Raw genomic sequence first — 45,333 nt, 5'->3', positions numbered from 1 at the left:
AGTTGCTGGCCAGCGGCACGCCGGAGGTCGCACTAGTGTGTGGCGCGCCGAGAATCGCAAGCGCAGTTTGCCAGTGTTTGTCCGTCATGGCGTCCAACTCGCGTATGCTGAATTCGCGCAGCAAATTTTGAGCAGGAGTTCCTGCAGCAGCTTTCGCCGCTCCCGCTCCCTTGTCGACGCCAGTTGGACCTTGCGAAGGGTAATTCGTTTTCCCGGTTGGCGCGGTCTGTGACCGGTATCGAGGCCCCGACTCGGCATGGCTTGCCGGCCGCGCAGCGCTTCCGGTCGAAGCAGACGGACGGCCGCCTGTGAATGAAGCCCCAGCAGGCTCCCGACGCGACGGAAAACGCGGATCTGCGGAAAATTTTGCGGATCGGCTATGAGGTCTCCCTTGTGCGGAGCTTTTCGTTTCGTTCGAGTCAAGTCCGAAACAGCTCTTGAAAAAATTACTTGGAAATTTGATGTTCATTCCGGTACCTCACGTAAAATCCAACCTGGATAGATGACAGTCTCACGTACAAACAAGGCGACCATGTTTTATCGAGCGAATCAACACCATCCCAAGCGAACACAAGATGAGCAGTTATTCATACAGCACAGGGTATTCAGGCAAGTCGCACTGAAGCAATACCTGCCTGGACTACAGCCGCGTCCCGAAAACCTGACGGACCATGGCATCGGAATATCTATAGTTCCATCTGAGTTCTTCGCCGGCGGGAATATCGCGCGTGGAAAAAAATGCGCGGATCGAAAATTTCCTGCCGATATCCGACTCGACGTCAAAAGCCACCGGTTCGACATTGTAGGCGTCCGGCGATTGCCGGGCGCAATGGCCGGACGCGTCGTATTCGAGGGAAGTGTTCATCATCGCCAAGATGTTTTCGCCATCCAGGAACGAGACTGCATTGCCGCTGACCGATGAAATCGCGAACGAATCGGAACGTAACATGAAATACATTGCAGGCGTCATCAGGCGGCCGCCGTAAACCCCGACGCATTCGCCTTTCTGCACTTGACGAATCGTGAAAACGCCTCTTTCGCCGACCAGGCTCGACTCCCTTGGATCCTGCAGGTCGCTGGATTCGATCAACCGGCATTGAATCATCGATTGGTAACGCGCCATTCTCGCCTGCGCAGTCGCCAGCGGGTCGATCGAAGGCCAGACCGCATCGGGCGAATATACTTGTCCCGACGCAGCGGCCTTCGCCTGCCATATTTTTCGAATCATTACAGGCCGGGATTCGGCGTCACGGAAAGGATATCTGCCGTCCAGCTCGGGGCAATACGGCAAGCGCTCGATTGCGCAGTGCGCTTGCAATAACCTGAATTCCTTGAGCAGCCGATAGGTTCCGTATCGGACCAGCAACCACATTTCGCAAGCTCTCTCAAGTTCAGCGTTACCGCTGAAATTGTCTATGATCTCGCAGCGAATGCTATTGCCGTCATCCGTCAACTCTCCTTCAACCTCCGCTCCGATCTCGCAATCAACGTCGACATTCTTGACTTGCAGCGCTGCGCGCATTGCCGGCGTGAGTATTCCCTGAATTTCGCTGCGCAGGGCTGGCACCATTTCAAAGAGAAATTCTTGCTGTTCCAGCAAATTGGAAAATTCATCGGCATCATTCAGGCGCTGATGGATGTACTTGCGCAGTCTTCCGCATTCAGTCGCGATGCGGGACGCGCGTACGCTGTTTTCATTAATCGAAATTACAGCACTCATAACAATTCTCCCTGTCTTTTTTTACACTATGGTTTTACGTTTAATTTTTGCCCGGCCGCACCGTGACGATCCGAAGCGGCAAGTGGAATATCGCTCCAGGCGGCGACAATACGCTTAATGCTTAGCGCATAGGCGTCGCGTTCCAGCATCTGTTCAGAATGATAGGCGCCGACCGCTTTCCAGTTGTTACCGTATTTACTGACCATACGCCGCAGATGCCACGCCGCGACATACACGTTCTGGCAAGGTTGCAGCAGGGTCTGTCGGTGAACCCCGTACTTGGCGAGTTCGGCCAGATGAACCGAGTTTATCTGCATGACGCCATAGTCGGTAGAGCCGTTCGAATTGACGTGGATCGCATCGGCCTTGTTATGGGATTCTTGCCAGGCAATTGCCCGCAGTATGGTCGGATTCACGCCATGGTAAGCCGCGGCGTCGTCGAAGCAATCGGCACGCGCGACGTTCGTCGGCAGCAGCATCGACGCCAGCCCGGACAATACGATCCAGCGGATACGGCAAGCAGCATAATTTTTCTCTATTTTCACGATTGATCTACGCTGTCATGTACTTCGATGAAAACTGACATGGAAACGGAAAACAGGTGATGCGACTGCTATCGCACCCGCTCACCTGCCGGACCACTTCAGATGGCAATCCTGCCATCGGTATTCTTGCTTCTCAGCCGATGCTTCAGCCAATCGCCATGCTCAGCTAAAAGCCCGCGATCGTCACCGCATTTCCGCTGCTCGGTTTCGAACCGTGTCATCTCGTCGAAGATTGAAGTGAATTCAACTTGACGATACGGTCTCGGATGGGCGCTGTCAAAACGCATCTGAATCCTCCGCCTTGAGATCTGCATTTATTTCTTTCGATTGCTGTATCGATTTCTGCATGATAGAGATAGCGAAGTTAACTATCAGGGCGTTCAGAGTGTCCTGATCAGCGCTATTGGAATCATCCTTTTTTTTATCTTTTTTGGATTTGTCCGTTTTATCAGGCCCCTGCGTCTTGTCTGGTGCGTGCGTGGGAGGCGTGTGCGCGGGAGGTGGCGAAGGGTTAGTTACCGAGTGGTGAGCCATATAAATCTCCAAGGGTTAAAAGAAACTCAAAGATCGCAGATTGGCGCCGCAACCGGAATGCAAGCGCGAATACAGGAATTGCAAAACGAAACCGCGAATGCTGCTCAGCGTTGTCTGGATATCCGGGCCTTCTCTGAGAGGGAAAATGCCGAACATGCGCGCGACCGCATCAGGCTTTTTGCTTTCCTGGCGCTGCCATCCCGTCCGCCGGCGCGGCCGGATTTCCGCCCAGCGCCGTGAATTTATCCACCAAGGCTTGTTCCCACACCATGTAGGAAGAGGTTTGCGCAAACCCCTTGAGTTTGCTCAGTAACTGGTCAACCGTGTTTTTCTCCGTCTTGCCGGCCGACAGGCGGCTACTGCCGTCCGCCACGGTCGCCAGCTTGTACTGACGGTCGCCGGCATAGGCGGCGCGGTGAAACACATGCAACAGGTTGCCGGCGCTGTGCCCCTCCCCGCTGACATCCATTTTTAGCGCCGTGTGCTTGCCGTCCTCGCTGCGAATCGCATAAAACCCGTCGTCGCCGACGCCTATCATGACGGCCGGCTCGGCAAACAGCGACACCTTGTCGTAAGTCTTGTTTATGTCGACCCGGCTATCCATGTCGATTTCATGTCCGGGTCCGACCCGGACCATGCTGACCGGCTTGCGTAGCATGCTGGCGGCGGTCCAGGCAAGCATTTCGCCTGGCATGCCGTTGACGACCGTCAAGATCAGGTCGGAACGTTCAGGAAAGGCCGCAGAAATCGCCGCGGCCTGTTTGCGGACGACAGCCTTTTGCTCCACCTCGCGGATGCCGGTCGGCGTTTCATAGTAGCCGTTCAGCAGCCGGAAATGCTCATGGTGGATATTCTTGGTGGCGTCATCCAGATGCGCCACGATGGGATCGCCGCGCAAGATCGCGGCATGGATCGCGTCCTTGGTGGTGCGCGGTGAGAAATCCGAGGTATACGGGTGTCGCCAGCGCGCATGCACGGTGCTCGGTGAAGCACTTTCGAGCGGTCTGCCAAGAAAATAATTCTTGGTCGGCGCCTCGTAGACGGCTTGCCTGCTTTTGGCGTCGTAAGTGTGGAAATGTCCGGATTCAGGATGCACCATTGACGCGCCATCGTCTGCCGCGGTTAATTTTCCCTCAAGGAAATCGCAGTATCTTTTTTCCAGTTTTCCGGTATCGATGCTGTCCATGTATACCACCTGGCCGATGTCCTTTGCCAGATCCTGCGGTTCGCCAGGCTGGAGTTGCGGTTTAGGCGGCGACTTGTCGACATGCCGGATGTTGTACAGAGCGCCCGGCAAGACAATCACTTCGGCTTGTCCCAGATCGGATTCCGCGGAAATATTCAGGGCCGTCTGCTGGCGCATCACCAGGCGTTGATTTTGTGCTTTTGGCGCCGCGCCAAAACCCAGCGCTTGTCCGAACGCCGCCGCCAGGCGGCTAGACATCGAGGCCGACAATATCTCAGTCAGCGTGGCGACATCGCCGGTAGCAACATGGCAATCTGGGGTATCTGCGGTTTTGCGCTCGACGTAGGGCGCTTCCGTCACCACGGCGCGTTGCACGATGGCTGGAAATTTCTTGGAATGCAACGCGCCCAGATTGATATGGATCGCCTCGATCGGATCGAAATGCTTGTCCCCGCCCATGCGATGGCTTTCCGACGGACCTTCGGTGTTGCCCGGCTTGTTCATGATGTTGTAGACAAAATCGATGCCCGGCACTACCGGCTGATGCTTGGCCTGGCCGGTGCTTTCCCAACGTAGTGGATAATGAAAATATTGCGATTCGATGGTGTAATCGCGTACCGCCTGGGTAATGTTTTTTTGCAGCTCCGGCGACAGCTCCGGCTTGGACGCCCGCATGGAATCCAGTCCCGGCCCTTTCAACATCGCTTCGTGCGTAGGCAATGCGTAGGCTTGCGCGTTCCAGCTCCAGGTGGTGAGCGTCTTTGGAATCTTTGCCGAATCGCTCAGGCCGAACGGCGCTGCGGCGGCGCCCGCCGGATGAGCTTTGCCGTCGAAGCTGAGGTTGACCGGATAAGCGCTGTAACCCGGCGTATCCTTGGTCGCCTGTTGCATGTACAGTGCGTGGTCCTGGTCCAGTCGGGCCATGTAGGCCGCCGATTTCGGCGGCAATTGACTGCGGTTGTTTTGCACCGGTTGCGCCGTCGGCAGATTGCCGGGATCGGGCTGGCTGCTGCTGGAAGCTCCCTGGGCGGTCAGGTTGGCAACCATTTCATTCATCGTCTGTTCCAGTTGCTCCAGATATTCCTGTTGCTGCTGCGGCGCCATCGCATGGAACTCGATGGCGTCATGTACGGCTATGATTTCGCCCTCTATCCGTCCTTTTGGCTTGAGCGTGATGCGGTTGCTCCACTGCTTGACGTGTTCAAGGCTATCGGTAACGGAAAAAATGGCGTTGCGGATCATCTTGATGTCGCCAAAATGCGCCCCCATCCGATCGCCGACGGCGGCGACGTCGTTGGCAAAGCCAAGCAGCACTGAAATCGCATTGTTGAATCCGCGTTCGCGCTCGATCTGGCCGTCATAGGCGCCGGCATTGGGTCCCACGATGCCACAGCCATTGAGCACCGTCGCCACGATGGGCAACACCAGCTTGTCCAGGCTGCGGGTTGCCAGGCGCGTCACGATCGCTTCGCGATAATCGGCAACCACCGTATGCGAATTGAATTTTGCCGAATTATAAGTATTGCCCAAAGAGCGGAAAGCAATATCGTTCATAAAGCGCGCAATGGCTCTTGCACTGTGCGCTGCCGGATGGTTTTCTTCTTCGCCGACGCGATTTTTCCACAACTGGTCAATGCCGGCGTTGACCAGCGAGGCGCCTAGCAGGCCGATGACATCTGCCTTGCTGCCACGGTTGAAGCCGAAACCTTTTTGCACCAGAAGATTGCTGACCAAGCGGGTGAACTCCGGAATGGCGGGCACCAGCAAATCATTCAGCAGAATCGAGGCCTTGGTTTCGCGGTCCTTGCTCTGCGCCGGAATAAATTTGCCGACGAAAGAAAAAACATGGGTCAGCGCTTCCTGCACCACTACCATCGAGGTGATCGCGCAAAACAATACTTCAGGATTGACGCTTTGTCCGCCAGCCGCGCTGAACCCATGCGAACCGCCGGCGATAGCGCCATTCGGCGAATGTTTGTAGAACTTGAGCGCATCGTTAAGCCCGACCACCACGGCGGCAGTGACAAAGGATTTGGTCGCCAGGTTCAAGGTGTAGGTGACCGCCCCCCTGCCGCCGGCCAGGGTCGGCGCCATGGTTGCCGCTCCCAGCACCAGTTTGGCCAATGATTGGCCATGTCCCGCCAGCACCTCGGTGGCAGCACTCGCGGCATCGGCAACGGTGTCGCCGGTAAAGCGCCGGATGCCGCCGGTGCCAGTCGCCAATGCGGCAGCAGGAGGCCCCTTCAGCAAAGGGCCGGCCTTGAGCTTGTCGCCCGTCGACAAGATCAATTCCGGATCGGCAAAACCGTCCTTGCTGCCGGTCTTGCCGGTATCGCGGCCCTGATATGAATAGACGTCGACATCAACGCGCGCATGCACCGTTTCATCCATGCCGAACGCCCTGCCTGCCGCCTTGCCCGCCAGCGCCGGCTGCGGGTTGACAAGCGACATCTTGATGCCGTTGTCGCCGAGGACCAGCCGATGCACGGCCGCATCTTCTGTGGTGATATGCAGCGTGACATCGGCGCGCGGCGCGCGGCCGCTTTCGAGGTCAAGGTTGAGGTTGAGGTCGGCCCAACTGCGCAGCTTGGCGCCCTTGACGCCCATCTCCTGGCCCGCCGGCCCCATCACTTCGATGCTTTTGATGCCCTGGATGTCGGCCAGCACCGCGCCATCTATATTGACCGAAGTCGGATGGCCGGCTTCGCTCTTGCCCGCCGTTGCTGACTTTTCTTTCTTGAAGATCAGCAAATGGTTTTCGATCTTGTTGTGGTCCATGTAGATGGGAAAAAATCCGTCCGCATCGCGCGTGCCGACGCCGTGCGGCATTGCGTGCTCGGCATTGGCCCAGGTGCTTTTACGCGGAAATATCGAAGGATTCGGCGGCAACAGCATGAACTTGTCGTCTGATTCCTTGCTATCTCTGCGTGCCGACAGCGGCGAATGCTCGGACAGAGCCATGATGGCGCTGCGCAAAGGTGTTTCCATTTGAGTGGCCGGAACTTTTCCCTTTCCTTTGACGGCCGCCCCGGGCGCTGCATTGATTTCCTCCAGCGCGTGATCGAGTTCATCCAGTTTGATGGGGCGGCCGCCATAGCCAACGACAAATAAACGTTGCTCGGTCCCGGTATTGCCGACATGTACAGTGTCAGCTACCACTTTCAGCCTTTCCATCACGGTAAACCTGCCGTCCCTGGCCGGAATCAGCAGCACGCCGGCAGTATCGTTGAGGCTGCGCAAATCGCGCCCGGCAGAGGCGGATGGCGAAAACACCGCCTGATGCTTGCTCATGAATTGATCAAACCGGGCCTGTGTGACGCCGTGATCGCCTTTTTCCTGCTCCAGAGCGGTCGGCGGTGCGTCCGGGACAGCGGGAACAGCAGCAGAACTGGCGAGGACGCCGCAAGCGAAATTGGCGATCGCATGACAAGCGGCACTCAGCGTCTGACCACTCTGCGCGACGGCGTTCCAGCCGCTGCTTGAAAGCGTCCGCAGATGGCTGCGTGGCGCAAAGGAAGAGATGGCTGTGACGCCGCGCTGGAGATAGCTGGCCGGCAAACCGCCTGCGCTTGCCGCTGCTTCAGATGAACGCTCACGGGCCCTGCCGGTCGCGCTTCCGGATTGCACATCGGTCTGACTGGGAGTGGCTTCGACATGCAAAGGTGATGGGGATTTGATTCGATCGATAGTCATGATGGAATTGAAGACGTGGCTTTTGGCCGCGACCCCGAGCGTAGTTAATCGGATTGATAGACTCTAACTGTGGGCGCTGCGTATCGGCGATGGCCGCAACGAAGACAGTTATCTGCCAGCGAAGCAAATGCTGCGGTAGAGCGTATTCATCTCAACACCAAATTCGCCGGCGCCCACAAAAACTCGGAGGAATAAAAACAGGACTACGTGGTCGGTTCCCGATTGTCCTCGGGCATCTCAATTGCGTGATACTCCGCTCTCGCGCCCTCTGGCGGATTGGATTGGTGAATCATGTTGCCAAGCCGGTTCGCTGCCTCGCAGGCCTTATCAATTGCGGTAGGCGTCACACAATATGCTCCGTAACGTCACACAAGCATCTTCAGCACTTGCAAAAGAACGGTATGCCCTGCTCTCAGTTCCGAGCTTCGACAATATCGCACCGCCATGCGCAACAGCGAGATTTTCAACAGAAATTTTGAGGCGGATCCGAATTCGGCTACGCCAAGGGAAATTGCGCTGCAGTGCGCTGTCCATCGACTGTGGCGACACTCTGCACGCGTAATCCGAAGTTGAGACCAAGACTGGCCGCCTCCTTGCCCTTTTCCCGAACGATCAGCATTAGTGGGCGCCACGTGGACGATTGCTGCAAAACGGCATCAGCCAATTTGATTTTTTCGCTCACTCGACCAGCATCGCCCAGGACTTCGGCCAGCCCGCCGACCAGCCGAGCGCCATCGATGCGTCCGGATGCCTGGGACCGCATTGAGTAATTGACGTTGAACTGACAATACTTGCCATCTTTTTCCAAGGCCACGATCTCCCTTTCAAACTGACTGAGCAGTCTCTGCGCCTCGGCGCGATTCTCCGGCGTATCCTTGGTTCCGTTTACTTCCGGCAGCGTCTCCAAGGCGCGAGCGCACCACTGGTCGCGGTTTGCGGAAATCTCCGCCAGCATTTCCTTGGCGCCAAAATAATGCCGATCAAGGTCGCAATCCTGCTTGTCATTGATGCGGAACGGCGACAATCCATGTTTCTGCAGGTGCTGGGCAAACTCTCGTTCAAATGAAAAGTCGATGGGCAAACTGCCTCCGCCCAATGCACCTTTCTTGCCGAGCGATGCAGGACTTGCCTTGGCGTTGTCCGGTACCGCTAAGGGAAGTGTGTGTGTATGTAGCGGCAAAGGCAGGGTTTTTACATTACGCGGTAGCGGTAACTGCACATCCAGTGAAGCATTGAAAGTCTGCTTGCCGGTGCTTGATTTGTCGGACACCACATATACTGCGGCTTTATCTTCCGTCCGGTATTCAAAGGCCCTTTGCGCTTTCCCCTTGACGGTCAATATCGCACCAAGGCCATATTCAGCCCCGCGCTTGTCCGGTTTGGTTTGCAGCCGGAGGCCGGCACTTCCTCTGGCTTCTGCCTGGGTTGCGATAGATCCGGCATCAAATCCGGTAACCACCGCGTCAGGCAGTCGGCAAAGGATGGCCTCCATCGGCCCAGAGAAACCGGCATCACTTTTCGCCGGTTTCAGTTCACTCCATAAGACCGTGGATTCCCACGCCTTCAACATGTTCTGGCGCTGCGCTTCATCTTGTCCCCGTGCGCGCAGAAAACGCACAACAGTGCCCTTCATCGTCATGCGCTCGTGCGCTGCGGCTATCGTCGCCGTTCCGCCGCCATAGAGGTGCTTGCCATGCGTCTTGCCGACAGTAACGCCCACACTGCCGTCCGTGGTTTTGGTCTTGCTCTCACCCACCATCATTTCGAATCCAAGAATAGGCTGAAAGAATTGAACAAAGGCTTCGTGTTTCTCAGAATAGCCGGCAGTTAGCACAGGGCTGACAATCTTGGGCGACATATAAGGCAGAAAAGGCAGACCTAGGCCCAGCGCCCCGCCGTTCGATGTCTTTAATTTATTGCGCAGTCCCCATTCTTCGAACATCGGCCTGTAAAATTTGACCAAGTCCTGGTTATCGTCGAGGCGCAATTTCTGCCCTTGCCCGTAACGTGAAATGTGCGAGAGGCGGAAATTATCCTGAACCTCTGCTGCGTCAAGACCAAGCCCGGCCACGATAGAATCAATCTGCTGCGGACTCAAGTGCTCAGCATTTCTTTGCAGAAATTGCTCCGACACGTCGCGCAAGACAGACTCCGCGCTCACGCCGATATCGGCTTTACGGCCCAAAGGAAGGGAGCTGCTGCTGTGTGCCATGGCATTGGCTTCGGCGGCATATTCCTCGAATGCTTCAGGCAATGTTTGCTTCTTCGCGGTTGTGGCGGCTGCTGCCGGCGGCAGCGCTTGATTGAAGCGTTTTCTGATCGCATCGAAATCCTTCGGCGTCAACGCACGCAGTGCGCTGAAGTTTTCTCTTATGTGATCGCATAAAACCGTCACGGCCAGACAATGCTCTTGTTCATCGCTGTGTAGAGAGCCCAGCGGCAAGCCTTTGGCAGCTTCGCCCAATGACGAAGCTGCCGCCGAGATCGCGGCAGCGACCTTGCTCGCATGCGTCGTGATGCCGAAACGCTCGGCCATTGCTGCCGTATTTGCCAGAGCGCGTGATGTAAACGGTGTTTTTGCGCGAGACGGGGCAAGTCCCCGCAACAAGCCTTCCCCGTAGCGTCCCAGCCTGCGCTGCATCCACTCTTCGCCGACTTTACGCAACTCCTTGTCGCGCGCATCGTAGGGCGAGCCAGGCGCATTGCTGACATAGCCGTTTCGCACCGCATTGTAGGCGCCCAGCTGGCGCTCGCCGAACCGTTCAGACAAATGCTGCTCCGGGTCGGCCCCGGTATCCAGCTGCAACCTTTCCGCAGCTACCAATTTAGCGTCATTCAGCCACGCCACGACCGGCGCCGATTTTGACTGGGAAATTGCCTTATCGGCTTGCCAATACACCCGCAATGCAACCAACTGTTTGCCGGCAAGGACTTCACCACCGTTATTGCCTAGCGATTGCAATACTTCGATCCCACGCGGCATGTCGGCCATCAGGTGGAATAAGGCCTTGAGGTCGGCCGGAGTTTGCGCCGACGATGAGCTAGACGCTCCTGCGCCATCTTCTCGCATGACCATGGACAAGGTGGGGCGTGCTCTCAACTCCTGCAACATTGCGGTGGCGCGTTGGGCGTCGCCTGCGCTCGCTATCGCCAAGGCATAGGAAAGGCTTTCGGCAATATCCGCCTTCGGCAGAGCGTCAGCCGCCGGATTCGGCGGTATCGTATGCATTGCGATATGCAATTCCCGGCTTAAAGCCGGAAGCGTTGCCGCGGCGCCGAAGCCCGGCGGGTGCAGCAGCAACTTGTCGACTGACTTTGAGGTCACATCATCCGATATTGAATGAATTTTCTGGTTCTCGGGGATCGTGACGCCCAGTTTTTCCTCAACCACAGCCTTGGCCGACGACAGCGCTTCCTGTGCTTTCTCAGAGCCCTGGATGCCGCTCCGTGCGGTGTGAAGGTCGCGCATCACCGCATCCATTTGTTCAAGAACATGTTCAGCCTCGCCAACCGCGTGCTCGACACGCGCCTCCGCCGAGGCCACCAGCGTCCCGATTTCCGCAATCAAGCCGTTAAGGACCTCTTCCAGCTGCTCGAAATGCATGCACTCCGCCTGGATAGAGCTCAATTCATCGGCATCCGCATTGGTATCGGCTTCAGGCTGCCCGGAAATGGCCGTCGAACGTTGTTGCAGAACGCTTTTGTGGCCGAGCACCAGGCTTAGGTCGTTCTTGAGAGAGGCGTGCGTATGTTGTTGCACAGTACATTCGGTGTGCACCAATTGCAGGTTTTCACATATCTGCTGATGCGCCTCTACCAGCGCGCCAAGAGCAGGTTCCAGACTGGCCTTGTCGGTCTCGCATTGCTTAAGCAGCGCCTGAGAAATATCGCTGAGCCGGCCCAATTCCGCCTGGGTAAAGTCCAGGTGCTTGACAGCGATGTCTGACGCCAAGACGGTTCCAGCTATGTCATTTACCTCACTGGTCGTCACCAGCGCATGCAGACGTGAGGCTGCATGCAGCATCTTTTTTTCAGCTCGTGAGCTCGCGTCTGCTGCAGTGGTTTCTCTTTGCAGCAACGGCGCCAGCCGCCCACTGTGCGAAGATTGCTGCAACCGGAATTGCTGAAGCTGCCCTTCGAGGCGCTCGGCTTCTTGCTTCAGGCTCCTCACCTCCAGCCGTTGCGGGGAAAAGCTTGGCGCGTGCTCCGCAGCCGTTACCCGGTTCTGGATGTTGCCTATGTCCTGTCCTGCTTTTTCACTCAAGGGAGTCAGCATGGCAATCTTCTCTTCAAGTGCTTCACGCTGCGCTTTCAAATCCTGATATGCATTTGTCTGCGTTTGCCATTCCTGACGCGCCTCCTGATATTCTTGTTCACGATCCTGCAAGTTTTGCGCCAAACGGGTTTTGATGGATTCGGCTTCCGCGGTCGTCGACGCGCCTGATGAATTGACTTGCTTCAAGGGCCTCGCCTGGAACGTCTGCAATTTCGGCACTGCATGCGGTTGAAGCACAGGAAAGCATGCGACCAATTTTTCCCAGACGGTGGTCGCGCCGCCCGGTCTATCCGCCAGGCCGTGCGATGGCTGCGTCAGACGTTTCTGCAAGGACTTCGCTTGCTCCACAATGTCATCGAACTTGCCTGCAATATCCTGAGGTTCAGCTGAAGGAGCTTGCTCGGGTTTCTTCTTGAGCTGAGTTCTAGGCGGGCGCTCTAACGCCAGGGAAGTGCCAGGCAGAGGACCGCCAACGCTGGTTGGCCGTCCCATGATTGTCTTGACCCCGGCACGATAACCGCTGCGGATGCTATTTAGCGGTGCGAGAAAAGAACTCGACGCGGTTCTTCTTGCGCTGTTTTTTTTGCCGCTCGCCGATTCGGTTGACGCTGCGTTATCCGGCGCGACAGGCGCTTCGGCCGTTGTGGAGGTTGATTTCCGTGTAATGAAAGTAAATGCCGGCATTCCCACCCCCGATTATGAATTTATGCGCCTGCGTGACGCGCAACGCAATTCTCCAATTCCTTGCGGCCAGCATACCTCCACGTAGTCAGACCGACTTCCGATGAGCGAAAAAAATGGTCGGCGTGCGAATCAATTAATGATCCTCACCAAAATGGGACGAGCACTTGTTTTGCGTTCGACAATCTGCAATCTGCAATCAACAATCGACGTTGGCATGCGCGCCCTCCCTACTGCCATACACAATCTCAATGTGTATTCGAAACGAGATGACGTCAGAGAACGCGGCGCAAAACTTCCATTGGCAAAATCGAGAAGGGTTCGTATCCCGCAATAAAGATTCGGCGGAACCAAGGTCGCAGGAAGAAAACGGAGTGATTATTTGCCGTGCGAGGTTGTTGAAAAGCCGTAAAGCTCTGTGAAATCCTGAAACGACAGCCAGGGTGGCTTGGCAACCGCGACATAACCTAACCAGAGGACAATCATGCACGCAAATCACACTACTGCTCTTTTCGAGACGCTGTCGGGCAACATTTTGAAGGTATCCAAGCCCGGCGCCGGCGCAATTGAAATTCCGATCAACGACTGCGCGATTCACACCAAATTGAGCGGCGTCCATCTGCACGGTGGACCGTATTTCCAGATCGGGCCGCTGTCCGGCGACGAATTGACGATGCTGCGTCATTTAGGCGTCAAGGAGCCCAATCTGGAGCTGATCGATCTTATCCGTCACTGAAAAATACCCCGTGCATCGGCTTGTTTTGCACGGGGTGTATTTATGAAATGCGTTGCGCATCGAGAGCATTGCCTCGGCCGCCGCGGATTAGTGCTGCGCGCAGCTTGATCGATCCGCTCCCGGAGACGTTCCGAGACCCGGCCGCTGCACCAAAAAACCACCTAGTTGGGGCAAGGTGTTGCGCAGAGTGGCGCGGGCGCGAAACATCCTGGCTTTTATTGTGCTGACGGGACACTCCATGATCTCGGCAATCTCTTCCTGCGTGTACCCCATCCAATACGTCAACTCCAATGTCACTCGCTGATCGAACGGCAAGAGAATCAGCCCTTTGGCGACCCAGTCGAGCACTTCATGGTCGTCGAAAGGACAGGCGATCAATAAGTCGCCGGCAGGGGCGGTTTTTTCCCACAGAGCCTGCCCTGTCCTGCGCAGCGACTTGAGCGCGGTGCGGTAGGCGATTCCCATGATCCAGGTCGACACCCGCGCCTCTCCACGAAATTCACGGGCTTTTTGCCAGACCACCAGGAATGTGTCGTTAATCGCTTCCTCAATCGCATCTTCGCAATACGTCACCCGTTCGAGGAAGCGGCTTAACCTGCGGTGATACTTCAGGTATAGGGAAGATAACGACTGGCGGTCGCCGGCAGCGATGCGGACAAGCGAACCAACGTCGTCGTTATCTGCTTGCTCCGATTCCGGCTTGCGCATCAAATTACTGGAGATGAGTGTCATGGCGGTCGAATGTAGTTAGACTGAATTACGGATATGAGAAGAAAAGACCCGGTTTTCTCAAGACAAGCGACAACGAACGCCGGATTCAGTGCGACGGATCGGTGATTCTCAGCAACAGCTCTTTCAGCTGGTCGTTCAAACGATCCGAGCATTCGCGCAGGAAATTATAAAAAAGCAGTCCGAACAGCGCTATCGATATGCCCAAGGCAGTCGCATAGAGTGCAGTACCGATGCCCTTGGATACACCGGATGGATCCGAAATGCCGGATGAAGCCAACACCGAAAACGTATCGATAATCCCCAGGATGGTGCCGACCAGCCCCAGCAGCGGCGCCGCGGTCACGATCGTATCCAATATCCACAAGCGGGCGATTACACGCGATCTGCTGGACAGATAAATCGCCTCCGAAAGGTCTTCCAGGCGCGCCGGGGCCAGCTTCGCATCGCGGAACTGCATGGCCTCGCGCAGCAACTGCGCCGGGGTCGATTTGCGCTTCTTGAATCCATCCGGAATCTGCGTCGGATCGTTGGCGGCGCCGGCCATGAGACGCAGGATGGCGCTGGCGTCGCGCCTGCCGGTCATGTAAAAAATTTGCCGTTCAATGATGACAAATACGGCAAGCGCAGCGGCGCCGTACATCGCATAAAACGTAAGACTATGGAATAGCTCAATGATGTTCATAGGGATACCTGGTCGAAATGATGTGCCGCCTTGGATGGCGGCACCGGGTTGAAACAAGAATGCACTTCTGGATTAAAAATCCGAGCTCATGGATATTTGCAAGGCGCGCGGCGCACCGACGTAAAACGACGGCGAAGTCGGATTACCGGACGCCGATAAGTTGCCGGCCACAGTGCCTTGCGCTGTCACGACCGGATTGACGTTGCTTGTAAACGAGGAGCCGCTGGTGCCGGTCATGCTCAGGTACTGCTTGCTGAACAAATTCGATACCGTCAGGCGGATCGTCGGCGTCTTCATGAAAGCAGTTGGCGCAAAGCGATAGCCGGCGCCGATATCGTATAAGGTATAGCCGCCGACCTGATCGTCATTGACCAGTGAGGTATAACGTGCGCCGACATAGCGTCCTTGGATCGACGAATAAAACGATCCGTAGTTGTACTGCAAGGAGAGCGAAGCCAGCCATTTCGGCGTGTCCGGCATCTGTTTTCCCGAGGTCGGCAATGCGGCCGCGCCACCGTTGGTGGTTTTGGCGAAGACCTTGTCTTCCAGCATTGTCGATTCCGTGCGCGTCATGGAACTGTAGACGTTCCAGTTGCTGTTCACCTTGTAGCCTGCTTCCAGTTCAAAGCCGACGGTCCTGGATTTTCCGACGTTGAATTGGGTGCTCAGATTGGTGCTGGGATCGTATTGGCTGGAAAGACGATCTTTAAAATCCACATAGAACGCGGAGCCGGAGAATGTCAGCTGCTCGCCGCTGAAGCGGTAACCTAAATCGAAATTGTTGGATTTCTCAGGTTTGACGTTCACCGCCAGAATATTGACTGGAATGATATGGCCAGCCGCATCCTTGGCCACCATTACACCGTTGACGATCGAAGTTGAATAATTATTGCCCGTCAATTGCGCCAATCCCGTGTTCGCGCTATTTTCAGGAGCGCGCGCGTTCTGGCCCGCGTTAAAAAAAGCCGATTGCTTATCGGTAAACTGATAGCGCAAGCCGAGGTTGGCCAGGTTGTCCGAGAAATCCTGATGCTCACTGTAGTTCACGCCATTGGCATTGACGCCCGAGCCGCTGGCATAATTGTTGAAGTCGCGTGAGACAGACTGGCGCTTCAAGCCTAGCAATATATTTAATTTATCGTTGAGCAGGCCGAAGCTGTCTTGCAGGAACAAGGTATGCGCATCGACATTGGTCTTCCAGTTTCTTGAGGCGTTATAGGGCGTGCCGTCCTGATATTGCAAATAGGCAGAGCTGTCCCTGAGCCAGTAGTCGGCGGAGTTGCCGTTATTGTCAATCGCTACCACCGGGCTGTATTGCTTGGAAGTGCCGCGGTCAAACCAGACGCCGCCGCTCACATTGTGGATGCCCGCTTGATAGTTGGCCTTGGCGGTAACGCCAAGACGATCGGTCTGGCTGACGTTGCTGCCATACATGGCAACCGTGTCGCGGCTGTCGCCGTCGCCGTTGGCGTCACGGATACCCCCATGCAGTGCGCTGCTGGACTTGGACTCCGTCACGGTAGTCAACTGGTTGCCGCCGGTGCCGTAACCGTAACTGTAGTAAGGATTCACATCGATGCTGGCCTTGGGCGAAATTTGCCAGTGGTTTTGCAGCGCTATCTGGTAATTCTCGAACGGGTTGTTGTTGAAACCGGCGTACTGGGCGCCGGATGCGCCGAAAATGCCCGCGTTGGGTGCATAGGTGCTGTCGTTTTGAGTAGTTCCGGCCATCGCAGGCTGGTGCAGCGGTGCGCGCGCGCCGAAATCGAGATCGTAGCCGCCGTTGGCGATATCGTTCTTGCTGACAGTACGATAGTTGGCGTTGTTCATTTTGTTGTAGAGAGCGCTCAACTTGGAAAAGCTGCCGCCGTCGAAATTAAACACCGCCTTGGCGTCAAGATGCTCGCGATCGGCCTTGCCGTCGCCCTTGAATTTATCGGCGCCGGCTTGCGACAGCGATAAAAAGAATTTGGCGCGATCGTTCATGAAACGTCCGGAATCGAAGCGCACAAACTCTTTGTGATAACTGTTGCTGCCCACTGCGAATGCAACCTTGCCGCCAAGCTTGTCTTTCGGGTCGCAGGTTGAAATGCCGATATTGCCGCCGCTGGCGCCGACATGCGGGGCGTCGATGTCAGTACTGCCTTGGGTCAGAAAAACTTCGCAGGTATTTTCCGGATCGGCAAATTCCTGGATATTGATCGTATAGTTGAGTGAATCGTTCAACGGCACGCCATCCAGCGTCAGGCCCATCTGGTTGCTGTTATAGCCGCGTACCCGCAATGTGCCGCCGAACAAGCCGGTGCCATCCTGGTCGAAGGTCGACACGCCCGGCAGCGTTTCGATCATCTGAAAAGCGGTCGAGGTCGGCGCCTTTTTTTCGATCGCCGCTGCTGTCACCGAACTGCGGGCTTTCGGCGATTCCTCTTGCTGGATCAAGCCGGTGCCGGTGCCGCCGGGAAGGCCCTGCACATTGATCTGCCCCAGATCGGTGGTGTCGGCTGCCTGCGCTACCTGCATATTGCCCAAGAATAGGCCAGACACGATCAGCGCCAGCCGGTTGACTTCGAATTTCATTTAACTTCCCCTTGATTGCATTCAATGGACTGCGTTGATATTTCGGTTTTGTTTTACATTTTCATGCTTTATATTGCTTCGTCAATTCGCCGGTCTGAACTGTAAATCCACGCTAAAACGATGCGTCTCCTGATCTGCCATGAACTGCTCCGGAAAGCCGGGGAAGGTCGCTCTGCCGACAGTCTTGCGTGCTGCTTCATCGAGTAAAATCGAATTCGATGATTGCTCGATGCCGCTATCCACCAGGGAACCGTCGCGCCGTAACACGAACCAGATCTTCACCGTCCCTTCGGGCCGCAATTGGCTCGCCTCACGACCGCTCGGATAGCGCTTTATCGAATTCAGGTAGCTTCGGATCCGGCCGATGTACTCGCCGTCGATGTTCGGCTTGGCGGCAACCGGCGCCGGCTGGGTCGGCTCAGCCGGCTTCGATGGCGCCACCGGCTCGGCAGGCGTCGCAGACGCTTGCTGCGCCGGCGCAGGTGCTGCAGCCGGGCTCGCTGGCAATGACGATGTTGATGGCGGCTGCGGCTCGATCTGCCTTGCTGGCTGCGACCGCTGTGGCGCCGCCGCTTCCGGTTTGACTTCTGGTGTTGCCAACGGTCTGGGCAATGCCGGCGCCTGAACCGGTGTCGGCATTTCGAGCGGTTCAACCATTTCCAGTTTGAACGGCTCGTCGTATGCCGGTTTAAGCGGACGGACGTTGCTGATCATTCCAAATAACAGAAAGGCCAACAGCGAGGCCGAGGGCAGAGCCGCGATCATATTCCGGTTAGCATAAAACATGGACATGGCTTATTTCCGTTTTGTCATGAATGAGATCGCGTCAAAACCGTTGCCCTTGAGGGTATCCATCAGATCTATGACATGTTGGAATTCGACCTTTTGATCGGCATTGACCAGTAGTACCAGCTTCTTGCCTGGTTCTTTCGCCGCCATCGATTTCAGGCGCGAAACCAGGCTTTCAGCAGTCACCGTCTGTCCTTCCAGTTGTATTTCAGCGGACGCGGTAAGGGTGATGCGTGCCAGATTCTGGGTCTGTAGGCCCTTGGCGGTGGATGACGACGGCAACGCAGTCTTCACGCCCAAGGCCGGGATCACGTTTAAACTCAACAGCACGAAAAAAACCAGCAGGAACATCATGACGTCGATCATCGGAATGATTTCGATGCGGGCCTTGCGGTTTTCCGGCTCTTCCCATTTACGCATAGCGGCAGCTCTCTTTATTTAATTATTGATCTGATGATTTAATTAATCGAATTCCGTAAAACCAGGTACAGCACGAATACGGCATCCAGCGCCAGCACGGCCAGCGTCACCCTTTGCGGCCGCTGCCGCACGGCGACGAGCAGCGTGTACGCAAAACAGCCAAACGCCATGCCCACCATCAGGTCGCTGGTCCACACTGTCACCAACGTCATCAACAGCGGCGGCAGGCTGGTATCGAAACGCGACAGGTCGATTTCGCGCAATCCCTCCATCATCAGGAATCCAACCAGCACCAGCACCGGAGCCGTGGCTTGCACTGGCACAATCGTGATCAATGGCGCGAAAAACAGGCTCAGTCCGAACAGAAGCGCCACCGTGACCCCCACCAATCCGGTGCGCCCACCTGCCTCGACGCCGGCCACCGATTCGACATAGGCGGTGACAGTGGAGGTGCCGACTGCCGCGCCGACCACGCTAGCCAGCGCATCCGATGCAAACGCTGCCCGCGCGTCCGGCAGATTGCCGGATGCCGTCAGCAAGTTGGCGCGCCTGGTTACGCCAAACAGGGTTGCGGTGCCGGCAAAAAATTCAGACAGCAGGAAATAGAGCGTGACCGGCAACAGCAAATGGAACTTCGATAGAAATCCATGGAAATCGAAGGCGCCGATCAGGTCGGTCTTGAAAATTGGCATCGCGACCAGATGCTCCGGCCATACCGTGAGCACCTTGCCGTCGACGCCGTGTATGAAGGAGCCGGCTATGGTGATGGCGATAATCGATATCAGCAACGCGCCCGGAATCCGCCACTTGACCAGCACCAGCGTTGCCACGATACCGGCCAGCGCCAGCAAAGCGGCATAGTCGCCGAGATTACCCAGCCCTGCGATAGAGCCGGGAACCGTCACCACCAGGCCAGCGCTTTTCAGCCCCAGATACGCGACAAATGCACCGATCGAACATTGCATGCCAAGCTTGATCGGTTCCGGAAATGCCGCGATGATACGTTCGCGCCAGCGTGTCAGCGATAACGCCAGGAAGATCAGGGCATTCAAAAACACCATGCTCAGCCCGGTTTGCCACGACACGCCCATCTGCGCTACCAATATCTGAGCGAACACGATATTGGTACCCATGCCGGGCGCGAGCGCGATTGGCAAATTCGCCCATAGCGCCATGATCAGGGTGCCGACCACTGCCGAGAGCACGGTGGCCAGCAACAAGCCCTGCTTATCCATGCCGGTCGAGGATAAAATCATCGGATTGACGACGATGATGTAGCTCATCGCGGCAAAGGTCGTCATACCGGCGACCATTTCACGACCGACAGTCGTGCCGCGACTATGCAGATGAAAAAATCGATCAAGGAATCGGTGAATTTTCAAAGGTTTCTCGCCCAGGTAAGATTGATGTGCGGCTGATTGTTCGGCTGACAGCTCGGCTTATGGATCGGCTTTTGGATTCACTTACCGGCCAAATACCTGCTGGCAAATCGTCGTGCATTTTTCAAGATCGAATTGATCGTCGGTACGCACGCCAGATTCCATGTCGATCCAGTACGCGACTTGCGACGCTACCGGGAAAGTGGCCAGCAGGGCGGCTATATTGGCGGCGGAAAAGCCGCCCGAGTATCCGCACAGCGGGTGGTCGACGGCCAGCGAGGGCCATATTTTTGGCTGGATGCCGGTACCGAAAGACAGGTCGTACAGCCAGTCCACGCGCGTATCCGAGGGGAAATCGCCCTGGCACTGCAGCGCCGCGCGCATGCCGTAACGCGCTGCATAGGTATGGCTGTTGCGTATTTCGATATCGCTGCTGCCGTGGAAACCATGGTTGACCTGAATCCGCGAAAAGCCCGCCAGATCGAGTTCCGGCGACTGTCCCGCCACGATCGCGCGCGCTGCCTCGCCGCATACATGCGCCGACAGCCGCAAGCCGGAGCAGCGAATGGCTTGCCGCACATCGCCCGCCGGAAATCTCGGCTCACCTTCGCGTCCATCCTGAAACAAGACCCCCCATTCAACCGGATAACGCGCGGCAAGCTCCTGCATGCCAGGTATCAGGTCGGCGCGATCCACTCCTGTAAAAGTAATGAAAGCTGGAGTTGTTTTTATAGACGTCATGAAAATTCCGTTAGTTGATTAGGTTGAATAATTGAGTTGAATAATTAAGTTGATAATTAAGCTGAATAATTGAATTGAAAGGCAGAAGAATTGGCCATGTCAATAATCAGGTAATTGATCTGCGGCCAGCAAGGCTGACACCGCCTCGCGGTCGGGCAAGCCGGAACGCGCTCCGACGGCCGTCACCGAAATAGACGCGGCGGCGCAGGCAAAACGGGTGGCCTGCATCAACGATCGGCCTTCCAGCAGCGCGGCGATAAATGCGCCGTTGAAGCAGTCGCCGGCGCCGGTGGTATCGACGACTTGCGTCCGAAAAGCGGATTGCTCAACCATCTGCTTACGGCTGACCGCTATAGCGCCAGCAGCCCCGCGCGTCACCACGACCATGGACGGGCCGCGCTCAAGCAGCTGGCGAACGTTGGCGGCCGTTGGCAGCTTTTTCAATATGTCTGAGAAACTCCGCTGGTTCATGAATACGAGATCGGACAAGGCCAGCAACGCGTCGAGACCAGCCGGCCCATTCACCATCGCGGTTTCGATGTCGATCGAAACCGCCGTGCCGGCGCTATGCGCCAATTTGCTTAGTTCAACAAATTCTTCCAGATCGTAGGGCATCGCATGCACCATGCGGCTGTCGACCAGCGCTTGCGATATGGTTTCCGGATCCAGTGCCGGCCCCGGCATCGGTTCATACACCACCGCTTTTTCACCAGATTTATCCAGCATGATCAGCGCATTGGCCGAAACTTTTCCGGGCATGCTGCGCAGATATGCCGTCGTTACGCCGGCGCGTTGAAATTCCGCCCGCAGAAACTCGCCGGCTGTATCGGCTCCGATGCGGCCGTAGCTCGCAGCCGCTACGCCCAAGCGGCTGGCGGCGCACGCAACATTGGCGACGGTGCCGCCGGCAAACGCATCGAGCCGCCGGCCAAGGCATTTCTGATCCGCTCTTGGTACGGCGTCGACCGCGATAACCGTATCCAGGTTGGGGTCGCCAAATGCCAGCAATCCGAATCGGCGCAGATTGCCATCGCCGGCGCTGGTTTTAACGCTGGTTGTAAATATATTGCTCATTGCGCGTGCGCTCTTTCGCTATTCGTGGTTCGGGGACGGGTAAGCAGATCGACAGTCAATTGCTCGAAGCGCGGCACATCGATTTCTTCAATCACCAGCACCGGCCGTTCGCCGAGTTGCGGACCTTTTCCCAAGGCCCAGCTCAAAGTGTTGCCATAACCGGCGGTAAAACTGGTATCGACGTCGACCAGCACGGTTGCGCTTTTTGTCACGATGCTGGGATCGATCCAGGCCATCGCCGCCAATTCATCCCACATTGGAAACGGCTGCCCGTACTGTCCGATATAGCGCGCGAAGGCGGTCTTGCCGTTCGCAATCCGCGCCAACAGCTCGGGCCGGAACAAGGTTGCCGTGGTCGGATCCACAGGAATCTGCACCACCTGTTTCCACGGTTCATGCAGCACCATCGAAGCGGCCTCCGGGTCCCAGCGCAGATTGAATTCGCGCCGAGTGTCATGCCGATATTCGTCAGCGAAGGCATTGGCCGCAGGCACCGGACGGAAACTTCCTCCCATGAAAACCAGTCCCTTGGCGAGCGCGGAGAATGAGGAATCAAGACGAGCCGCCACCGCCAGATCGGTCAGCGGGCCGGCCGCCCAGATCGTCACCGCCCCCGGGAATTCATGTACCTTGCGAATCATGAAATCGACACCGGGTTCCGTTGCCGGCTTTATCGTAGCCATTCCTTCTGGCTGGGCCGGGATCACATACGGATCGGCGTGACGTTTTTTGTCTACCGGGCTGGACCAGGCGCCCTTATAGAGTAATTCGCCGTACATACGCTCCCAGCGCTGCGTTTTTTCGGCGCTGTTAAGCAACGGGAACACCGTCCCGGCGTACACAGGAACCTCGGTACGGCCCGCGATTTCCAGTAAACGCAATGTGTGCTGGATGTTTTCGTCGCGCCAGCCATCGCCGCTGCCGACCACGATGCCAAGCACCTCGACATCCGGCGCCTGCAACAACATCAGTATCGATTGCATATTGGTGCCGCCAGGTCCATACGCGTCTTGGCTGATGATCAGCTTGCGCTTGCCGGTATCGGCGTTCGCGGGCAATGCCAATATCGCTAGCGAAAGCACTAGCGACGCTACTGCCCAGAGCAATATCCGATCCAAAGTTGTTTTCATTTTCAAACTCTCATGTATTGATCACGCCGCAAGATCAGGCCGGATTTTCGGCGCCGGCTGCATAGCGTTTATCAGCAATATCCATGCCAGATGGTACGAACCACTTTTCCTTATAAATTCCTTATAACCAACAATATCTATATATATAAGCTTTCTAAGCACACGCAAAGCTTACAAGATAAATATGACATTATCATGACTGGTACGAACCATTGATGTTTTATCTGACCGGAATAGCTGTGCAGAGGCGCTCCATCACCACGCCATTGCCGGACGCGCCCATGGAAAAGATGCAAAAAAAGGGAGGGAAAGATCGATATCGCTGGTTGATCGTCAAGGCGACGATCAGAGGCCAGTCATATAGTCAGGCAGGCGGTGGAACGATTGTCAATTTGAAAAATACTGCGGAGTAAAAATCACGGCACCGCGCCAGCCAAGCGCTGGCAAGAAATTGTCAACGCGCCTGCTGCGGTATCACTTCAAATGCAAGAAACTGCGTTACCTGCGTCGCGTTGAAATTATTATCTGAAACCAGCACCAGGCTATCGTGACCGTTGGCCAGCCGCGGTCCCCATGCGATACCTTCCAGGTTATCTACATACGGGAGATTGCTTTCATTCAGATTCAGAATCAGATGTTTTTTTACCGGCTGATAGGCCGCGCCCTGCAATGATGCAATGGCGCCGATATCAGTTGCCTCGCTGACATCCATTTCATAGATCCGGATATAAAATTTGAATACGCCTTGGCTATTCTGAACCCCCGCGCGTTCCAGCACCAGTAATTGACGGTCGTTGATGGCCAGAATTTCGGACACGCCGTTGTCGGCATATTTACCGGCCGGCGCAACCGGAATGGCGTCGAGCGGATAAGCATATTGTCCAAGCGGTTTGCCTTGACGCGTGTATTTCGTGATGCGCGCCATCGCGCCAGACTGCACGCTGGCCAGCGGACCGTCCTGATATAAGGGCGCTTCCATTCCTACCCACAGGTAGCTGCCATCCGGCGAAAAACTCAAACCTTCAAAAGACAGGTTATCGCGCGGCCCGAGTTCTCGATCCGTCGCGATATGAAACATCGGCGCCAGCGGCAGCGACGCCAGATAAGCGCCATCGCGGCTGGCCTGCTTGACAAAGGGTCCCATCCCTAGCTTTCGATAGCCTTCACTGGAATACCAGATGCTGCTATCTTGCGGATCAAAGCGGATCGACTCGATATCCGGCACTTCGCCGCCACGCCCTCCTCCGCGCTGAGGAAAATCAGCCACGCCGGGATAGAGGCTGCCGTCGACCTGCCTGAAATAGGTAACGCCGGTCAGCTCGACGGCATGGAAATCTTCGCTGTCATAGTCTAGGCGAGCGCTATAAAAACGCGCCGGATTGACTTCTGAACGATCATCGCTTTCCATCACCCAGCTGTTGGTTCGCGGATCATAGTCGATTCCGGACAAGCCGCCGACAATACTTCCCTTGAATGGATAATCCAAGGGAATGCGCTGCTCGCCAATGAAGCGTAAACTGCCGACACTGCGGCCGGCGGACGCCGGCTGCAAGCGATCGCCATCCATGCTTGCACAAGCTGCGCAAAGCAACACCAAAGACAGGCACGCGCTTGATGATATATTTTTGATCAGCATAGGATATGGCAATCTGAATGTGGGGAAGCAGCTGCCTGGCAGCTTAATGGAAATTTCGATAATTGACAATTGGTACGTACCATTATACCATGGGACGATATGATGAAAATCGACGATGCAACCGGATTAACCCTGCCGCGCTACAAATGGCTTGCCAATATTATCGGCACGACAATCGGCCAGGGCATGCTCACTGACAACCAGGCGCTGCCTTCCGAGCGCGAACTGGCGGAGCGCTATGAAGTCAGTCGCGACACCGTCCGCAAAGCGGTGCGCTATATGGAGGAGCGCGGCATAATTTACAGCGGGCATGGACGCGGAACTTTTGTGGCGCCGGCCATCGTGCGCGGCACCACTCGGTTTATTGACAGCTTTTCACAGGACGCAAATAACCGCGGCAGCATCGCCGGCCAGCGCGTTCTGAACGTCGAGCCGGTTGCCGCATCGATGGCGATCGCCGGCCTGCTGAACGTGAGGCCGGGCGATCCGTTGCTCCGTGTATATCGGATCCGCCTGATGGACAATGTGCCGGTTGGTTTGCACGATGCCTATTTTGTATTGCCGCTGGGAGCAAAAGTCACGCTCCCCCAGATAGAGCGCGCCGGCTCTTTGTACAAGTTGCTGACTGAGAAATTCGGATTTGCGCCTGCCGAGGCGGTCGAAAATCTCAGCGCCGGCGCCGCCGAACAAGAAGATGCGCGTTTACTGGACATCCAGAAGGGCGATCCTTTGCTCGTTTGCGAAAGAATCACCTTGTCGGATCGACGCGAGCCTATTGAGTATTGCTTAATGAAATATTTATCCAGCTATCGCTATAAAACGCGCATCGCAAAACGCAGCGGCGATTGATTTTCCGCGAGCAAGTTCTGTGCGTCTTGGCTACCCCGAGTACGCGTCTTTGTCATTCCCGCGAACGCGGGAATGACAAAGAATCCAATTGGCGAACTGCATAAAATCTACACAACCGACACTCCAATCTAGCTTGCCAGCCCGGTATAACGTGATAGCGCAAAAAAATGTTCTTTGGCGCTATCCAGCGCCGTCCCGGGCCCTTCTTCATGAAAGCCGTTGCACCACGCGAAATAAGCCATTTTCAAGTGCGGCAACAGCTCGACGCCGGGATTGCGCGCCAACGCCATCGCAGCGAGTAGTGCTTTAGCGGGGATGGTTGCCCGGCATGCGCCGGTTGGCAACGGCTTGGCAATTTCTGTACGTTCATGCGCAGGCAGCATGCGCTGCGCGAGTGCGGCGATTTCATCGATATTGCGCGGCAGCGGCATAGCGAGCGGAGCGACCGCGATCAGATAATTGGCGGCCCGCAGCGCTTGCTTTTCGGCCTCGCGCCGAATACTGGACGTGTCAAGCCTGGCGCCCCGCACAGGCGCCTCAAGTAATGCACTCAAAGCAGCTTCACCGGTGACACTGCCTGCCAGCATACGCGCCAGGTGAAAAGCATCTCCCGCAGCCGCCAGCGGCTTGCGCGCCATGATCAGACTATACAGAGCCGCCAGCGCCGCAGCACAGTTGCTGCCGAAAAGCAGATTCAGCTTACCTGCAACAAACTCCGGATATCGTCTCGCTGCGAGGCCCTTGGCGCCGGCCGCATCGAATGATACGCCGAGCCGCGCATGCAGTAGAGCAGCCATCTCGCGAACGCTGCCGAGCCGTGCAATGGCGCCGCCAGGGTTGAACAGTACGGAGATCGTTGCCTCGACGCTTGCCTCGGGCAGGACCGCCGCGAGCGGGGCAACCATTGCCGTGCCGGCGGCGGAATGCTGGGGCGATGAGAGATGCAAGGACATAGCGATCACCATAAGAAGTCGAGAAAAATATTTCCTGAGCAGATAGAAATATTGTTGCGGGTACGGCTTACAGCTTGACAGCTGCATCGAGTGATTCGTCCATCACTGCGAAACTGCGGATTGGTTCCCGAAGCGATATTGCGCACAGCCGAGGCGAACGCCGCTTCGCATGCATGCCTCAAACTTCGCGCTTACGACCTACTCCACAACTGCAAATCACCTAATCTGTGTAACGGAATGTAGACGTGCGACGGAATTTTCGACTTCCGCCGCATGCGCTGCATATTTTCCGTACATGCATCGTCACCAGAACGACAAGATGAAGCACGCGAAGCCGTAGTTGTTCAACACCATGGCGGCACATATGGCCGCAATTAATTCAATTTCTAGCCAAGGAGGTGAGCCCCGCTTTGAAGAAAATACAAGAAATCATTTGACCGCATCGTTAAACGCGGGGCTATGCCTCGTATCTGGTAATCAATCTAATGGGGAAACATTATGAGCATTTTTTCAAAAATCAAGCACGCTTTTGAGAAGGTCGGCCATGACATCGAAAATGTAGCCAAGGCCGCTGTCCACGACGTTGAAGGCGTCGTCAAAGCAGTGGAAAAGGACGTCGGACACGTCTTGCAAGATACGATGAAGATGACGCAAGCGCTGATGGAGGGCAATTTCAAGGAAGGCTTGCAGGACTTTCTGAAAGTTACGGATGACGTAGTCAAGACCGGCACCGATCTGGCCACGTCGCAAGCCAAAATGGTAATGAGCATGGCGGGCGATTTGCATATATCCAAAGGATTCGACAAATTCGTCAGCGGCGCTGAAAAAGACCTCAAGACGGTTACTGACGACGTCGAGAAAGGCGTTGACTCGACGGTCAAGACCCTCGCCGATTCCACAGTCGGCATCGCCACCGGTTCGGTTAAGATGCTGAAAGATCTAGCCCATGGCGACCTGAAGGCAGCGATGGGTGACATGGCAAAAGTGGGTGAAGATGTGGTAACCGTCGCGGCCGACCTGACGCCGGAAGGATTGGCGGTAGACATGGCGAGCCAGGTGATGGTGGCCGCGCATATTGGCAACGCCAAGATCGACGACCTGGTGGCCGGCGCGATGCACGGCAACGTAGGTGAAATGGTCAAGGGCGCCGAAAAATTCGCCAAAAGCGAAGTGGTTTCCAAAGTTGAAGATTACGCTGTAACAAAACTGGCGTCGAATCCAAAAACTGAGGATGCGGTTTCGAATGCACTGCCGTTTCTGTTATTGGCGCCCGATGTCAGCCGCAATCACAAAAACGCCGACAACGAACGCTCATCACATCAGAAGCACGCATTCGCATAACCCACAATTGATCTTATGGTACTTGACCTGGTGCCGGCAATGCGAGGTCAAGACTGCCTGGCATAAAACAAAGCATCCTTCCTGCGAAAGCACGAAGGATGCTTTTTTATGCTGCCGGTTATTTCGAGACTGTCATTCTGGACTACGCTAGTGAACTGAACTGGTCGAAACATTAGCCGCGGACGGCCCCGACACCGCAATGATGCGCGGCGTCAGCAGGAACAGCCGCTGAAAACGCTGGCCCTGGTGGTGCTTGAAACGGAACAAGCCGCCAATCAACGGGATTTTCGACAAACCCGGCACCGCAGTTTCCGCATGGTCATCCTGATCGACGGAGTAACCGGCAATCAGCAGACTCTCGCCATTGTTCATCAATGCCTGCGTATCTATGGTGCTGTTGCTGACAATCGGCAAGCTGCCAACCTGCTGCGTGCTCAACTGACCGTCCTCGATGTGCACGTTAAGATGAATCTGCTCATTGCTTGAAGTAGGCACGATCATCGGTAACACCCTGAGCGATACACCGGCCGATACGCTATACAGGTCAGCAGACTGGTAGCCGGACACCGGCACATAGAAGGTTTGCTTGTTGTCCATGATGGCTTCAACGTTGTCCAGCGTCTCGACTTTGGGGCTGGCGGTAACCCGTGCCTGGTCGGTTTGCTGGAGTGCAGTAACCCGCCCCAGCAAATAACGTCCGGCGCCGCCGATCACTGCTGTCATGACGCCGCCTACCGGTGTGGAAAGTATCGCCCCGGTGTTGGTCTGATTGGCCGGATTGCCGAAACCCTGCGGATTGAGGGAGTCCGGATTTCCAGTCTGGGCCATGGCGCCATTGCCGGTCTGCACATCCATGTGACCGGAATGCAGCCGCCAGTCGACGCCTAGCTCTTTTAACGCATTGTCGGTGATCTCGATGATAGTCGCATCGATTTCGAGAACCCCGGGCCGCTGGTCCAGCGATTCGATCAGTGCTTGGAAAGCCGGCATGTTTTCGGCCCGGTCGCGGATGAAAATCGCATTGCTGCGTGGATCGGCTTCAATCACCGGTCCGGCAGACGCCGCGCCTTGTTGAACGGTGCTAGCGTCGGTATGGCCAGCCGCGGCGCCACCGGGGAGCGGCGGCACGTCTGCGGCAGACTGGCGCGCATTATCGCCAAAGGAAAGCCCAGGCAAGGTCGGGACCGGGGGCCGCCCGTTAGCGCCGGACGCTAGCGCATTGGCGCCGTTGTTACCGCTATTGCCGTTGCTGCCGAGACTGCGCAGACTCTTCATGCGGTAGGTATCACGCGGCGCCGGAGCGGTATCACCAGCTGCCGGCTGGCCGCCATTCGCCGCATATAGACCGCGCAACAGCGAAGCGACACCGCGCACTGTCACACCCTGGCCGTCGATGGTGACGGTACGGTCGGTGGCCCAGGCATAGCTCAGAGGAAAACGTTGCACCACAACCTTGTCACTCGGCGCTGAAGTTTGATCGATCAAGTGGGCGACATCGGACACCAGTTCTACGTAGCGTGGCGGCCCGGATACGATCACCAGCCCTGTTTCGCCGTCATAGCGGACCGGAAAGCGCCGATCCGCTATGCCGAGGCTGGCCAGAATCCGGCGCAACTCCGCCACATTGCTGTGTTTGAGACCGATGGTCGCATTGCGCGCCTCGTTGGCGCCGGCGATACTGAGCACCGCGCCGTCGTAATACCAGATAAAGCCGAATGTATTGGCCATCTTGTCCAGGAACTGCTCCGGAGAACTTTCGAAACGACCTGATACAGAACCTTCGACATGGGGGGAAATCGAAGTCATGATATTTTCGCTGGCGCCAAAGTCGCGCAAGACGTCCTTAAGATCTTTATGGTCAGCCACGTACTGGAATCTCGGACTTTTCCAGACCAGCGGTTGAGCCCCGGCGCCGGCCGCCGCCACACATAGAACCAGCGGCAATACCCAGGAGATTTGTCGATACAGCGCGCTGCGCTGTGTGCGCAAAGGCGAAACCGCACTGTGCGCTTGCCCGCACTTCAGAGGAGTGTTTGTCATGGAATAGGTATGAGTGAAGGGCGGCTCGAAGGAACCGCCCCGTGGTTCAGCCGTAGATAGTCTCGGATGGCGACTCGTTGAATTGCCTGCGATAACCCTTGGCCAGCGCCGAGCGGCTGCTGAGGCCCCAGCGGCTGGCCGTATCGAAGATCGACGCTCCGGCCCAATCGCCGTCAAGCAGATCGTTGCGAACGCCGTCCAACCGCAGGCTACGAATCACGTTGCTGGGCGATACGCCGATCGATCTTTTGAAGGCCAGCTGCAAGGCGCGCTCGGTGACATCGACATGTGCGGCAACTTCGCGCGTGCTCAGATTTGCCCGGTTCAGATTATCGACGATGTAGCGATATGCGCGCCGGTATTTTGCCGGCAGCCGCGCTGAAACATCATCGCTCGCCGCCGTTCCGCTGTGCGTTCCGCCATGTATCTTGTCGAGCGGCCTCACCTCAACCGCCTCCAGGCGCAGGCAGCGCAACGCCTCGCTGGCATATTTCGAATAGAACTGCAGCGCTTGGGCTGGATTGCCGCGCCGCGCCGCAACCTTCGATGAGGCATACAAGTACTCGGCATTCCAGCGCCGCGTTCCTGCTTCTCCTTCAGACCGGTTGATCTTGACCAGAACGCGATCAGCTATGTCGTCGAGTCCGCCCGCCAGCGCCGCCAGTATGACGTCGAGTTTCGCGAGGAAACCCTGGCCGGCACCGCCGAAGCGCTGCGGTTCCTCAATTGCGAAAAAAAGCCGGTCCGCCGCGCTAGCGTCGCCTTGCACCAGACGATCCAGCAAATTAAGATATTCCCGGCGCTGCGTCAACAACAACGGCATGGGCGACATTACAGCAGTCTCCTCATGCACATGACGCATGCGAACCGCGCGCTCACCGGCCGACTGCATGCTGGCGCTGCGCGCCGAAGTCCAGAACGCGTGATCGCCCAAGGTTGCGGCGCCACGGATTTGCAACTGCACGTCAAACTCTCTTGCCAGCAGCGCTACCAGCAAGCGCCAGCCAGGCTGGCGATGTTGGTCCGCCAGCTCCGCGGCGCGCAACAGCGCGTCATCCGCCGCGGTCTGATGGCCGATTTGATGCTGCACCAATGCAATCCCCAGCAAGCCTTCCAGCACATCGCTGGCGCTGGCGGCCTCGTCGTTGCACATGCGCGTAAAACATTTCGCGCTGGCGCTGTAACGATCGCGCAACATCAGCTGCCAGCCGGTATTTCGGCAAGACATGATGCGCAGCTGGTCGCCATTGGCCCCGAGCAGTTTTTGGGCGCGACGATATGCCTCTTCGGCGTCCTCGTCATGGCCAAGCAGCAGCGACGAATCGCCCAACGCAATCAGGCGCGCAATATCGTCAGATGTCAGCTCGCGGCGGCTACATTCAAGCACCTCGTCGACCTGGCAATAGGCCCGATCGAATGCGCTGTCAAGCAATGCGGTGGAATAGGCGGGAAGTTTATCTTGCAAGGAAAGCGCCGAAGAGAGCGCAAAATAGACGGTGGAAAACATGAACGTTACTCCAGTGTGGGTTGTCAAAAAAAATCAGACGTTCCGTTGCCGGTTGCCGAATGAATGACACCAGCGACAAGTACATCTTAGGCGAAAGCAACTTCGCAAATTTCAACAAACAACATCTGATTCCACAACAATCTTCACTTCTTCAATGTATTTCCCGACGTCGATTTATCTTGCGAGTTATCTTGCGAGTTACCTTGCGAACTATCTTGCGAGTTACCGACCATCCCTGCACTTAACGCCCGACCGAAACCCAGAAATTTGATATCGTTTACAACCTGTCCGGCAAACACCGATGTCAACGCGATGACCATCACCAGGCCGACCGCGCCGCGCAGCGGCTGGCTCAGCGAGTTCGGTTCAAGTTTATCTGCTGCGCGGGAAATCAAGCCTATGCCGATTTCGATCAATACCAGCACCAGCATGATTGGCGTGCCGAGTTTAGCGATGCCGATCCAGAGCGAGTCCGTACGCTGGATCAGGAATGCCTCTGCGGTGCTTGAGAGCGATGGCATAAGCTGCTCCACCGGCCACCATTTGAAGGATTCGAACAGGGCGCCGAGTATGAATATCATGCCGCCGCCGACATAAAACAAGGTGACCACCAGCTGCATCAGCACGGTTGACACCGGCGTGCTTTGATCGCCGCGCAGTGGATTGCTCATCTGAATATTATTAAACCCTGCCAGATCGTCGATCAGTGTGCCGACGCTCTGCGCGATCCAGAAAGCCGTGGCTGCGGAATATCCGAAGGCCAGGCCAAGGAAAGCCTCCTTTGCCGTCAGCACCAGCAGCATCGCGCTGTTTAGATTTTCGAAGGCTTCGGGATTCTGTCCCGCTGTCACGAAATAGGTGAGCAAATAGATGACGCCGTTGCGGGCGATACCCGGTATCGCCTGATCGCTGGTAGGCGGAAATACGAGAAAGACAATCATGATGCGCATGCCGGCGAGCAGCATCATGACGATCAGATTGTGATACGCCGTGTACAAGGACAACAGCGTATTGCTTAGAACCGTTAATTCATTCATGGTTATCTGCCTTAGGGGGTTCCAAGAGTTTCGTCGTTGCGCGCAAACACAGAGATGATGCGAGTCACCTTAAAGCGCGCCGCGCCAGCAGCGCTTCAATGGCTTCCTCGTCGGCGCTTTCCTCGCGGCGGCGACGCGTGTCGTCTTCAATCTGTTTCAGCTTGCGCTGGCATTTGTCGAGCGCAGCATCTATGCGAGCCAGCTTGGTACGCACTACCGCGACCTTGCGCTCGTGTTTTTCGAGGGCGTCATGCACCTGGCGCTCACGGGCTTGCTTGGCCTGGACTTCGCCGCGCAAATGGCTGCGCCAGGCGTCATGGCTTAAATACAGTGCCGCCGACAAGCTTCCAGCGAGCAGTTCTCTCAAACCATCTTCATGGATGCGGCGGCGCTCGCAAGCTTGCGCTGTTTCAGCCGCAGCAGCGTTGTGCGCCGCCTCGGCCGCCAGCATGTCTTGCCTGACAGCTTCGAGTTCATCTTTTGCGCGCTGCTGCCGGCGCATCTGTGCGGCGACGATTGCCCGCCAAATTTTTGCGGCATCAACGCTCATCGCACGCCATCAGCTGGAAAATTGCGAAACGATTGCATGGGTATGCGATCCCGGCGCCTCTTCGTCCGTGCTCTGGATCAGGAATTGCTCGATTGCGTCGTGATGCGAGATAGCCTCGTCGGCCAGTGGATCGGTCCCCTGCTGATACTCGCCGATCTGCAGCAACAACTCGATCTCGTTGAATTTCGACATCAGCTTGCGTATCCGGCCGGCGCCGTTGCAATGCGCGCTGCTCGCAACCAGGGTCATGACCCGGCTCAAGCTGTTGAGCACGTCGATCGCAGGATAGTGATTACGGGCGGCGATAGCGCGCGACAGAACGATGTGACCGTCGAGGATGCCGCGCACTTCTTCGCTGACCGGATCATTGCCCTCTTCATCCTCGGCCAGCACTGTATAAAACGCCGTGATCGAGCCCACTCTGCCCATGCCAGCACGCTCCAGCAAGCGTGGCAACTCGGCAAAAATGGAAGGAGGAAAGCCGCGCCGGGTCGGTGGTTCGCCAGCCGACAAGCCGATTTCACGCTGGGCGCGCGCAAAACGCGTCAACGAATCCATCATCAGCAACACGCGCATACCTTGATCGCGAAAATATTCGGCAATCGCAGTGCCCACATAGGCGGCCTTGGCGCGCTCGATCGATGAACGGTCCGAAGTCGCGCATACCACCACGCTCTTGGCCATGCCTTCCTTGCCAAGGATCAGTTCGATGAACTCGCGCACCTCGCGGCCGCGTTCGCCGATCAGCACCACCACATTCACGTCGCAGTCCGCGCCGCGGGCGAGCATGCCGAGCAGCGTGCTCTTGCCGACGCCGGCCGGGGCGAAGATGCCGACCCGCTGACCTTCGCCAATCGTCATCAAGCCGTCGATGACGCGCACGCCGGTGTCAAGCGGTTCTTCTATCATGCGACGGGTAAGCGGGTCCGGCGCAGGCGCGATGACTGAACGGAATTCCTTGGTATCGATGGCGCCGAGCTGGTCCAGCGGCTCGCCCAGGCCGTCGAGCACGCGGCCCATCAGCGCCGGGCCTACCGGCACCGACAATGGCCGGCCCTGTCCCACCACCCGGGTTGAACGCGATAAGCCGACTACGCTGCCGAACGGCGCCAGCAGCGCGAACTGGCGGGTGAAGCCGACCACCTCGGCGCGCTGCACCAGGCGGCCATCGGCTTCGCGCAGCTCGCATAACTCGCCGAGCGTAGCGTCCAGACCGCCCACTTTCAGTAAAGTACCTATGGCTTCGACTACCTTGCCGTGCTGCTTGAGCATTGGTGTCGCGTCGAGCGTGGCGTCCAGCTTGTCGAGAAAGCTATCGAATCCGCCCATCATTCCATGCTTTCATATTCGGCCATCGCATCGTCGAGATCCGGCGCGGGTTCTTCTTCGAATTGCTGGCATTGGGCGAGCGGCTCAGGGACTAGACCGGTAGCCAGGCCGGCAACCAGCCCAGCAACTGCACGCCGCAGCGCATCGACATGTAATGAGAGGCTGCCGTCGATCACGCCGTAATCCCACTCGCAGACGCAGCTGCCCGGCGGCAGATCGGCGCGTCCCGCGACTTGCGGATTAACGCCCCATTGGTTGGCGCTGCAGGCCGCGCCGAAAGCCTCTCGTGCAGCCTCCAGGTCTTGAGGTGCGACCTGCACAGTCAAAAAGGACGAATCGGCCAGAAGCCGGTCGACGGTTCCGGCAACCTGCGCGAACAGCGCCTGGGGATCGGCGGCTCCCAGCACGCGTTCGACGGCGCCGGTAACAATCTGAACGATCCGCCCACGGCTGGCGCTGAGCAGCTGATGCTGCGAAGCCGCCTGGTGCAACATGTGGGTGTGCACCTCTTCCATCCCGCGCCGGCGGCCGGCCGCATAGCCCAGACGCGCGCTATTGTCGAAACGGCGCTGCGCAGCTGCTTCAAGCGCATCTGCTCGTTGCTGGGCAGCGGCTACGATGGCCTGGGCAGTCGCCTCGGCGTCCGCCTGCAGCCGGACATGACGCCGTTCGAGTGCGCCATGCGCTTGATCGAGGGCTATCACGCTGGCAAATTCCGCGCTGCGTATCACGTCTACGTCGGGTCCGACGGACGCTTGTTCCGAGCTTAGCCAAATAGCCATTGCATCTCCGGGAAGAACGATCCTAGTTTCGAAAAAAAGCGCGCCGATTCGGAGCTGCCGGAAAGCTGGCCGGACGACTGGAGTTTATCCCGGCTTGTGCCTGCAATCTCTGCCATGTCAACCTTGGCAATCTCCTCCGGCGCCAGCGCAAAATTCACCAGCGCAGCCGCAGCCGGGGCCAGCCCGGTATCCTCGGACTGGATCAGTTGCCAGCCGTCTGCCGCCAGCGACGCTGCAGTGAACGACTCCGGCAGTGGCGGCGTAGAAGCAGTGACAACCGCATCTCCCTGCTGCAGACATTCGAGAGCACGTGCTCCAACCGCAGCCAGCAGCTGCTCACGCTGGCTGCGCGCCACCACCCGGCGCAAGCTGGAGCGTGACCGGTACAGCGCGCGCGCCGACAAGACCTTGCGCAAACCGGCGCCGTCCAGCAGGGCTAGCCGGTTGACGCTCACGCTCAACTGATCGATTGAAATAGCGCCTGGCAGCCACACATGCCGCGCGGCGAGCCATGCCTGGGCAGCGGCAGGAGTGCAAGCCCGGCGCCAGCGCTGGCAATGAAGTTGCGCCTGGCGCGCCGCCTCCTTGCGCACTCTTGTTTCGTATTCGCCAATCCAGACATGCAGCTGGGCCAGCGTCGCTGGGCTGCCTTCAAGGGATTTGCCAGCGGCGCCGGCTTCATCGGCATTCACGACGGCTTGCTCCGTGAAACCAAGGCGCGCAAGCCGCCTGGCGCCAGCTTGCGGAGCAGACCGTAGCGTCTGGCGGCAAACGCCAGCGCTGTGGCCAGGATTGCCGCTAAAAGCAGCCCTGCTACGATCAGCCAGGCATCGCCGGCGTTGCGGCGCTGCGATCCAGAGGCCGGCAAATCGGCGCCGGCCACCATTGTTACGCTAACGTTGTCGTAGGTCAGCCCTTCCACCGCATGCACCACCAGGTTCTTGATGCTGGGCACCAGCGAGGCGACATCGGTGCCAGGCAAATACTTGACGAACACGGCCGCAGAAGAAGGCTTGACTTCGTTCGCCAACGGATCGTTATTCGGCAAGACGATCTGGACGCTGGCGTAACTGACACCGTCGATCCGTGAAAGCACCTCCGATAACTGCTGCGATACTCCATAGATAAACCGCACCCGCTCTTCGGTAGGTGTGGAGATCAAGCCATCCTTCTTGAACATCTCACCGAGATTTTCGTGTTTCTGATGCGGCATTCCCTGCGACCGCAGCACATTGATGGCCCGCGCAAAATCCCGTTCTTCTGCTCTCACCGCCCAGCTTTTTCCGCTTTCATCTTTCTGCTTGGATGCGGAAATACCGGCATCGAGCAGTGCCGCCAGCATGTCGTTGGCGTCAGCCTCGGACAATTGCGCAAACAGCTGCTCGCTGCAACCGCTGATGAGCACGACGCTCAGCACAGCGATGCAGAGCCTGCGGACCAACGATGGATAGTGTGGCATCTAGCTCTCCTACTGATTCTTGACCAAAGTCTGGATGGCGCCCTTGCTGCCTTGCGCCAGCGTTTGTCCGAGATAGAGCTTGGCTGTCAAGGTGGCAACATCGAGCTGTACCTTTACCGATTGCGCCACCACCTCTTGCATGCTCATCTTGTCGGCGCCCGCCGCGAAGGCATCGACCTTCCCGGTCAAAGTTCCCATGGCCTGGTCTTGTTGCGTAATCATTTGGGTTACCGCAGACGGTCCCTGGAAGTGCGTTACGCTTTGCGGCGAAAGACGCGCTTGATCTAACTTGGTGCGAAACTGTTCGACCAGATCGGCCCGTGGCGCCGGCGCCGCCGAGGCTGCCGTGCTTTCCTTGACTGCGCTGGCGCCACCCTGCATTGCAGGTGTACTTGAAATCGGCGGTAGTGGTGGAATTGCCATACTCATATCAATCTCCTTAAGCGCGCAGATGCCGGCGCTGTAGTAAAAATTGCAACTGACTTTTATCAATCTGCGCCACAGGCGGCCGCTTCGCAGTCTTATCGCCTGCCTGCCCCATCAAGGTAGTCATAAGCTCGATCGAGTCGGCGTCTTCCTTGCCCGACATGACCTCATTGGCATAGTGACGCCAGGATTCATCGTTCTGATTGGCCAGGCAGATCGCCAGCAGCGAACTGACGTAAGGCCCGAACGATCCTCGCAAAGGCTGCTGTTCGAGCTCTCGCAACAGACGCACGGCGTCGGAAAAACGCCTCTGACGGATCAATATCCAGGCGTCGTAGGCACGCAATTCGATAAACCCCGGCCGCATCAGGTGAACCGCCGCCAGCAGGCGTTCGGTTGGCTCGATATAGTTGTGCTTGGCGCCGAACATCAATAGTTCGATCAACCCCGTTAACAGCTCGTTACCGCAATTTCCCGTCTTCATTTCCGGCTCCTCGAAGAAAACCACCGTACGCCGCCTTAAAAACAGCACGCACTGCACGGCAGGTAGTAACAGAAGATAAATCAGCTTCGTAGCCGTCACCGCCGCAGATACGAACCTACATCGCAACAAGCGAAACATCGCATTGCATGGCAAAGGCCGGACCAGGATATCGCTGCAATCTCCCGGGGACGGCAATATCCCCTGTTTCGCCATAACGTGCATCGGTTCGCATCCACGCTGTTATCGCCCCCTGGTCAGCTCAATAATCACTCCACACATTATTTCGGTATGCCCCCATGTCCGACGAAAAGACCGAAGAACCCAGCGACAAGAAACTGACCGACGCCCGGCGCGACGGAGAAACGTCGAAAAGCCAGGATTTGCCGTTTGCAGCAATTCTGTTCAGTGCGGCGATCGGTTTTTCGCTGGGCGGACCAGCCATGACCGAACAATTGCGTTTGCTGCTGCGCATGGGGCTTGATGTTGCAAATGCACAATCGGAAAGCTTTAGCTATACCGATGCGCTGGTGACTGCCGGCACCCGCGGCTTGGCTATTTGCCTACCCATAGCGCTGCTGGCCGCGCTGATTTCAGCTGTGGTCATTGCAGCGCAAGTCGGATTGCAACTTGCCTTCAAGCCGCTGGAACTGAAATTCAATTCAATCAACCCAGCGTCGGGACTGAAGCGGATCTTTTCGATGCGCTCGATGATCGAGCTGGTCAAAACCGTGGTCAAAGCTTGCATTTTGGGCACGGTGCTGTGGAAAACCGTGGTGATGCTGGTGCCCTTGCTGATTGGGGTGGTCTACCAGCCGATCCTGGGATTGGATAGCATCGCCTGGGGCGCTTTGTGCAAGATGCTAGCCATTTCTGCCGTGGTTTTTTTAGTGATAGGCGCGGCCGATTTTGCTATCCAACGCTGGTTGTTCATCCGCGACCACCGCATGAGCAAAGATGAAGTCAAACGGGAGAACAAGGAAAGCAATGGCAATCCGGAAATCAAGCAAGAGCTGCGCAAACTCTCAAAAGAACTCGCCAACGCGCCGCAGAAATCACATGTAGGACAGGCGAACGTGGTGGTGGTCAATCCGACCCACTACGCCGTCGCCCTGCGCTACGTGCCTGGAGAATGCGGTTTGCCGCGCGTCATCGCCAAAGGCACCGATGAAGAAGCGCGCGTCATCCGCGAATTGGCGACTCTGCATGGCGTTCCGATCGTCGGCAACCCGCCATTGGCGCGTGCACTGTATCTGGTTGCCCTGGAAGAAACTATCCCCGAACCCCTTTTCGACGCGGTGGCAGCAGTGCTGGCCTGGGTTGACGATATGGGCAAAGGCCACACCACAGCTGTCAATCCAGCTTGAAGGAGATTTACATGAAATCGTCGCGCCTCTTCAATATCAGCGGCGAAGTCGGCATCGTAGCGCTGGTGATCGCGGTTATCGCCTTGATGATCCTGCCTTTGCCCACGTTCCTGATCGATATGCTGCTAGGCTTGAATATCACCATCAGCATCGTGCTGCTGATGGTGACAATGTACATTCCCAGCGCCACATCGCTGTCGGCTTTTCCTTCCCTGCTGTTGTTTACCACCCTGTTCCGCCTGTCGCTGAACATCGCCTCGACCAAATCGATCTTGCTTAACGCCGAAGCGGGCCACATCATCGAGAGCTTTGGCGAACTGGTGGTCGGTGGCAACCTGGTGGTCGGGCTGGTGGTGTTTCTGATCATCGCAACCGTGCAATTCATCGTTATTGCCAAAGGCTCGGAACGGGTGGCGGAAGTGGGTGCGCGTTTCACCCTGGACGCCATGCCGGGCAAGCAGATGAGCATTGACGCCGACGTCAAGGCCGGCAATATTTCCGTCGACGACGCCAGGCAACGGCGTACGCTGCTGGCCATCGAGAGCCAGCTGCATGGCGGCATGGACGGCGCGATGAAATTCGTCAAGGGCGATGCGATCGCCGGCCTGGTCATCACCATGGTCAATATCCTCGCAGGCATGGTGATCGGCGTCAGCTACCATGGCATGAGTGCGGGCGAAGCCGCCAACCGCTTTTCCGTGCTTTCAATCGGCGATGCGATGGTTTCGCAAATTCCCTCTTTGCTGATCTCGGTCGCGGCCGGCATCTTGATCACGCGCGTGGCCGACGAGCATAGCCGGCCGCGCTCGCTAGGCATGGATATTGCCTCGCAGCTGTCAACCAATGCGAATGCCCTGTTTAGCGCTTCGGCAATGTTATGCGGGTTCGCATTGGTGCCAGGTTTTCCGACCACCTTGTTTCTAGTATTGGCGGCCGCAATTTTTGCCGGTGGCTATAACTTGCGACGCAAGCAGCAGCAAGCCAAGCCTGATTCCGGCACCGAACTCTCCGCTCTGCTCACCGACGGCGTCAAAGGGGGCGCGCCCAGTATTGCGCAGCACGCGCCGGCGTTCGCCGTACCATTATCCATACGCTTATCGAAAAAGCTCAGCGGCAGGCTCGCCGAGACGGCCTTGAATCTGGCCCTGAACGACATACGGCTGCGGCTGGTGGAAGAACTCGGTCTGCCTTTCCCGCGCACCGCGGTGTGGACCGCTCACGATTTGCCTGGCCTGTCATACCAAATCCTGCTGCAAGAGGTGCCGCTGGCGCCGGTAGAGATGCTGGAGTCAGTCACTCAGCGCGAAAAGGCACTGGCCGATGATGTGTTCGATTCGGTGCGGCGTGAAGCGCATCTGTTCGTCGGGTTGCAGGAAACGCAATGGATACTGGACCGTGTCGGCGCCGAATATCCGGGCTTGGTGGCCGAGGTGCAGAAAGTCTCGACCGTGCCGAAGATAGCGGAAGTATTCAGGCGTCTTCTCGAAGAACACGTACCGATCCGGAATATCCGGGCAATCCTGGAGAGCCTGGTGGCATGGGGCGCCAAGGAAAAGGATGTTCTAATGTTGACCGAGTACGTGCGTGGCGATCTGGGCCGCTTCATCGCCCACCGAGCGACCGCAGGCACCGGAAAAATGCAGGCGATCATGCTCGACGCCGATGTCGAACAGACGATTCGCCAGGCTATCAAGCCCACCCCGGCCGGCAATTTCCTGACACTTGAACCGCAACAAATCGACGCCCTGCTGGAGTCGGTCCAAGGCGCCATCGGCAGCGAACCTGCGGTCGGCCTCGCGGTTGTTACGGCAATGGATATCCGACGCTATTTCCGGCGCATGATTGAACAAGGTTTTCCGGCATTGCAGGTGTATTCCTTCCAGGAACTGGGAGCGGATGTCGAGCTGCAGCCGGTCGGCGTGGTCAATCTCTAGCCATGAATAACCGCTTCCGGCAGGCACGCGAATTGCGGGTCCTGCGACTATCTTCTGAACATTCCGACACGACTCAAAGCCGGCCCGCACGGCAGCGGACAGCACGTTTCGCCACACTTCTCGGCGCCGCCCGGCAGGAGCTGACAGACGGCGCCCGCGCAGGCTCCGAAGATCGGTCGACGGATGACGACGCCGACCCGCGGGACGATGCTTCGCCAGTCATGCCGGACCGGAATAGCCCGGCTGCGGCAGCTCACGAAGCCGAGGCCGGCAACGACGCTGAACGGGATGGGCTCGCCGCGCTGCGCGCGCACATGATCCGGCGATGCTCGCAGGCGACGGAGGCTGACCTGGTGGTCGAGCATCTGGCTGAGCGTGTCGCAAACTTCTGTGCATCACCGGCGGTCAAGAGAGGCGGCACCTGGGAAGTAGCCATCGTGCTCAATCCGGCCATCCTGCCAGAGACCAACCTGCATTTAAAACTTTCGCCATTCCGGCTGTCGCTTCGCTTCGAGTCCAATGATGCGCGCGCCAATGACCTAATCTGCCTGAACACGGACGCTTTACTACAGCGTCTGCGTTCCCGGCTCGACGCCAGCTTCGATATCGATATTGAGGCGGCTTAGTGTCCTCAGAAAAGAGATGGATTCTTATGCATAAGCAAGTTGCGGAACAAGTTACGGCGCAAGTCCAGGCAACACCTATCGGCAACCACTTACGCACATATCCGGCAACGCTCGCCAGTCTGTCCCGTGGCTTATTCGATGCGCGTAGCGCGATGCGCATTGCGGCCCGCGCTGCCAGCATCGAATTGCGTGCGATGCCGGCCGCAGCGGTCAACTTCAAGCGCCCTGCAACGCTGCGCCTGGATTCCGCCTACGGCGTCTTGACCGCGCGGATCGATCTGGCCGGCTATCCGGCGCTTGAAGCGATCGCGCTCGATAGCAACCGTCAAAGAAATACGGCGCTGGCTAATCTATGGCTGGCGCCGCTGCTCGAAAAGCTGGCGGCGAACGGCTATCCGCAACCAACTGTTGCGGAACTGGTGCTGGCCGACGAATCGACCCCGCCGCAGGGCTTGGCCTTTGAATTCAGGCACACATCGGCAGACACCTGCTCCGAGATTACCGATGCTGCCGTCATTGTCGATCTGCCGCTGTCGCTGGCGATGCTGCTCGAGCGACGATGGCTAGCTGTCACCGGCGCCATCCAAGCATTGCCTGTGCTGTCCCTGCCCACGCATCTGCGGCTGCGCAGCCGCAATTGCAGCCAGGCCTTGCTCGCGTCCTTGCGCTGCGGCGACATCCTGCTCGGCTGGCAGCCGCGCGGAAATCACGTGCGCGGCGCATCTATCGACAACGTCACGCTGCGCTGGGGCGTCGGCAACGGCTGGTGCGCCAGCGCGCAGGCCAGCGTCGCAGCCCACACCATTACTCTGGAGAACAAACCTATGACGACCACCTACAATCTAGACAACGACCTGCCTGCGGAGCAAGAGGTGGGACGCGCGGGAGAAGCTGGAGAAACAGGAGAAGCAGCGCCGCAGATTGATGTCGGACAGCTGGAGATTCCGGTCCATCTTGAAATTGTCACGCTCAATTTGCCGATAGCGCAAATCGCCGCGCTGGAACCCGGTTGCATCCTCGAGCTTCCAGTGCCGGTGGACGACGCCCAGATCCGGCTGGTTTCGCATGGCCAGGTTCTGGCGTTTGGCGAACTGGTAGCAGTCGGCGGCCAGTTGGGCCTGCAAATCCACCGCATGGCAGAGCGCAATGACCGGCTCTCCTGACATCGCCTCGCTGCTGATCGCAGCGCTCGCCCTCAGCATCTTGCCGTTCGCCGCGATGGTGGTCACCTCGTATACCAAAATCGTTGTGGTGCTCGGCCTGCTGCGTAATGCGCTCGGCTTGCAACAAGTGCCGCCGACCTCGGTGCTGAACGGCGTCGCCATCATTATTTCGTGCTTCGTGATGGCGCCGGTCGGCATGGAAGCTGTTAAGCATGCGCAGCTCACCAGCGAACAAACCGCCGGATCGCAAATCATGCCGTTGTTCGACGCCGCACGCGAACCGTTCCGCGCCTTTTTGCGCAAGCATACGTCGGAACGCGAGAAGGCATTTTTCATGCGTTCGGCCCGCCAGATCTGGCCGCCGGAACGCGCCGCGGAACTGAAACCGGACGACTTGATCGTGCTGGCGCCGGCTTTCGCATTAAGTGAGCTGACGGCAGCTTTCAAGATCGGCTTCCTGCTATACCTGTGTTTCATCGTGATCGATCTGGTGATCGCCAACGTGCTGATGGCGTTGGGGTTATCCCAGGTCAATCCTAGCAACGTCGCGATCCCGTTCAAGCTGCTGCTGTTCATATCGCTGGACGGTTGGTCCACTTTGGTCCACGGACTCATATCCACTTATCGGTGACGCCATGGAATACGACGCAATCACTCACATGACAACGCAGGCGTTGACGCTGACCCTGCTGGTATCCCTGCCGGTTGTCGGCGTTGCTGCAATCACCGGCCTGGTGGTTGCTTTTCTGCAGGCGGTTACCTCACTGCAGGATTCCAGTATTTCGCAAGGCATTAAAATGATAGTCGTAACGGTGGTGGTGGTTATCAGCGCCCCATGGGCCGCCGCCGCAATCCAGAACTATGCGCGTTCGGTGTTCCAGGTGATATTCCCATGAGCATCACACGCATCGGCAGCTGGGGCAGTCTGAGCCAGGTGGAAGATGAGGAGGCGATCCAGCAACCAATTCAACTCCCGGTTCCCGGCCACCATCGCCACCGGGATTCTGCCCTGCGCGCCAAGCGGAAGTCGGCCCGGCGCGGCGCCAGCGGCGATCCGGAGCAGCTGGAATCAGACGCCATGAGCGACGATTTGCTGATGATGCTGGAAGAGCATACTTCTTCGAAACGAACAAAACTCAGCACAGTAAATCTCCGCCAATCCAACGACGATGGCCGGCCATCCGATCGCGACCGCCGCGAAGGCCGCCGCGACAGTGCAAGCACTGCCGGGCGCATGCAAGTCGATGCCGCGGGTGCGGAGCGCACGCTCGACACCATGCGCGCCGCCAAACGTCCAATCCGGGAAGAAGCGCTGTTACTCGGCACCTGGCCTTTGGCGCATGACACCAAGTCGCTGTTGCGTAGCCAAGCGGCGGCCGAAACAGCATTGCTCGGAGTTCGCGACAACTTGGCTACCGGCAAGGCGCAACCGGGAACGACTTACAGAATTCTGGCAATCATGCGCGAATTTTTGCAAATGCCAAGGACAGCGCGCACACAAGCGACTACTTTGCACATGGTGCGCGACCGTCTGGTGGCACTGGTTGAACCGGAAAAGCAACCTGCATCGGCAGCAATTAAAAGCGTCGATCCATCTTCCGCATTCAGGTTTTTACGGTCCGGTTCGACACCCCGCCGAGTACATGCTCCTGGCGCTGAAACAATGAATCTGCTGCTGCCGCTGCTGCTGCTGAACCTTTCGCGCAAGCGTACAGACGAGGAATGCGCAAATGGTATCGCGAAGATTTCCGCACTTATCAAGCGCGGCCGCGGATGGTAATTAAGTTCGTTCGCAAGCCAATAAATTCGCGCTTCGGCTCAGACCGGCAAAACGCAAAGATAGACTTGTATCAAAGCAGTAAGGTAGAAAGCGGCAGCAGCCGGATTGATCCTGATTCAACAGTCAAACAAGAGAGTTAGTCCATGAATAAACAGATTCGCATATTGACTGGCCATCACTCAGGAGCGGTGATCAATCTGGCCATTGGCGATACCTCGATCGGCTGCGACGCCACGTCTGAAATTCACATCTCGGACTGGAACGCACCGACTATGTTGCTTACGCTGGATGTGCAAGGCAAGGTCGCGATAGGCGCCTCGAATAACAGCGAGCCGCTGGCCCAAGCCCAGCTGGAAGATTTTGAGCCGCGCAGCTTCAGCGATATTGTTCTCTGCGCAGGACCGGCCGATGCAACCTGGCCGTCCGACATCAGTTTGCTGCGTTTGGTGTGCGCTCAGCAAACTGAGCAGCCAACTGAGCAACAAGCCATGTCCGAAAATTTTCCGGACCAGGCGCCGGCATCTCGGCATCCAGTCAAGGCCGTCCCCATCTGGGCGCGCCACGGCACCATCAGCTGGCTGGTCCTGGCCTCGTCGCTGTTGGCGGCGGTGACAGCCACCGCCATGATCGTGCCCGGCGCGAATCCGCTGCGCAGCGTCGTCCTGCCACAACCGCAGGCGTCGCTGGAAAGACTGAAGCTGGCCGTGGCTCACTTGAATCAAGACGGCCTGACGATTACCGAACAAGACGGCGTGGTCAATGTCAGCGGCATCGTCAAGCAAGAAGCTGCCGCAGCCAAGATCTATCAGGCAGCGCACGCCTTCGCAGCAGGGCATTTAAAGTGGAACGTCAGGGCGGCAGACGAAGTGGTGCGCGATCTCAAGGAATCATTGCGCGCCCCCGATGTTAGCGTGCAATACAAGGGCGACGGCGTGTTTGCAGTGACAGGAACCGTATTGCACCCTGAGGCTGTTCATAAAGTTATAGAGCAATTCCGCGCCGATCTGGGACCGCTGGTCAAACAGGTCGATGTCAATGTCTTGCGTGCCGATGAAATCGCGACTGCCAAGGACATCGGTTCCGCGCTGGCAGTCGACGGCCTGCAATATTTCGCGTCGAGCGACGGCACGAAGAGCTTCGTTTCGCCGCAACACGCTTCGCTCCGTTTCCAATGAGGT

38 protein-coding genes are annotated in these 45,333 nt (G+C 57.3%); 12 read left to right on the top strand and 26 right to left on the bottom strand.

All coding sequences use genetic code 11. The annotated features are described in order from the left end of the window. Positions 1 to 640: 640 nt before the first annotated feature. The 5 genes from ABI171_RS23145 to ABI171_RS23125 form a co-directional block, all read right to left on the bottom strand. A complete protein-coding gene (locus ABI171_RS23145) occupies positions 641 to 1,720 on the bottom strand; it encodes a hypothetical protein (protein WP_348094900.1) in 1,080 nt (359 codons plus the stop codon). A 26-nt stretch (positions 1,721 to 1,746) separates the two neighbouring features. Continuing rightward, on the bottom strand, positions 1,747 to 2,199 hold the full coding sequence (locus ABI171_RS23140) for a lytic transglycosylase domain-containing protein (protein ID WP_348094902.1): 453 nt from the start codon (positions 2,197 to 2,199) through the stop codon (positions 1,747 to 1,749). A 342-nt stretch (positions 2,200 to 2,541) separates the two neighbouring features. Next, positions 2,542 to 2,799 (bottom strand): hypothetical protein, encoded by a 258-nt coding sequence (locus tag ABI171_RS23135; protein WP_348094898.1) that lies wholly within the window; start codon positions 2,797 to 2,799, stop codon positions 2,542 to 2,544. Between the two features lie 169 nt (positions 2,800 to 2,968). Then, on the bottom strand, positions 2,969 to 7,678 hold the full coding sequence (locus tag ABI171_RS23130; RefSeq protein WP_348094897.1) for a hypothetical protein: 4,710 nt from the start codon (positions 7,676 to 7,678) through the stop codon (positions 2,969 to 2,971). A gap of 496 nt (positions 7,679 to 8,174) precedes the next feature. Further along, entirely contained in the window at positions 8,175 to 12,638 is a 4,464-nt protein-coding gene (locus ABI171_RS23125) for a hypothetical protein (protein ID WP_348094896.1), read from the bottom strand. Positions 12,639 to 13,119: 481 nt separating this feature from the next. Here ABI171_RS23125 and ABI171_RS23120 point away from each other — a divergent pair, with 481 nt between their 5' ends. Further along, positions 13,120 to 13,371 (top strand): hypothetical protein, encoded by a 252-nt coding sequence (locus tag ABI171_RS23120; protein ID WP_348094895.1) that lies wholly within the window; start codon positions 13,120 to 13,122, stop codon positions 13,369 to 13,371. An 87-nt stretch (positions 13,372 to 13,458) separates the two neighbouring features. On the opposite strand, the gene ABI171_RS23115 is transcribed toward ABI171_RS23120, so the two are convergent. The 9 genes from ABI171_RS23115 to ABI171_RS23075 all read right to left on the bottom strand — a co-directional run bounded on the left by ABI171_RS23115 (position 13,459) and on the right by ABI171_RS23075 (position 22,895). Further along, positions 13,459 to 14,103, bottom strand: a complete 645-nt coding sequence (locus ABI171_RS23115) for an RNA polymerase sigma factor (RefSeq protein ID WP_348094894.1) — start codon at positions 14,101 to 14,103, stop codon at positions 13,459 to 13,461. An 85-nt stretch (positions 14,104 to 14,188) separates the two neighbouring features. After that, entirely contained in the window at positions 14,189 to 14,785 is a 597-nt protein-coding gene (locus ABI171_RS23110) for a MotA/TolQ/ExbB proton channel family protein (protein ID WP_348094893.1), read from the bottom strand. Positions 14,786 to 14,857: 72 nt separating this feature from the next. After that, the gene (locus tag ABI171_RS23105; protein WP_348094892.1) at positions 14,858 to 17,362 is read right to left on the bottom strand and encodes a TonB-dependent receptor; all 2,505 of its coding nucleotides are present in this window, start codon (positions 17,360 to 17,362) and stop codon (positions 14,858 to 14,860) included. Positions 17,363 to 17,443: 81 nt separating this feature from the next. Next, complete coding sequence (locus tag ABI171_RS23100; protein WP_348099368.1) at positions 17,444 to 18,154, bottom strand: TonB family protein; 711 nt, start codon at positions 18,152 to 18,154, stop codon at positions 17,444 to 17,446. A gap of 3 nt (positions 18,155 to 18,157) precedes the next feature. Further along, positions 18,158 to 18,571, bottom strand: a complete 414-nt coding sequence (locus ABI171_RS23095) for a biopolymer transporter ExbD (RefSeq protein WP_348094890.1) — start codon at positions 18,569 to 18,571, stop codon at positions 18,158 to 18,160. A 38-nt stretch (positions 18,572 to 18,609) separates the two neighbouring features. Next, positions 18,610 to 19,953, bottom strand: a complete 1,344-nt coding sequence (locus ABI171_RS23090; RefSeq protein ID WP_348094889.1) for an NCS2 family permease — start codon at positions 19,951 to 19,953, stop codon at positions 18,610 to 18,612. Between the two features lie 81 nt (positions 19,954 to 20,034). Next, positions 20,035 to 20,691, bottom strand: a complete 657-nt coding sequence (locus ABI171_RS23085) for a hypothetical protein (protein WP_348094888.1) — start codon at positions 20,689 to 20,691, stop codon at positions 20,035 to 20,037. A gap of 99 nt (positions 20,692 to 20,790) precedes the next feature. Continuing rightward, entirely contained in the window at positions 20,791 to 21,765 is a 975-nt protein-coding gene (locus ABI171_RS23080; RefSeq protein ID WP_348094887.1) for a carbohydrate kinase family protein, read from the bottom strand. Next, positions 21,762 to 22,895 carry a nucleoside hydrolase gene (locus ABI171_RS23075; RefSeq protein ID WP_348094886.1) on the bottom strand — a complete coding sequence of 378 codons (1,134 nt, stop codon included), beginning with the start codon at positions 22,893 to 22,895 and terminating at the stop codon, positions 21,762 to 21,764. The genes ABI171_RS23080 and ABI171_RS23075 overlap by 4 nt, the downstream gene beginning before the upstream one ends. Before the next feature lie 215 nt (positions 22,896 to 23,110). Between ABI171_RS23075 and ABI171_RS23070 the strand changes: the two genes are divergently transcribed. Further along, positions 23,111 to 23,308, top strand: a complete 198-nt coding sequence (locus tag ABI171_RS23070) for a hypothetical protein (RefSeq protein ID WP_348094885.1) — start codon at positions 23,111 to 23,113, stop codon at positions 23,306 to 23,308. Positions 23,309 to 23,349: 41 nt separating this feature from the next. Here ABI171_RS23070 and ABI171_RS23065 read toward each other — a convergent pair whose 3' ends face one another. Then, positions 23,350 to 24,462, bottom strand: a complete 1,113-nt coding sequence (locus ABI171_RS23065) for an esterase-like activity of phytase family protein (RefSeq protein ID WP_348094884.1) — start codon at positions 24,460 to 24,462, stop codon at positions 23,350 to 23,352. Between the two features lie 168 nt (positions 24,463 to 24,630). Between ABI171_RS23065 and ABI171_RS23060 the strand changes: the two genes are divergently transcribed. Then, entirely contained in the window at positions 24,631 to 25,380 is a 750-nt protein-coding gene (locus ABI171_RS23060; RefSeq protein ID WP_348094883.1) for a GntR family transcriptional regulator, read from the top strand. A gap of 128 nt (positions 25,381 to 25,508) precedes the next feature. Here the strand turns inward: ABI171_RS23060 and ABI171_RS23055 are convergent, their stop codons facing one another. After that, positions 25,509 to 26,333, bottom strand: coding sequence for a hypothetical protein (locus ABI171_RS23055; RefSeq protein WP_348094882.1), 825 nt, complete (start codon positions 26,331 to 26,333; stop codon positions 25,509 to 25,511). 498 nt (positions 26,334 to 26,831) lie between these two features. Here ABI171_RS23055 and ABI171_RS23050 point away from each other — a divergent pair, with 498 nt between their 5' ends. Next, positions 26,832 to 27,674: a hypothetical protein gene (locus tag ABI171_RS23050; protein ID WP_348094881.1), complete on the top strand. Its 843-nt coding sequence runs from the start codon at positions 26,832 to 26,834 to the stop codon at positions 27,672 to 27,674. A 147-nt stretch (positions 27,675 to 27,821) separates the two neighbouring features. Here ABI171_RS23050 and sctC read toward each other — a convergent pair whose 3' ends face one another. From sctC to ABI171_RS23000, 10 genes are all read right to left on the bottom strand, one after another. Next, entirely contained in the window at positions 27,822 to 29,714 is a 1,893-nt protein-coding gene (sctC, locus tag ABI171_RS23045; RefSeq protein ID WP_348094880.1) for a type III secretion system outer membrane ring subunit SctC, read from the bottom strand. A 46-nt stretch (positions 29,715 to 29,760) separates the two neighbouring features. Next, on the bottom strand, positions 29,761 to 31,221 hold the full coding sequence (locus tag ABI171_RS23040) for a helix-turn-helix transcriptional regulator (protein ID WP_348094879.1): 1,461 nt from the start codon (positions 31,219 to 31,221) through the stop codon (positions 29,761 to 29,763). 143 nt (positions 31,222 to 31,364) lie between these two features. Next, positions 31,365 to 32,258, bottom strand: a complete 894-nt coding sequence (gene sctT / locus ABI171_RS23035; protein ID WP_348094878.1) for a type III secretion system export apparatus subunit SctT — start codon at positions 32,256 to 32,258, stop codon at positions 31,365 to 31,367. A 64-nt stretch (positions 32,259 to 32,322) separates the two neighbouring features. After that, positions 32,323 to 32,808: a hypothetical protein gene (locus ABI171_RS23030; RefSeq protein WP_348094877.1), complete on the bottom strand. Its 486-nt coding sequence runs from the start codon at positions 32,806 to 32,808 to the stop codon at positions 32,323 to 32,325. 9 nt (positions 32,809 to 32,817) lie between these two features. Next, positions 32,818 to 34,140: a type III secretion system ATPase SctN gene (sctN, locus tag ABI171_RS23025; protein ID WP_348094876.1), complete on the bottom strand. Its 1,323-nt coding sequence runs from the start codon at positions 34,138 to 34,140 to the stop codon at positions 32,818 to 32,820. After that, positions 34,137 to 34,919, bottom strand: a complete 783-nt coding sequence (gene sctL, locus ABI171_RS23020) for a type III secretion system stator protein SctL (protein ID WP_348094875.1) — start codon at positions 34,917 to 34,919, stop codon at positions 34,137 to 34,139. Before sctL ends, sctN begins: the two co-directional genes overlap by 4 nt. After that, on the bottom strand, positions 34,904 to 35,611 hold the full coding sequence (locus tag ABI171_RS23015; RefSeq protein WP_348094874.1) for a type III secretion protein HrpB4: 708 nt from the start codon (positions 35,609 to 35,611) through the stop codon (positions 34,904 to 34,906). The genes sctL and ABI171_RS23015 overlap by 16 nt, the downstream gene beginning before the upstream one ends. Next, entirely contained in the window at positions 35,608 to 36,378 is a 771-nt protein-coding gene (gene sctJ / locus ABI171_RS23010) for a type III secretion inner membrane ring lipoprotein SctJ (RefSeq protein WP_348094873.1), read from the bottom strand. The genes ABI171_RS23015 and sctJ overlap by 4 nt, the downstream gene beginning before the upstream one ends. A gap of 9 nt (positions 36,379 to 36,387) precedes the next feature. Beyond that, positions 36,388 to 36,807, bottom strand: a complete 420-nt coding sequence (locus tag ABI171_RS23005; RefSeq protein ID WP_348094872.1) for a hypothetical protein — start codon at positions 36,805 to 36,807, stop codon at positions 36,388 to 36,390. A 10-nt stretch (positions 36,808 to 36,817) separates the two neighbouring features. Then, positions 36,818 to 37,288: an HrpB1 family type III secretion system apparatus protein gene (locus tag ABI171_RS23000; protein ID WP_348094871.1), complete on the bottom strand. Its 471-nt coding sequence runs from the start codon at positions 37,286 to 37,288 to the stop codon at positions 36,818 to 36,820. Positions 37,289 to 37,584: 296 nt separating this feature from the next. Here ABI171_RS23000 and sctU point away from each other — a divergent pair, with 296 nt between their 5' ends. From sctU to hrpD5, 8 genes are all read left to right on the top strand, one after another. Further along, the gene (gene sctU / locus ABI171_RS22995; RefSeq protein ID WP_348094870.1) at positions 37,585 to 38,652 is read left to right on the top strand and encodes a type III secretion system export apparatus subunit SctU; all 1,068 of its coding nucleotides are present in this window, start codon (positions 37,585 to 37,587) and stop codon (positions 38,650 to 38,652) included. 5 nt (positions 38,653 to 38,657) lie between these two features. Beyond that, positions 38,658 to 40,586 (top strand): FHIPEP family type III secretion protein, encoded by a 1,929-nt coding sequence (locus tag ABI171_RS22990; protein ID WP_348094901.1) that lies wholly within the window; start codon positions 38,658 to 38,660, stop codon positions 40,584 to 40,586. A gap of 2 nt (positions 40,587 to 40,588) precedes the next feature. Continuing rightward, positions 40,589 to 41,212, top strand: a complete 624-nt coding sequence (gene sctP, locus ABI171_RS22985) for a type III secretion system protein SctP (protein WP_348094869.1) — start codon at positions 40,589 to 40,591, stop codon at positions 41,210 to 41,212. A 26-nt stretch (positions 41,213 to 41,238) separates the two neighbouring features. Next, positions 41,239 to 42,375 (top strand): type III secretion system cytoplasmic ring protein SctQ, encoded by a 1,137-nt coding sequence (sctQ, locus tag ABI171_RS22980; protein WP_348094868.1) that lies wholly within the window; start codon positions 41,239 to 41,241, stop codon positions 42,373 to 42,375. Then, positions 42,359 to 43,006 carry a type III secretion system export apparatus subunit SctR gene (gene sctR, locus ABI171_RS22975; RefSeq protein WP_348094867.1) on the top strand — a complete coding sequence of 216 codons (648 nt, stop codon included), beginning with the start codon at positions 42,359 to 42,361 and terminating at the stop codon, positions 43,004 to 43,006. Before sctQ ends, sctR begins: the two co-directional genes overlap by 17 nt. A 4-nt stretch (positions 43,007 to 43,010) precedes the next feature. Beyond that, positions 43,011 to 43,271, top strand: a complete 261-nt coding sequence (gene sctS, locus ABI171_RS22970; protein WP_348094866.1) for a type III secretion system export apparatus subunit SctS — start codon at positions 43,011 to 43,013, stop codon at positions 43,269 to 43,271. Continuing rightward, the gene (locus ABI171_RS22965; protein WP_348094865.1) at positions 43,211 to 44,155 is read left to right on the top strand and encodes a hypothetical protein; all 945 of its coding nucleotides are present in this window, start codon (positions 43,211 to 43,213) and stop codon (positions 44,153 to 44,155) included. The genes sctS and ABI171_RS22965 overlap by 61 nt, the downstream gene beginning before the upstream one ends. Positions 44,156 to 44,298: 143 nt before the next feature. Continuing rightward, entirely contained in the window at positions 44,299 to 45,330 is a 1,032-nt protein-coding gene (gene hrpD5 / locus ABI171_RS22960; RefSeq protein WP_348094864.1) for an HrpD5 family protein, read from the top strand. Positions 45,331 to 45,333: the final 3 nt, after the last annotated feature.

It is taken from the genome of Collimonas sp. (assembly GCF_039923675.1).
Lineage (GTDB): Bacteria > Pseudomonadota > Gammaproteobacteria > Burkholderiales > Burkholderiaceae_D > Collimonas.
This window is presented reverse-complemented; position numbering and strand designations above follow the sequence as displayed.

What these genes read in the sequence shown, in the direction of transcription:
- ABI171_RS23000 (WP_348094871.1), bottom strand. Translation starts at nt 37,288, where the DNA reads ATGAAGACGGGAAATTGCGGTAACGAGCTGTTAACGGGGTTGATCGAA.
- hrpD5 (WP_348094864.1), top strand. Translation starts at nt 44,299, where the DNA reads ATGAATAAACAGATTCGCATATTGACTGGCCATCACTCAGGAGCGGTG.
- ABI171_RS23125 (WP_348094896.1), bottom strand. Translation starts at nt 12,638, where the DNA reads ATGCCGGCATTTACTTTCATTACACGGAAATCAACCTCCACAACGGCC.
- ABI171_RS23005 (WP_348094872.1), bottom strand. Translation starts at nt 36,807, where the DNA reads ATGAGTATGGCAATTCCACCACTACCGCCGATTTCAAGTACACCTGCA.
- ABI171_RS23055 (WP_348094882.1), bottom strand. Translation starts at nt 26,333, where the DNA reads ATGTCCTTGCATCTCTCATCGCCCCAGCATTCCGCCGCCGGCACGGCA.
- sctN (WP_348094876.1), bottom strand. Translation starts at nt 34,140, where the DNA reads ATGATGGGCGGATTCGATAGCTTTCTCGACAAGCTGGACGCCACGCTC.
- ABI171_RS23060 (WP_348094883.1), top strand. Translation starts at nt 24,631, where the DNA reads ATGATGAAAATCGACGATGCAACCGGATTAACCCTGCCGCGCTACAAA.
- ABI171_RS23030 (WP_348094877.1), bottom strand. Translation starts at nt 32,808, where the DNA reads ATGAGCGTTGATGCCGCAAAAATTTGGCGGGCAATCGTCGCCGCACAG.
- ABI171_RS23145 (WP_348094900.1), bottom strand. Translation starts at nt 1,720, where the DNA reads ATGAGTGCTGTAATTTCGATTAATGAAAACAGCGTACGCGCGTCCCGC.
- ABI171_RS23120 (WP_348094895.1), top strand. Translation starts at nt 13,120, where the DNA reads ATGCACGCAAATCACACTACTGCTCTTTTCGAGACGCTGTCGGGCAAC.
- ABI171_RS23135 (WP_348094898.1), bottom strand. Translation starts at nt 2,799, where the DNA reads ATGGCTCACCACTCGGTAACTAACCCTTCGCCACCTCCCGCGCACACG.
- ABI171_RS23115 (WP_348094894.1), bottom strand. Translation starts at nt 14,103, where the DNA reads ATGACACTCATCTCCAGTAATTTGATGCGCAAGCCGGAATCGGAGCAA.
- ABI171_RS23065 (WP_348094884.1), bottom strand. Translation starts at nt 24,462, where the DNA reads ATGGATGGCGATCGCTTGCAGCCGGCGTCCGCCGGCCGCAGTGTCGGC.
- sctP (WP_348094869.1), top strand. Translation starts at nt 40,589, where the DNA reads ATGAATAACCGCTTCCGGCAGGCACGCGAATTGCGGGTCCTGCGACTA.
- sctC (WP_348094880.1), bottom strand. Translation starts at nt 29,714, where the DNA reads ATGACAAACACTCCTCTGAAGTGCGGGCAAGCGCACAGTGCGGTTTCG.
- ABI171_RS22965 (WP_348094865.1), top strand. Translation starts at nt 43,211, where the DNA reads ATGGGCCGCCGCCGCAATCCAGAACTATGCGCGTTCGGTGTTCCAGGT.
- ABI171_RS23105 (WP_348094892.1), bottom strand. Translation starts at nt 17,362, where the DNA reads ATGAAATTCGAAGTCAACCGGCTGGCGCTGATCGTGTCTGGCCTATTC.
- ABI171_RS23130 (WP_348094897.1), bottom strand. Translation starts at nt 7,678, where the DNA reads ATGACTATCGATCGAATCAAATCCCCATCACCTTTGCATGTCGAAGCC.
- sctJ (WP_348094873.1), bottom strand. Translation starts at nt 36,378, where the DNA reads ATGCCACACTATCCATCGTTGGTCCGCAGGCTCTGCATCGCTGTGCTG.
- ABI171_RS23085 (WP_348094888.1), bottom strand. Translation starts at nt 20,691, where the DNA reads ATGACGTCTATAAAAACAACTCCAGCTTTCATTACTTTTACAGGAGTG.
- ABI171_RS23100 (WP_348099368.1), bottom strand. Translation starts at nt 18,154, where the DNA reads ATGTCCATGTTTTATGCTAACCGGAATATGATCGCGGCTCTGCCCTCG.
- sctU (WP_348094870.1), top strand. Translation starts at nt 37,585, where the DNA reads ATGTCCGACGAAAAGACCGAAGAACCCAGCGACAAGAAACTGACCGAC.
- ABI171_RS23080 (WP_348094887.1), bottom strand. Translation starts at nt 21,765, where the DNA reads ATGAGCAATATATTTACAACCAGCGTTAAAACCAGCGCCGGCGATGGC.
- ABI171_RS23110 (WP_348094893.1), bottom strand. Translation starts at nt 14,785, where the DNA reads ATGAACATCATTGAGCTATTCCATAGTCTTACGTTTTATGCGATGTAC.
- sctS (WP_348094866.1), top strand. Translation starts at nt 43,011, where the DNA reads ATGGAATACGACGCAATCACTCACATGACAACGCAGGCGTTGACGCTG.
- ABI171_RS23140 (WP_348094902.1), bottom strand. Translation starts at nt 2,199, where the DNA reads ATGCTGCTGCCGACGAACGTCGCGCGTGCCGATTGCTTCGACGACGCC.
- sctR (WP_348094867.1), top strand. Translation starts at nt 42,359, where the DNA reads ATGACCGGCTCTCCTGACATCGCCTCGCTGCTGATCGCAGCGCTCGCC.
- ABI171_RS23075 (WP_348094886.1), bottom strand. Translation starts at nt 22,895, where the DNA reads ATGAAAACAACTTTGGATCGGATATTGCTCTGGGCAGTAGCGTCGCTA.
- sctL (WP_348094875.1), bottom strand. Translation starts at nt 34,919, where the DNA reads ATGGCTATTTGGCTAAGCTCGGAACAAGCGTCCGTCGGACCCGACGTA.
- ABI171_RS23050 (WP_348094881.1), top strand. Translation starts at nt 26,832, where the DNA reads ATGAGCATTTTTTCAAAAATCAAGCACGCTTTTGAGAAGGTCGGCCAT.
- ABI171_RS23095 (WP_348094890.1), bottom strand. Translation starts at nt 18,571, where the DNA reads ATGCGTAAATGGGAAGAGCCGGAAAACCGCAAGGCCCGCATCGAAATC.
- sctQ (WP_348094868.1), top strand. Translation starts at nt 41,239, where the DNA reads ATGCATAAGCAAGTTGCGGAACAAGTTACGGCGCAAGTCCAGGCAACA.
- ABI171_RS23070 (WP_348094885.1), top strand. Translation starts at nt 23,111, where the DNA reads ATGTTTTATCTGACCGGAATAGCTGTGCAGAGGCGCTCCATCACCACG.
- ABI171_RS23040 (WP_348094879.1), bottom strand. Translation starts at nt 31,221, where the DNA reads ATGTTTTCCACCGTCTATTTTGCGCTCTCTTCGGCGCTTTCCTTGCAA.
- sctT (WP_348094878.1), bottom strand. Translation starts at nt 32,258, where the DNA reads ATGAATGAATTAACGGTTCTAAGCAATACGCTGTTGTCCTTGTACACG.